General features: G+C 39.7%; 42 protein-coding genes, 2 tRNA genes and 1 pseudogene. 37 read left to right on the top strand and 8 right to left on the bottom strand.

The window, feature by feature from the left end; translation table 11 throughout:
* The first annotated feature begins 115 nt into the window (after positions 1-115).
* The 32 genes from F7734_RS32115 to F7734_RS32265 all read left to right on the top strand — a co-directional run bounded on the left by F7734_RS32115 (position 116) and on the right by F7734_RS32265 (position 36,107).
* Positions 116-991 carry a M48 family metallopeptidase gene (locus F7734_RS32115; protein WP_155748641.1) on the top strand — a complete coding sequence of 292 codons (876 nt, stop codon included), beginning with the start codon at positions 116-118 and terminating at the stop codon, positions 989-991.
* Positions 970-1,053: transfer RNA gene (locus F7734_RS32120), tRNA-Leu, on the top strand. The genes F7734_RS32115 and F7734_RS32120 overlap by 22 nt, the downstream gene beginning before the upstream one ends.
* Before the next feature lie 788 nt (positions 1,054-1,841).
* Complete coding sequence (locus tag F7734_RS32125; protein WP_155748607.1) at positions 1,842-2,108, top strand: hypothetical protein; 267 nt, start codon at positions 1,842-1,844, stop codon at positions 2,106-2,108.
* Positions 2,109-2,580: 472 nt separating this feature from the next.
* Complete coding sequence (locus F7734_RS32130) at positions 2,581-3,396, top strand: WecB/TagA/CpsF family glycosyltransferase (protein WP_155748608.1); 816 nt, start codon at positions 2,581-2,583, stop codon at positions 3,394-3,396.
* A 179-nt stretch (positions 3,397-3,575) separates the two neighbouring features.
* Positions 3,576-3,725: a hypothetical protein gene (locus F7734_RS60955; RefSeq protein WP_166482285.1), complete on the top strand. Its 150-nt coding sequence runs from the start codon at positions 3,576-3,578 to the stop codon at positions 3,723-3,725.
* 440 nt (positions 3,726-4,165) lie between these two features.
* The gene (locus tag F7734_RS32135) at positions 4,166-4,975 is read left to right on the top strand and encodes an ABC transporter permease (protein WP_207714269.1); all 810 of its coding nucleotides are present in this window, start codon (positions 4,166-4,168) and stop codon (positions 4,973-4,975) included.
* Positions 4,976-4,977: 2 nt separating this feature from the next.
* Positions 4,978-6,300, top strand: coding sequence for a polysaccharide ABC transporter ATP-binding protein (locus F7734_RS32140; protein ID WP_155748609.1), 1,323 nt, complete (start codon positions 4,978-4,980; stop codon positions 6,298-6,300).
* A gap of 15 nt (positions 6,301-6,315) precedes the next feature.
* Complete coding sequence (locus F7734_RS32145) at positions 6,316-7,005, top strand: acyltransferase (RefSeq protein WP_155748610.1); 690 nt, start codon at positions 6,316-6,318, stop codon at positions 7,003-7,005.
* Between the two features lie 62 nt (positions 7,006-7,067).
* Positions 7,068-7,922, top strand: a complete 855-nt coding sequence (locus F7734_RS32150; RefSeq protein ID WP_155748611.1) for a glycosyltransferase — start codon at positions 7,068-7,070, stop codon at positions 7,920-7,922.
* Between the two features lie 27 nt (positions 7,923-7,949).
* Positions 7,950-8,942, top strand: coding sequence for a KpsF/GutQ family sugar-phosphate isomerase (locus F7734_RS32155; protein WP_155748612.1), 993 nt, complete (start codon positions 7,950-7,952; stop codon positions 8,940-8,942).
* Positions 8,943-9,116: 174 nt separating this feature from the next.
* Complete coding sequence (locus F7734_RS32160; RefSeq protein WP_155748613.1) at positions 9,117-11,195, top strand: carbohydrate-binding protein; 2,079 nt, start codon at positions 9,117-9,119, stop codon at positions 11,193-11,195.
* A gap of 48 nt (positions 11,196-11,243) precedes the next feature.
* A complete protein-coding gene (locus F7734_RS32165; protein ID WP_243147206.1) occupies positions 11,244-12,704 on the top strand; it encodes an MBOAT family O-acyltransferase in 1,461 nt (486 codons plus the stop codon).
* A 32-nt stretch (positions 12,705-12,736) separates the two neighbouring features.
* Positions 12,737-13,768, top strand: coding sequence for a hypothetical protein (locus tag F7734_RS32170; RefSeq protein ID WP_155748614.1), 1,032 nt, complete (start codon positions 12,737-12,739; stop codon positions 13,766-13,768).
* A 68-nt stretch (positions 13,769-13,836) separates the two neighbouring features.
* On the top strand, positions 13,837-14,568 hold the full coding sequence (gene kdsB / locus F7734_RS32175; protein WP_155748615.1) for a 3-deoxy-manno-octulosonate cytidylyltransferase: 732 nt from the start codon (positions 13,837-13,839) through the stop codon (positions 14,566-14,568).
* Positions 14,569-14,654: 86 nt separating this feature from the next.
* Positions 14,655-16,298 (top strand): glycosyltransferase, encoded by a 1,644-nt coding sequence (locus F7734_RS32180; protein WP_166482286.1) that lies wholly within the window; start codon positions 14,655-14,657, stop codon positions 16,296-16,298.
* A gap of 121 nt (positions 16,299-16,419) precedes the next feature.
* Positions 16,420-17,433 (top strand): glycosyltransferase, encoded by a 1,014-nt coding sequence (locus tag F7734_RS32185; RefSeq protein WP_155748616.1) that lies wholly within the window; start codon positions 16,420-16,422, stop codon positions 17,431-17,433.
* Between the two features lie 46 nt (positions 17,434-17,479).
* On the top strand, positions 17,480-18,400 hold the full coding sequence (locus F7734_RS32190; protein ID WP_166482287.1) for a glycosyltransferase family 2 protein: 921 nt from the start codon (positions 17,480-17,482) through the stop codon (positions 18,398-18,400).
* Positions 18,401-18,643: 243 nt separating this feature from the next.
* Complete coding sequence (locus F7734_RS32195) at positions 18,644-19,522, top strand: hypothetical protein (protein ID WP_155748618.1); 879 nt, start codon at positions 18,644-18,646, stop codon at positions 19,520-19,522.
* A 134-nt stretch (positions 19,523-19,656) separates the two neighbouring features.
* Entirely contained in the window at positions 19,657-20,472 is an 816-nt protein-coding gene (gene kdsA / locus F7734_RS32200) for a 3-deoxy-8-phosphooctulonate synthase (protein ID WP_155748619.1), read from the top strand.
* Positions 20,473-20,495: 23 nt separating this feature from the next.
* Positions 20,496-21,029 carry an HAD-IIIA family hydrolase gene (locus F7734_RS32205; protein WP_155748620.1) on the top strand — a complete coding sequence of 178 codons (534 nt, stop codon included), beginning with the start codon at positions 20,496-20,498 and terminating at the stop codon, positions 21,027-21,029.
* 4 nt (positions 21,030-21,033) lie between these two features.
* Positions 21,034-22,257, top strand: a complete 1,224-nt coding sequence (locus F7734_RS32210; RefSeq protein WP_155748621.1) for a polysialyltransferase family glycosyltransferase — start codon at positions 21,034-21,036, stop codon at positions 22,255-22,257.
* Between the two features lie 151 nt (positions 22,258-22,408).
* The gene (locus tag F7734_RS32215; RefSeq protein ID WP_155748622.1) at positions 22,409-23,632 is read left to right on the top strand and encodes a glycosyltransferase family 4 protein; all 1,224 of its coding nucleotides are present in this window, start codon (positions 22,409-22,411) and stop codon (positions 23,630-23,632) included.
* Between the two features lie 61 nt (positions 23,633-23,693).
* Positions 23,694-24,911 carry a glycosyltransferase family 1 protein gene (locus tag F7734_RS32220; RefSeq protein WP_155748623.1) on the top strand — a complete coding sequence of 406 codons (1,218 nt, stop codon included), beginning with the start codon at positions 23,694-23,696 and terminating at the stop codon, positions 24,909-24,911.
* 41 nt (positions 24,912-24,952) lie between these two features.
* Entirely contained in the window at positions 24,953-25,933 is a 981-nt protein-coding gene (locus F7734_RS32225) for an FkbM family methyltransferase (protein WP_207714268.1), read from the top strand.
* 60 nt (positions 25,934-25,993) lie between these two features.
* Entirely contained in the window at positions 25,994-27,259 is a 1,266-nt protein-coding gene (locus F7734_RS32230) for a glycosyltransferase family 4 protein (RefSeq protein WP_155748624.1), read from the top strand.
* 239 nt (positions 27,260-27,498) lie between these two features.
* A complete protein-coding gene (locus F7734_RS32235) occupies positions 27,499-28,554 on the top strand; it encodes an NAD-dependent epimerase/dehydratase family protein (RefSeq protein ID WP_155748625.1) in 1,056 nt (351 codons plus the stop codon).
* A complete protein-coding gene (locus F7734_RS32240; protein WP_155748626.1) occupies positions 28,541-29,818 on the top strand; it encodes a glycosyltransferase in 1,278 nt (425 codons plus the stop codon). The genes F7734_RS32235 and F7734_RS32240 overlap by 14 nt, the downstream gene beginning before the upstream one ends.
* 68 nt (positions 29,819-29,886) lie before the next feature.
* The gene (locus tag F7734_RS32245; RefSeq protein ID WP_155748627.1) at positions 29,887-31,089 is read left to right on the top strand and encodes a glycosyltransferase family 4 protein; all 1,203 of its coding nucleotides are present in this window, start codon (positions 29,887-29,889) and stop codon (positions 31,087-31,089) included.
* Between the two features lie 41 nt (positions 31,090-31,130).
* Positions 31,131-32,264, top strand: a complete 1,134-nt coding sequence (locus tag F7734_RS32250) for a glycosyltransferase (protein WP_155748628.1) — start codon at positions 31,131-31,133, stop codon at positions 32,262-32,264.
* A gap of 34 nt (positions 32,265-32,298) precedes the next feature.
* Positions 32,299-33,555, top strand: coding sequence for a glycosyltransferase family 4 protein (locus F7734_RS32255; RefSeq protein ID WP_155748629.1), 1,257 nt, complete (start codon positions 32,299-32,301; stop codon positions 33,553-33,555).
* 6 nt (positions 33,556-33,561) lie between these two features.
* Positions 33,562-34,809 carry an O-antigen ligase family protein gene (locus F7734_RS32260; protein ID WP_155748630.1) on the top strand — a complete coding sequence of 416 codons (1,248 nt, stop codon included), beginning with the start codon at positions 33,562-33,564 and terminating at the stop codon, positions 34,807-34,809.
* A gap of 83 nt (positions 34,810-34,892) precedes the next feature.
* Positions 34,893-36,107, top strand: coding sequence for a glycosyltransferase family 4 protein (locus F7734_RS32265; protein WP_155748631.1), 1,215 nt, complete (start codon positions 34,893-34,895; stop codon positions 36,105-36,107).
* 16 nt (positions 36,108-36,123) lie between these two features.
* Here the strand turns inward: F7734_RS32265 and F7734_RS32270 are convergent, their stop codons facing one another.
* Positions 36,124-37,719, bottom strand: coding sequence for a PEP-CTERM sorting domain-containing protein (locus F7734_RS32270; protein WP_155748646.1), 1,596 nt, complete (start codon positions 37,717-37,719; stop codon positions 36,124-36,126).
* An 801-nt stretch (positions 37,720-38,520) separates the two neighbouring features.
* Positions 38,521-38,835 (bottom strand): hypothetical protein, encoded by a 315-nt coding sequence (locus F7734_RS32275; RefSeq protein WP_155748632.1) that lies wholly within the window; start codon positions 38,833-38,835, stop codon positions 38,521-38,523.
* A 358-nt stretch (positions 38,836-39,193) separates the two neighbouring features.
* Here F7734_RS32275 and F7734_RS32280 point away from each other — a divergent pair.
* A tRNA-Gln gene (locus tag F7734_RS32280) sits at positions 39,194-39,265 on the top strand.
* A gap of 479 nt (positions 39,266-39,744) precedes the next feature.
* On the top strand, positions 39,745-41,976 hold the full coding sequence (locus F7734_RS32285) for a tyrosine-protein kinase family protein (RefSeq protein ID WP_155748633.1): 2,232 nt from the start codon (positions 39,745-39,747) through the stop codon (positions 41,974-41,976).
* A 111-nt stretch (positions 41,977-42,087) separates the two neighbouring features.
* Here F7734_RS32285 and F7734_RS32290 read toward each other — a convergent pair whose 3' ends face one another.
* Positions 42,088-42,567: a hypothetical protein gene (locus tag F7734_RS32290; RefSeq protein WP_155748634.1), complete on the bottom strand. Its 480-nt coding sequence runs from the start codon at positions 42,565-42,567 to the stop codon at positions 42,088-42,090.
* A gap of 531 nt (positions 42,568-43,098) precedes the next feature.
* Here F7734_RS32290 and crtA point away from each other — a divergent pair.
* The 3 genes from crtA to F7734_RS32305 all read left to right on the top strand — a co-directional run bounded on the left by crtA (position 43,099) and on the right by F7734_RS32305 (position 45,967).
* Positions 43,099-43,962: a cyanoexosortase A gene (gene crtA / locus F7734_RS32295; RefSeq protein ID WP_155748635.1), complete on the top strand. Its 864-nt coding sequence runs from the start codon at positions 43,099-43,101 to the stop codon at positions 43,960-43,962.
* On the top strand, positions 43,959-44,624 hold the full coding sequence (locus F7734_RS32300) for a cyanoexosortase A system-associated protein (RefSeq protein ID WP_166482288.1): 666 nt from the start codon (positions 43,959-43,961) through the stop codon (positions 44,622-44,624). The genes crtA and F7734_RS32300 overlap by 4 nt, the downstream gene beginning before the upstream one ends.
* Before the next feature lie 104 nt (positions 44,625-44,728).
* Positions 44,729-45,967 carry a hypothetical protein gene (locus tag F7734_RS32305; RefSeq protein WP_155748636.1) on the top strand — a complete coding sequence of 413 codons (1,239 nt, stop codon included), beginning with the start codon at positions 44,729-44,731 and terminating at the stop codon, positions 45,965-45,967.
* Between the two features lie 73 nt (positions 45,968-46,040).
* On the opposite strand, the gene F7734_RS32310 is transcribed toward F7734_RS32305, so the two are convergent.
* The 5 genes and pseudogenes from F7734_RS32310 to F7734_RS32330 form a co-directional block, all read right to left on the bottom strand.
* Positions 46,041-47,183, bottom strand: a complete 1,143-nt coding sequence (locus F7734_RS32310) for a SpoIID/LytB domain-containing protein (RefSeq protein WP_155748637.1) — start codon at positions 47,181-47,183, stop codon at positions 46,041-46,043.
* Between the two features lie 161 nt (positions 47,184-47,344).
* Complete coding sequence (locus F7734_RS32315) at positions 47,345-48,166, bottom strand: DUF928 domain-containing protein (RefSeq protein WP_155748638.1); 822 nt, start codon at positions 48,164-48,166, stop codon at positions 47,345-47,347.
* A 106-nt stretch (positions 48,167-48,272) separates the two neighbouring features.
* On the bottom strand, positions 48,273-50,597 hold the full coding sequence (locus F7734_RS32320; RefSeq protein ID WP_155748639.1) for a CHASE2 domain-containing protein: 2,325 nt from the start codon (positions 50,595-50,597) through the stop codon (positions 48,273-48,275).
* Positions 50,598-50,717: 120 nt separating this feature from the next.
* Complete coding sequence (locus tag F7734_RS32325) at positions 50,718-51,680, bottom strand: DUF1822 family protein (protein ID WP_155748640.1); 963 nt, start codon at positions 51,678-51,680, stop codon at positions 50,718-50,720.
* 110 nt (positions 51,681-51,790) lie between these two features.
* Positions 51,791-53,326: pseudogene (locus F7734_RS32330) on the bottom strand (CHAT domain-containing protein); the annotation flags it as partial.
* Positions 53,327-53,502 lie beyond the last annotated feature (176 nt).

Genomic DNA, 53,502 nt, shown 5'->3' on the forward strand with positions numbered 1-53,502 from the left:
CCGTTCATACATCCTAACTCTCTTCCTTGTCCCCCTTGTCTTCCTTGTCCCCCTTGTCTCCCTTGTCTGTTCAAAAAGCTATACTATCAATGGTATGGTTAAAAATGCTTTCCCCATGTTACTCCCCAAAACTCAACTGATTGGTCTCAAAGCCGATTCATTTCGCCATCCACTGGATCTGGAGGCAACTCAAGCACTTAAGCAGGTGCCCGGAGTTGATATGATAGTACGGAATATCTTGGGACCTCTGGCGGAGCAGGTTTTTTACGTAGAAAATATTGCATCAAGTGTTCTCGTGGGTGAAAAACAACTGCCTCACTTACACCAGTTGTTACTAGACGCTTGCAAAATATTAGATATCGAGCCACCTCAATTGTATGTGAAACAGCATCCAGCACCCAACGCTTATACCTTCGCCATGCGGGGGAAACAGCCCTTTATTGTGGTACATACTTCTCTCATTGATATGCTGGAGCCAGAAGAAATTCAGGCGGTTATTGCTCATGAGTTGGGACATCTCAAGTGCGATCACAGTGTTTACTTGACTCCGGTAAATATATTGATATTGGCTGCAGCAGTGGTACCAAATATTGGATCTTTTCTTGCTCAGGCAATACAGGCACAGCTTTTGGAGTGGATACGTTGTGCTGAGTTTACTTGCGATCGCGCCGCATTGTTGGCAACTCAAAATCCCAGGGTTGTGATGTCGGTGTTGATGAAACTAGCAGGTGGTTCCCCCACTCTGGCACCTCAGCTTAACCTGGATGCTTTTATTGCCCAGGCTCGTGCTTATGATGAGATTAGCAACACAGAATTGGGTGAAATGGTGAAAGTTACCCGGACATCTCAATTGACTCATCCAGTACCCGTACTGAGAGCTAGAGAGATAGATCGCTGGGCAAGCAGCAAAGAATATCAAAAGTTGTTGCAAACTCAAAAAATAGGTTATAATAATGAAGTTCCTACCAAGGGCGAGTGGCGAAACTGGTAGACGCACCACACTCAAAATGTGGCGACCTTGCGGTCATAGGAGTTCGATTCTCCTCTTGCCCACTGAATCAGTGACCAGTAGTAGGGTGGACAATGCCCACCGTTGTTACCAATGTGAAGAGTAGGGTGGGCAATGCCCACCTCTTGTAGTTTATGTGAAATATTTTTACGAACATTATTACCTATGTGAAGAGTTTGCACAGTCAATCTCTGAATTCTGTGTAAGGAGGAGTAATGTTTTCGATCTGCCTTGTTGCAGTGAGATATTGTTTCAACTAGACACCGATAGGCGGTTATCTATAAAGGAACATGAAAACCATTCTTTGGTTATACCATGTCCTTTATCCAATCGCCAATCCTTTGTTCATGGGTTTTAGTGGCTGACTTATGTGTGGTTTTTTCTATTGACACGTCTGTTTCCGGATAACTGCTTAAACAGTGTGAATACAGTTAGTAGTATAAAGTTTTTGTAAAGATAACCGTGTTCTTTGCAATTCAGTTTGTTTCTTTTGGTTGACACTCAACTAGCATATCTCTATAGATAGAGAATGCAAGCCGAGCGATCGCTTCCCTTTTTAAAAGTTTTCTGAAGCTGAATGTTGAAGGGGTAAAGAATTTGTTATCCCTACCTATTTATGGAGGTTAGTGAGATTTTTGTGAAGGTAAATTATAACTTTGTAACAACAGCTACAAGTTATGTGTTGCTACAGTATGTTTGTTGAATTGCCTAGAGGATTTGACAGTGTAATGTCGGTGAATTATAATGTAGTAGTACAGCCAATAATTCTCATACAAAAAACTTTTAGTTTTAGACACAGTATCATTTCTTAAATTAAGAGAGGTTAACCACAATGCGATTGAAAAGATGGGAGTCTCCTCGCCGAGAAGGCAGGAATAATAAGGGTAGGGGTGGTTCTGCAAGACAGCGCCAGTTAAAGAAACAGCAGCAAATGCTTAGAAAGAAACTGAAAGAGGGCGAGCTGCTAGATAATGACAAGCGAAATAAAAAGAGTGGTGAAGCAAAGGGGGGAAGAGAAACAAATCTTCTCCCCTTTTTTCTTTTTACAGGCAATGCTATTGATGTAGCTTTCTGTATGGTGTACGAAAGTGAAAGTTAGATAAAGTTGGTCACGAAGTCGTTCTGGCAGATTGATTCTTATTTATGAAAAATTTATATTGTCCTTTCGGTTACGATTCAAGTTTTTTAAAAAACTGGTTCTAGTGGCTAAATTATTTTAGCTTTAGCTGCAAGATTGATAATGTATTTCTTTGTACGTAGATATTTTTACTCGAGCAAATCACTCTTGTATAAAAATTTGAAAAAGCCAATATGAAGTAAATATAAAGTTTTGCATAAAACAAATAATAATGTCCGATTTTGGAGTAAATTACTATACAGGCTAAGTGAAAATATTGAATACCAGGGAAATCAGTAATTTACTGAAAGAGCTAATGCATCTCCGCGTGTTAACTTCCGACGATGCCCCAAGCTGAGAAGAAAGTCCAAAGCGACATAACTAGCCATCTTCAATCTTGAAAATTGCCAAGTCGGTGTGTTGATAATTTGCTGGACACAAGGAGTAGTAACTTATGGTAGGAAGGTTTTTTCTCCCTACTCAGAGAGTGCTTGATTTTCCTATCACTGCTTTACAGTTTGATGACCAAATACGGACAATACTGAGGTGGGCTTCAGCTCGTGAGAGCAAGACAGTATGTGTAGCCAACGTACATATGTTGATGGAAGCTTATTGGAACCCTGACTTTGGCACTGTATTACACAATGCAGACCTTGTCACTCCTGATGGTATGCCTTTAGTTTGGATGATGAGGCTTTTAGGCGCACATTACCAAGATCGCGTAGCAGGAATGGATATCTTATTAAAGACGTGCAATCTTGCTCAAAAGCAGAATGTCAGTGTATTTTTCCTCGGTTCTCAAGCAGAGATTCTTTCTCGGATAAGAAAAAGGTTAGAAACGGAATTTCCTAACTTGCAAATTGCGGCAATGGAACCCTTGCCTTTTCGTCCTCTAACTCCAACTGAAGACGAAGCACTTATTAAAAGAATTAACTCCAGTGGTGCTGGATTGGTGTTTGTGTCCCTTGGATGTCCAAAACAAGAAAATTGGATAGCCCAACATAAGGATAAAATTCAAGCAGTGATGATTGGCTTGGGCGGTGTTTTTCCTGTTTATGCAGGAATTCAAAAAAGAGCACCCCGCGTAATGCGGGATTTGGGGTTAGAATGGCTATTCCGTTGGTTGCAAGAACCAGGTCGCCTTTGGCATCGCTATACAAAGACTATTCCACCGTTTATATGGTTGGCTTTTAAGCAACTGTTGACATCCAGTGATGTTATTAGTACGCCATTTCATATCCGCGAACGGTATTTGGGATGGAAGAATTAATCCTCTTTCATCGCTCTAGCTAAGTATGTTTGCTGTTGTTTATTCTGCATTTAGTAAATAAAAGCACAAGCTCCTTTTGGAGTTGTTCGAGAGCACTTGCTTTACTGTCGTGGCTTTCCTGAAGCAATCAATGGAGCGCAGAGAAGAGAATTCTCACAATCGTTCGCAAAACATTTGAGATGACTAATTCTCCGGGTATGACTGAATTTATGATGCAGAGTACAACAGCAATCATCATTTCTCAAACTCACGATTGGGATTCATGTTACAAGCAACTTTATCCGGAAGGAACAACAAAGTTCACAAAAAGTCTAAAAATTTATCCTTAGATGTACTAGGAGGTTAGATTGCTTAAAACCATACAAAAGCGGTAATTTCACTGATTTTTCTTCAAGAAAGAGCCTAGATAACAGTCAATTTTCTGGTAAAGATGTCTGAAATACTTGCCAATCTGCCGAGAACGTATGACAAGATGAGTTGGAGCTACCACACAAGAGTAGAAACTGAGTAAGCCCATATACTCAGCTTTTTAGAAGTTCTTTTTCTGGCAGGGGCAGTAGCTGTAGTCATGAATTTTAGGGCTATCCAAGACTTAGTTTGGTCAGATAGTTAGGTAAGTCAAGTGAATTAGACTGATGCACAAAAAGAGGAAATTCATCGCATCATGACACAAAATAGCCAACAGTATACTAAACAAAATCATGGCTCGACTTCTCCTAGGAGAGGTTCTTCAAAAAAATACAGAGTCGTGCATCGACCAGAAAGTAGGATGAGACATCCGCTTGAGTTGTTTAAAGAAATGGGGCGGGACTTGCTGGGGTCGCGAGAACTAGCTTGGCGACTTCTGATTCGAGATCTCAGCGCTAAATATCGCCAATCATTTCTCGGTGTTTTATGGGCTTTTCTCCCTCCAATCGTAATGGCAGCTGGCTTTACAGTCGCCAAAGGAAGTGGGGTTATCAATCTTGGAAACACGGCTTTGCCTTACCCCGCTTACGTTATGTTCAGCATGACTCTATGGCAAACTTTTGTAGAAGCATTGAATGGTCCGGTGCAAGCTGTAACCTCTGCAAAAGCAATGTTATCAAGGATAAATTTTCCCCGAGAAGCGCTCATTCTTGCCAAGTTAGGTGAAGTATTTTTCAATTTTGGAATCAAGCTGATCTTAATTGTGGGCTTGTTTGTGTTCTTTAAAATACCAGTGGGTTGGAGTGCAATTCTGGCACTAGTGGCACTTATTCATCTGATAGCATTTGGAACATTTCTCGGCTTGCTGTTAGCACCAATAGGTGCTCTCTATCAAGATTTTACAATGGGTCTAACACTCTTCACTGGATTTTGGCTGTTTCTCACTCCAGTCGTATATCCAATTCCCGGTGATGGCGTTTTTGGAAGCATTGTCAAGCTCAACCCAGTCACGCCTCTGTTAGTCACAACGCGAGAATTAGCGACTACAGGGGTCATATCCGATCCCCAAGGGTTTTGGATAGTCAGTTTAATTACATTTGTGGGGCTACTGCTAGCTTGGATTATTTATCGTCTCGCAATTCCCTATGTAGTAGAAAGGATGAGTTCTTGATAATGAAGAGTATTACTGAGCGCGATATTTCAGTGAATCCACAAAATTCTGAAAATGAAGTCATTCTCTCTGTTAATGGGGTTTCCAAAAAGTTTTGTCGGGATTTGAAGCGGTCTTTAGTTTATGGTGTTCAAGATATCTTTTCTGAGTTAGTGGGGCTACGTGAGAAAAATGATAATTTACGCCATAAAGAGTTTTGGGCGCTAAAAGATGTTAGCTTTCAGTTGCGTCGGGGAGAATCACTAGGCTTAATTGGAAAAAATGGCAGTGGAAAATCGACTTTACTGCGGATTGTTTCTGGTCTGATTAAACCAGACACCGGCTTTGTAGAAGTGAACGGTCGGCTAGCACCACTGATTGCCTTGGGCGCTGGATTTAATCCAATATTGACAGGGCGAGAAAATATTTACGCTAACATGGCTATTTTGGGTCTGACTAAAACAGAAATTGATGAGAGATTTGATGCAGTTGTTGAGTTTGCAGAAATAGGGGATGCAATTGATTCTCCCGTACAGTCTTACAGTTCTGGAATGGCAGCAAGGTTAGGTTTTGCCAGTGCTATTTATACAGAACCCGATATCCTCTTGATTGATGAAGTTTTGGCAGTGGGAGATATGAAATTTCGGATCAAGTGTTATCGGAGATTGGCAGAACTGCGTCAGAAAGGGACTTCTTTCATTTTGGTTTCTCACAGCCCACAATCGATTCTTTCAATATGTGATTCTGCTGTTTATTTATCTCGGGGAACGCTGATAGCGAGTGGTGAAACACTATCTGTGATGAATCAGTATGAAAGCGATTTATTTTTAAACACTTCAACAACTCACCAAGGAACTATGACATTTCCCGAAAAGAACCCACAAAGTAGTTCTGGAGTTGATATTACATACCTTTGCTTTAAAAACGAGCAAGGAGAAGTTTTGGATTTTCCTGTTACAGGGGAGCCAGTTAATTTTTGTATAGGTTGTAAAGCTCATAGGAAGGTTGATAGTTTAAACGCAACGGTGATTGTATCTAACACTGGAGCTGAAAATGAAAGAGTGCTCTTCTTAGAGAGTGATAAGAAAAGTAGCGATCTAACAGTCTTGCCAGGGGATTTTGAACTCCGGTTACATATGCCTTGCCTTGGGTTAAAACCAGGAGTTTACACTGCAAAATTAAACGTAGCTGAGGGAATATTAAATGTTTTTGATGCAGTAGAAACTTTTGTTTTTTCTGTTAAGAGTGAGGCCAACATGAATCAATGTTTGTACTATCAGCAAAGAGAATGGAAAGTTGTTAAAGATTCAGTTTCTCCAATTTCTTTGAGGAAGAGTTCTCAATAAGGATTAGCGATCGCTATGTTACTAAAGCATTTGATAAGTATTTGCGACAAAATTGAGCAACGATACGGTAGTTTAAAACACCGTGTCCTTGAGAATAATTATCAACAAGACATGGGAAAATATGGTAAAAATTGTAGTCTTGGTAGCAAAAGTTTAATCAAAAGCAATTTGAATCAGTTGTTTTTGAGTGATGATGTCATTATAGAAGATTATGCCACTCTTGAATGCAGTCTTGAAAATTCTGCTATCCATATCGGCGATCGCTCAACCGTTAGGAACTTTGCAATACTTAAATCTATGCAAGGTCAGATAAAAATTGGACGTGATTGTAGCGTCAATCCTTACTCTGCTTTATTTGGTTGTGGGGATTTGATAATAGGTGATTTGGTCAGAATAGCAACTCATGTGGTTATTAATCCTGCCAATCATTTATTTGATGATATCAATATACCAATAGATTACCAACCTTTAACCAATAAAGGCGTCATTATAGAAGATGATGTCTGGATAGGAGCAGGTGCGATCGTTCTTGAGGGCTGCACCATCGGCAAAGGTTCTGTGATTGGTGCTGGAACAGTAGTTACCAAAAGTGTAGAACCTTATTCTGTAGTTGTTGGTGTTCCTGGAAGAATTATTCGTAAAAGAGGTGAGCCTAGAAACAAGAATAACATAAATGGTACAGACAAATCTCTACTTATGCGCTAACTCAATTTATATTATTTAGTGCATAAGAAAATATTTACCAATAAATTTACAGTGTTTTAGCTATGAATACACAAGAACGAGTTAGGGTTTTTATTGGATCTGGAGAAGCCAGTCTTTTAGAAAGAAAAGTGTCAATTTATTCTTTAAGAAAACATAGTAGGAGAAATTTAGATATTTATGTTTTTAATGGAACTCATAATGCCGTTGAACTGAATGATGGAGAACCTTTTCCAGCACCCATGCCCCTCCATATTAAATACCAAAATATCACTGAGTTTAGTCTCTATAGATATTTAATTCCTCAAATTTGTAACTACCAAGGCAAAGCTATTTATATAGATTCAGATACTATTTGCCTGACTGATATTGGCGAACTTTTTGACACCAGCCTAAATGATTTTGACTTTTTAGCAAAGAAAGACGCTTACGCCAATAATGGTGCAGATCTTTGGGGGTTAAGCGTCATGCTGATAGATTGTGAAAAATGTAAGTTCGACCTAGAAAGCATATGTGCTGAAGTTACTAAAGGTTTATACACGTATACAGACTTCTCGTGCATGAGTTCAACATTCCTAGCTTATCATTCTTACAAGATTGGTGAACTCGATCCAAAGTGGAATGTTTTTGATTACTACGACAAAGACACCAAATTAATTCACTATACAAATCTTTATACTCAACCTTGGAAGCATCCAAATCATCCATATGGAGAACTGTGGTTTGATTACTTCCGAGAAGCTATGTCTGCTGGGTACATTACCGAACGCGATATTGAATTAACTCTAGTGCGTTCTTATGTCAGGCAGAATTTATTAGAAGGAAACTCACCTAAAGCAAACTCTAGTAATTGCATTAAGGAAACGATAAATTTTGCTAAGGCATCAGTACGGAAGCTTTGGAAGGTTCAAGTTGCTTAAAAGTCCTCTTATTGAAAAATCTTTTGTATGAACTCACTTATCACCTCTATTCCGGTTCACCAGACTGTTGCACTCCTCAAATTAGAGGCAGATGCCATAAATAAAGCTGCTGAAAGGTTACAGGCTGACCAATTGGAACAAGCATTAACACTGTTGACGCACTGCCAAGGTAAAGTCGTGTTGACAGGAGTTGGTAAATCTGGAATTGTTGCTCAAAAAATTGCTGCCACGTTAAACAGCATTGGTACTGTGTCTGTTTGTTTGCATCCTTGCGATGCTTTACACGGTGATTTAGGTATAGTCACGGCTAGTGATGTAGTGATTTTGCTGAGCAACAGTGGTGAAACGGAAGAATTAATTCAGATGATTCCTCATCTCAAGCATCGACAAGTAGCCATGATTGCTATCTTGGGCAACATTCGCTCTACAATTGCAGAACAAGCAAATGTTGTTTTGGATGCTACTGTCGATCGCGAAGCTTGTCCTTTGAACTTAGCTCCTACAACGAGCACAACGGTTGCTCTTGCTATTGGAGATGCTCTGGCAATGACCTTAATGCAAATGCGAGGTATTACGCCTGAAGACTTCGCTTTCAATCATCCTGCTGGGCGATTGGGCAAGCGATTGACATTAAAGGTTGAGGATCTCATGTGCAAAGGTTGTGACAATCCCATTCTGCAACCTCAAGCTTCTTGGATTGAAGTCGTGAGTGTTATTAGTCAAGGCGGTTCGGGAGCAGTCAACATTGTTGATGAAACAGGTCAGTTGATGGGTCTAATTACTGACGGAGATTTACGTCGATGGGTGCAGAAAACCAATCCAGAAGAGTTGCAGAGCTTGAATGCCGGAAGAATAATGACCATCGATCCAGTGACTGTAACACCAGATACCTTAGCTTATGATGCTCTCAAGTTAATGGAAGATCGTCCTTCCCAAATTTCTGTTTTACCTGTGGTCGATCTTCAAAAGCAATGTCTGGGATTGATTAGGCTTCACGATATTATTCGCATTGGCTTATAAATTCTAAGCACCGTTTTTCATACTACTTCTATAGAGCAAAGCTAAATATTATTTAAACCGTATTGGTGTTAGTCATAAGTGTGAATTTTCCTATTATTCCGTGCTTGGCAGAGTCTTCAGTTTTACCCCTAAATTGTAAACTTTATCAGCATCGCGGAAGCTCGATATCACGATATGTCTTCTATTAGAGTACAGGCAGAAGATTATTTTGGTTACTACGATACTACATCTGGTAATATTGGAGGGCAGTATCGTTTTGATGATGTAGATATCTCCGCTAGCGGAGATATTGGTGGCACTTCAGGTGTAGGTTGGATTGCATCCGGAGAGTGGCTAACTTACAACATTAACATCCCTACTGCCGGAGATTATCAAGTTGTTGGTCGCGTTGCCTCTGCAATCAACACAAATCACAGTTTTAAGGTTAGTGTTGGCGGGCAAAGCGCAACAGTGAATTTTGGCGGGACAGGTGGTTGGCAAAACTGGCAAAATGCTCAATCTTTAGGACAGTTCAAACTCAGTGCAGGGCAACAGTCATTACGGTTTGATGCTCTGACAAGTGATTTCAATGTTAACTACTTCGAGTTAATTCCTGTTTCAAACTCAAGTCCACCGCCCGTACCTTCAATCCCAAACAGTTCACCAATTCGCATTCAAGCTGAAGACTATAGAACGGGTGGTCAGAACATCGCGTACTACGACACTACACCTGGTAATAGTGGAGGTCAGTATCGTTTTGATGATGTAGATATTGCTGCTAGTGGCGATATCGATGGCACTTCAGGTGTAGGTTGGATTGCATCCGGGGAGTGGCTGACTTACAACATTAACGTTCCTACTACCGGAGATTATCAAGTTGTTGGTCGTGTTGCTTCTGCATTTCAGGCAAATCACAGTTTTAAAGTCAGTGTTGGCGGGCAAAGCACAACAGTGAATTTTGGTGGGACTGGTGGCTGGCAAAACTGGCAAAATGCTCAATCTTTAGGACATTTAAAACTCAGTGCAGGGCAACAGCAATTACGGTTTGATGCTTTAACAAGTAATTTTAATGTTAACTACTTCGAGTTAATTCCCGTCTCTAACACACAAAAACCTTCTCTCAATCTTGGTAATATCATCCAAGGTGGTACTGGTGGTAACATCTTTAATGGAAGTAATGAAATTGATACCATCACATATGCTCAAGCCAAAGCTCCTATCGTTGCCAATCTGAATACTGGTGTTGTCTCCCACAAATTCGCCACTTCAAGCAATCACCCTTTCAAAATCATGCCTCTCGGTGATTCTAACACTTTTGGTATGATTGAATGGGACTCCGGTGCCTACCGTGATGATTTGTGGCATTTATTGAAAAATGGGGGTCACAATATCAATTTCGTTGGTCCGCGCTCCACAGGTCCTCAAGGCTTTGACAGAGACAATGCTGGATTTGGTGGGTGGCGAATCAGAGATATTGCAAGTAACAATGATGGCAATGGTAATGTCAATATTTGGTTGGATACATACAAGCCAGATATGGTACTTTTGACCATCGGTACCAATGACATCCTTAAGAATGACGACATCAATAATGCACCTACTCGTTTGAGTAATCTCATCGATCAAATTACCAATAAAGTCCCTAATGCTCAAGTTTTGGTAGCTTCAATTGCACCGATTACTACAAACCCACAACAAAATCAGCAAGGCAAAGATTTTAATTTTGGGATACCTAACGTCCGGAAAGGTGTATCTCAGATAGTCTCTGATAAAGCGGCTTCTGGGAAAAAAGTGTCTTTTGTTGATGCTTATAATGCGTTAACACCTAACGACTTACAAGACAAAGTTCATCCCACTCAAAATGGTTACAACAAAGTTGCTCAAGTTTGGCACAAAGCAATTCTTAATACTGATATCGCGAAAGATAAACTTAATAGTATAGAGAACATAATTGGTTCTTCTCATAACGATACTTTAGTAGGTAATGCAGGTGTTAATGTCCTGAATGGTGGAGGTGGTAATGATTTATTAATAGGAGGAAATGGCGCAGATAGATTCGTCTTATCTACAGGACAAGGAACTGATACCATTACTGATTTTTCAGTTGGTCAAGATTTGCTAGCACTATCAAATGGCTTAAGTTTTGGACAGCTAAATATTATGCAAGCAAATAACAGTATTGATACCTGGATTAACTTTGGTAACGAACGATTAGCTGTACTGAATGGGGTACAAGCTAACAGCATCACATCTAATTCTATTATGAGCGCTTAGCACCACTAGTTTACTCAAGGAACAAGATGGCTTAACATTCTTGTTCCTTTGAATTCTTCTTCATTCAAAAAATCAAAAATATTTTTTATGAATTTTAATTCTTTTGATTTTGTTATTTTCTTTTTGATTGTTTATACTATTTACTGTTGTTTAAGAAGCAACTACAAAGCTCAGAATACGTTACTGCTAATTGCTAGTACTATATTTTATGGGTACTGGAGCTTAAGTGCTCTCTTTCTTTTTTTTATATCTATTTTATTGAATTTTGTCATAGCTGAAAAGATTCAAGACAATCGAGAAAAACCTGCTCGAAAAAACCTTTTATATATTTGTATAATTTTTAACTTAGTATTAATAGGAATCTTTAAATACTTTAACTTCTTTTCACACAGTCTACATAAAATATTCAGCTTAAGTGGAATATATTTAGATTGGGTCACATTAAATATCCTTCTACCTTTAGGCATTTCTTTTTATACCTTTCAATTAATGAGCTATGTTATAGATGTTTACAGAGGAGATATCAAGCACGTCAATAATTTATTTGATTTTGCGCTATTTATTTCCTTTTTCCCACAGTTAGTAGCAGGTCCTATCGAAAGAGCTAATGACTTATTGCATCAATTTAATTCTGAGAGAACAATCAAAGCAGAACAAGTTCATGCGGGTTTATTTCTCATAATTTGGGGATTTTTTAAAAAAGTTGTCATTGCTGACAATTTATCAATTATTGCCAATGAAATTTTCAACAATTACACCCAGTATAAAGGAGCGATCGTTATCGTTGGCATCCTTGCCTTCACATTTCAAATCTACGGGGATTTTTCTGGTTATTCTGATATCGCACGAGGGATAGCTAAGCTGATGGGCTTTGAACTAACATTGAATTTTAAATTACCTTATTTTGCTCTCAATCCCAGTGATTTTTGGTCTCGTTGGCATATATCCCTTTCTGGATGGCTGAGAGATTATCTTTACATCCCTCTTGGAGGCAATCGCCAAGGTAGTTTCAATACATATCGTAACTTATTTTTAACAATGCTTTTAGGTGGTCTTTGGCATGGAGCGGCTTGGAACTTTGTGCTTTGGGGTGCCTATCAGGGATTTATTCTCATCGTTTATCGTTTCTTTGATAAAAAATCAAAACATCAAAAGTTGCAAGGTCGCAAACCACCATGGTTCCTAACCTTAAGCCAAATGTGTTTGATGTTTCTTCTTATAAACATTGGGTGGGTTATGTTTCGTTCAAGCTCTTTAGACCAAACTTGGTCTATTCTTACCAATATTGGATTGACTCCTTCAGAACACAGTTTCACCTTTACTTACGAGTTAATATTTTTCTGCCTTCCCCTTATTCTCGTTCAGCTATGCCAGCATTTCAGCCGAGATTTACTGATTATAACCAAACTTAAACCATTCTTTTACATCCCAATTTACAGTTTATTTATTATCTGGATCTCTATTTTTGGAGTTCGTGAATCAGGTGAATTTATTTACTTCCAATTTTAATTATAGACCCACTTTAAATTACTTATAAACAAATGGCTCAACCTCCCAATCAAAACCTACCAACAGAGATTATCAAGCCAATTAAATTTCGTACTATTATCTTCTCTATTATATGGATTATCATTTTTGTTATCACCGCAAATTTTGCAGCTAAATCGTATTTGGAGAAATATACAACGAATAGAGGCGATTGGTTAATTAGATCTAAATGGGAACTGCTTCTCAATTTGCAGAAGCCTGTTGACTGGTTAATACTGGGAGATTCTAGCTGCAATCAAGGAGTTGTTCCAAGTATCTTTAACAAAGTGTTAAATACAACTTCTATTAATCTTTGCACCATAGGTAACATGACTAGTTTAAATGATGCATGGATGTTAGAAACATATTTGAATAAATTTCCACCTCCCAAGCATATTCTTGTTGTTCATGTACCAGAAGTTTGGAGCCGTGAATTTCAGATATCATTGCTTGCAAAAATACCATTGCCTTGGGGGTATTGGCAGCAATTAGAACCAAAAATTCAATTAAGTTTAAAAAAGCAAATGATGATTTTTATCGAAAAATATATACCTTTCTATTCATCAAATCGTACACTGGCGAAAATTTTAATGTTTCCCATAGATTCTTTTAAACTCAGTAGTAATTTCAAACTTGAAAATGATGGATTCATGATTTGGGAACAAGCTAACCCTAGTTATGTTGAGCAACAGAAAGAAGAACAAATAAACAAGGTTAAAAATTCTGATTTTAATCTTTCTTCTCACAATCGTTTAGCTATAGATAAAATGATTGATTTAGCAGAAAAATTTAATGTTGATATTTACTTAGCTAGCAGCCCAATTTATCAAGAATTGTATGAAAACGAACAGTTCCAAGCTTATTTCAATCAAGTTCAAAAAACATTGAATGTCTATGCCGAGAAAAGCCCTAGAATGCATCAGATTCAAAAACCTATAACTTTTGCCAAAGAACAAATGGAAAATGCCGATCATGTAATATACGATTCTGCCAAAGTATATACCGAACAACTCCTAACAGAAATTGTTTCACTGCAAAAGTCATGATTCAATAAAATGTTTCCAAATTTTGCAGCGAAAATATTACTATCTAACAACGTTTCTACGAGTCTATTATGAATATTCTTGCAGTCATTCCCGCCCGATACAATTCATCTCGTTTTCCAGGTAAACCCTTAGCACTCATTGGCGATCGCCCAATGGTACAGCGAGTTTATGAAGCAGCTAAAAGCTGCTCTGATTTCACTAAGGTTGTCGTCGCGACTGACAGCCAAGCCATCGCTGATTGCGTGCTTCAGTTTGGTGGAGAGGTAGAAATGACTCGTTCTGACCATGCGACCGGTACAGACCGAGTGGCAGAGGTTGCTCAACGTTATCCCAACATGGAAGTTGTAGTCAATGTTCAAGGCGATCAACCCTTTGTTACAGGTCAGATGTTGTCCCAGTTAGTTTCTCCTTATATTGCTGGAGAATTGCCTGCCATGACAACATTAGCGTGTCCTCTCAACCCTGAAGTAGCCTATTCTGACCCCAATACTGTCAAAGTTTTGTGCGATCGCAAAAGCAACGCCCTTTACTTTTCTCGCGCTTCTATTCCCTACTTCCGTAATTCTGGGAATGCACCCGTGTTTCATCATCTCGGACTCTACGCTTTTGAAAGGAATTTTCTAGCGCAATATGCTCAAATGACACCCACTCCATTAGAAGAGTGTGAAGCCTTAGAACAACTGCGAGTCTTAGAACATGGGTTTGACATTCGGGTATGCCTCACAGAAAAGGCAGTTTTGGAAATTAACACTCCTGATGACTTAGTTCAAGCACAAAGCTCAATTCTTGCTAGAGTTTGATGCAAAGAGTTGCATTTAAGCGATCGCAGGACAGGCAAATACATCCCTGAAAAGGGATTTACCACATTCACCCTTCTAAGCTCAAAGTGTATAATCCTACAGAGTTAATTATACGGGCATATCCCGTACCGTTGAACGAATTTAATCTAGAAGATACAGCTAACAAAACAATTGTCGCCTGTCCTCAAGCACCCCAGGAGGCTGTGAAAGCAGGTAAAGCTGTATCTATTCCATCAGGCGAGTTTGATGTAAGTCTAATTTTAGAGCAGCTTCCCGACCATTTCCAAGCAGAGATAGTCAATTTATCAGCTAGGAATATGAGTTTCCTACCGAGAGGACTAGAGAAAATCAAATGTCCAAAGGTGATGAAGATTGGTGATACTTTTCATTGGGGGGACGGTTCATTAAGTGGTATAATTGCGTACTGTAAAGCTTTACAGTGCGACTACCATTGGGTATACCAAGGAGTTCAGCATTTACACTTTTTCGTAGAAGCTGGTCTGAAGAACGTATTCTGGCTGCCTGGAACCCCAGTTATTAAACATTATATTCCTCAAAGAAAAGAAATGAAGCCCTACGATGTTGTGTTTCGGGGGTCTCAATCTGAAGTTCATTTTCAGCGTAGCAGATTGTTGAAGTTTTTGCAGAACGCTGGAGTCAATATAGATATCCAGCAGAAACCATACATTGAATGCTTGGAGGACTACACTCAATCTAAAATAGTCTTCAACTGTAGCTTGAATGGAGATACAAATAGGCGAGTCTATGAGGTATTGATGGCTGGAGGTTTTCTCCTTACAGACCGTTTAAGTCCTCAGTCAGGTTTATTTTCTCTATTTAAAGAAGGTATTCATTTAGAGTGCTACGGAAACGAAAAGGAGCTACTTGAAAAAATCGATTTTTATCTCAAAAATCCCGAACGAGCAGAACAGATTGCTGTAGCGGGTCATCAAAAGCTGACAGAGTTTTACAACCAGCAGACAGTTCAACAGAAGTTTTACAATTTTGTATTGAAAGGTGAACTTGAGCCACCTTTCTTGCTTGAACATGACAAGCGAGTTATGCATATCAGTTCAAACAGAAGTGAGAAGGAATTTAATATTCGACTCAAAATTTACGAAATCATTCAAGAAATTCACAGGCTTAATTCTCAGATAAAAATCTTATATTGGAAAGGAAACAATAAAGAAATATTATCTGATTTAGCTGATTTGCCACGGTTAAAAATTACCTATTCTAATTCGCTAACAGCTTTAGCAGAAATGAAATCATGGTGTTCTAAGGTTGGTATTCAAGACCAAGTTTCTCTAGAAAATTCCCCCTTAGAAAAACAGTTTCAAATTATTTTATTGGATTTACCAGATACACCCGAACAAATAAAACATCTTCTACTAGAGGTTCAAGACAAAGTTACAAAATCCGGACTTTTATTTGCGATCGGAGACACTAAAAACTACAAAATAAGAATCTTAAATCGGCTAGCGAGAGCGAGAGGCTTTCGCTGTGTGAGCCTCTGTGCTTTAGGTTCTCACCAGGTGTTGGGAAGCGGAGCTTGCCTTGTTTATCAAAACCTGTCTAAATCTAGCAAAGTTTCTCAGAGCAAGCCAAAACATGAGTTATTTATTAATAAACTGAGTTTCCAGGCGAAGATGCGCTTGCAGTTGCGTTCTTTACCACTAGTTTTACAACTCAAGAAATTTACGAACAGTTTTTTATTAAAGAAACGCTAAGCCAAAACTACGTTCAAAATAATACTACGCTGTTGTTGAATCAACAGTGTAGCTTCTTGTGGTTGAAAATTGAACTTCAACTTAACAGAAAACCATCGTATTTTTTTAGGAGGAATCCATCATGAAAATTTCTGTTCTCATTAATAATTACAACTATCAGAATTATGTAGTTGATGCTATTGACAGTGTTTTACTACAATCTGTTCCCGTTGATGAAATAATTGTTGTCGATGATAAATCGACAGATGATTCTGTAAAACTTTTAAAGGAGAAGTACGCGGGACATGAAAAAGTAAAACTGGTTTTAAAAAATGAAAACCAGGGACAGCTTTCCAGCTTTCATGAAGGCTTTTTTGCGTCTTCCGGCGACATTATCTGTTTTTTAGATGCTGACGATCTTTACAAGCAGGATTATGTAGAGCAAATTGTCAAGTTTTACATGCAACATCCAGAATGTGATTTCTTGTTTTGTAGCGCGGAAGTATTTGGGAATGAAGAAAAAATTGTTGACGCTTACGAAACCAATCGCGATTTAGGCATTTCTAGGATTGTCACCCTCTATCAGAAAGTCTGGTTGGGACATAGAACTTCAACCTTTTCTATGCGAAGACAGGTTCTTGACAAAATATTCCCAATTCCTTATTTAGAAGATTGGCGCATCCGTGCAGATGATTGTCTGACTTATGGCTCATCAATAGTGGGCGCTAGAAAGTTTTATCTAGCCCAACCTTTAATAAAATATAGAGTTCACGGTCAAAATGGCTACTACGGACGCAGCCATGAAAAGACAACAGAGTACAAACAACGGTATGAGCAAGCAGTTGAACGCCTAATTGCATATTTATCCAAAAAAATGAACTATCCAAATAATCTGTATGAGCAAGCTCATATAGAATTTAGAACCATTCCTCATCCCTTAATCCAGGAATACGTGAATGTTAAATCTCTTCTCAATGAGGTTAAGCTTCCTCTTTGGAAAAAATTCATAATGTTTGTATCAATTTACACTCATTTCCGGACTAAAGGAGATTTTTCGGGTCGCTTCTTTCCTCCAGCAAGACAATTGCCTGCTTCACCGCAAGAGATTGATGTGAAAAAACAAGAACCAGCACATTCTCTCTTAACCAGAGGTTAAATTTATCATTCTGAGTACACCTCGTAGTTTTGAGGAGCGATTACAAGTGAAAGTTTCTGTACTGATTAACAACTATAACTACCAGCAATATGTTGTTGATGCCATCAATAGTGTTATCAATCAATCAGTTCCTGTCTCTGAAATTATTGTGGTGGATGATAAATCAACAGATGATTCGGTTAAAATATTGCAAGACAATTTTGCCAATCATGAAACAGTCAATCTAGTTCTTAAAGAAGTCAATCAAGGGCAATTATCTAGCTTTAATGAAGGCTTTAATAGGGCTAGCGGAGATATTATTTGTTTTCTTGATGCTGACGATCTTTACAAAGAGAATTATATCCAGGAAGTCGTGAGCTTTTACAAAGAACATCCAAAATGCGATTTTTTATTTTGTAGTGCTGAATTATTTGGTAATGAAGAACGTATTGCTCATTGCTATGATAAAACCCGTGACTTGGGTATTTCTAGAATTATCACTCTTTACAGTAAAGCATGGATAGGTCACAGGACATCGACTGTTTCGATGCGGAGACAGGTGTTAGAAAATCTATTACCAATTCCTTATCTAGAGGATTGGCGTATTCGTGCTGATGATTGCTTAGTTTATGGAGCTTCAATAGTAGGAGCACGAAAATTTTATTTAGCTAATCCTCTAGTCAAGTATAGAGTTCATGGTAATAATGGTCACTATGGACGCGGTAAAGAAAGGACGCCTGAGTACTTGCAGAAATACGATCGATGTGTTGAGCGATTATTCTCATTTTTAGTAGAAAAAATGAGCTATTCAAGTCATCTATGCGAACAAGCCCATACTGAGTTTCAAACAATTCCTCATCCTCTTGAAAAGGAGTTTAAGACATATAGATCTCTCGTCAAGTGGGGAAATTTTTCTTTTGTTAGAAAGATAATAATGCTTTTGTCTCTTTACACGCATTATTATAGTAAAAGGGATGCTTTTCATTAACCGATATTTCTTAATTATCAAAATACTATAGCAGTCCTATTTGAGTTGTAAAAATATTAACCGCAAAGACGAGCCAGTGCGTTGGACGGGTTCCCCGGCTTGAAGCTCCGGGCGTCGCAAAGAGCGCTAAAAAAAGATATAACAGAGCATTTATCAAGCCATTTAGGATTGCTATATTTTGGAAGTTGACTATTAAAATTTCGGTTTTTTTAGAGTAGTGTATTGATTAAAGAATAAAAAATTATGTATTTGCCAATCGTGGTTCTTCATCGTGGATATTCAGCTTACGTGCCATATTGTCTGGCACAAGCTAAAGTATTTAACCCAAAAAGTGATATCGTTTTGCTTGGAGATGATAAAAATAGTTTTATAAATTATATTCATCACGAACGCATAGAGAATTATGATGATGAAGCTAAAGAATTTGAAAAAGTTTATTCAGAAAAACACATGAGTTTTAATAATTACCAGTATGAACTCTTTTGTTTTCAAAGATGGTTTGTGATTAAAAACTTTTTAGAAAAGAATCAACTAGATAAATGCTTGCACCTAGATTCTGATGTTATGATTTACGTTGATGCATCAGAAGAATTTTCTAAAAAGTATGAAAAATTTAATTTTACATTATCGAAAAAAGGTTCGGGACATAATTCTTATATCAAGTATGAGGGAATTAAGAAATTGTGCGAACTCCTGACAAAGTTTTATACTGACCCAGAGTTGTTTAAAATTTTGAAGTCTATCAGGGAAAAAGCATTGTTGGCAGGGCAGAAAGCAGGTGGAATTTGCGATATGACTTTGTTGAATCAGTATTACCAAAGATATTCTCAAGAAATCGGTCTAACCTCTGATATGATTGATGGCTCTGTGTATGATGCTAATATAAATTCTTCAGACGGGTTTGAAATGCATGAGGGAATGAAAAAAATTTACTGGAAAAATGGATTTGTGTATTGTAAATATCTTGATTCCGATAAAGAAGTTAAATTTAACTCTCTCCATTTTCAAGGTCATGCGAAAAGGCACATGAAGGACTATTTTACAGGGAATAAACAACAAATATTTTTTTCTTTACTAAAATATAAAGCCATAGCAACTTACAATCAATACGCAAAAAAGTAATAGTAGCATACAATTGTATGATTTTATGTATTTTTTTTCTACTCATGTCAAAAAAAAATTTATCCTCTAGGATTAGAAATTAGAACAAATCGATATTAAATTAAAGAAAGATTTTTGGGAGAAAAGGTAAAATTATGGCTTACACACAAATTGCAGATAATCTCTCTATTGGTGATGGTTGCCCGTTTGCCTTAATAGGGGGTCCCTGTGTTATTGAATCTGAAGACTTTACCCTGAAAATGGCAGAAGAGATTCGCAAGGTATGCGATCGCCTGGAAATTTCCTTTATCTTCAAGTCTTCTTTTGATAAAGCCAATCGGACTTCAATTAGCTCTTTTCGAGGACAAACCTTAGATACAGGGTTAGAAATCCTGCAAAAAGTCAAAGACAAGGTTGGAGTGCCAGTGCTGACTGATATCCATGAAAGTTACCAAGCAGCCCCTGTTGCTGAAGTTGTGGATGTTTTGCAAATTCCAGCCTTTCTTTGCCGTCAGACAGACTTATTAATGGCAGCGGCAGCTACAGGTCGAGCAGTGAACGTGAAAAAAGGTCAGTTTCTTGCTCCTTGGGATATGAAGAATGTAGTTCGCAAGCTAGAAGGTGGGGGAGCTAAGAATATTTTGCTTACGGAACGAGGAACGTCTTTTGGTTACAATACACTAGTAGTGGATTTCCGCTCGCTGCCCCAAATGCGAGAGCTAGGCTATCCTGTAGTTTTTGATGCCACTCATAGCGTCCAAATGCCTGGAGGACAAGGAGATAAATCTGGCGGACAAAGACAGTTCGTACCTTACCTAGCCAAAGCCGCCGCCGCTGTAGGTATTGATGCCCTGTTTATGGAAGTCCACGAAAACCCAGATGTTGCTCTAAGTGACGGTCCAAATATGGTACCGCTATCAAATTTGGAAGAAATCCTGAAATCAATATTGAACATACGTAATACTGTATAAGTACTTTCCCTGGTTAACATAAAATGAGCAACAGTTCCAATTCTGAGTTGCAGGAACGTTTATCTCAAGTTAAACTTCTTGCACTAGATGTAGACGGTGTTCTGACCGATGGGGGGCTGTATTACACAGACAGCGGAGAAGAACTTAAAAAGTTCAACGTTAAGGATGGACAGGGAATTAAATTAGTGATGCAGGCTGGTGTTGAGGTCGCGATCGTTACCACCAGTACCTCTAACGCCACTTTGCATCGAGCCAAAAAGCTGGGTATTAAGTACGCCTTTATTGGGATTGAGGACAAGTTAACAGTCCTTAAAAAACTTTGTGAGGATTTGAGCTTATCCCTGTCTCAAGTTGCTTATGTTGGTGACGACGTTGTTGATTTACCTATAATGCGTGTCGTAGGTTGCCCTATGACAGTAGCAGATGCGATGCCGCAGAACAAAGCTTGTGCAATCTACGTCACTCAATTAAATGGGGGTGCGGGATGTGTCCGAGAGATTTGCAATCTCTTGTTGACGATTAAGTCAGAAGTTGTTGAAGCTGGATTTATTAAATAGAACAATGACCAGTCGCCAAATCATCAAACGGGTCATAACGTGTCAAGGCACCATACAGTTAGTAACTGCTCTATCAGTACTGAGCTATCAAGAAAAAGAGCAGCAGCACTTGAGCTGTGAATATGAAAACTACCTTGTTATCTACGATCTCTATGCTCCGTTAGAACAAACAGATGCGTTTGTTGCCTTAATTCAGAAAATGGCAACTTTCGTATGTACTTGGAAAGCAATAGTGCATATCACTCCACAGCAAATCCAAGAAATTAAGGAAAAACTAGACTGTACGGGTTGTATTGAGATATTCAGGCTAGTGCATAGTTTAGTAGGAGTCGAATCGGCTGATGAAATTTACCTATGCAGGAATTGGCAGTTTGGTAACCAATTGCTCATCAATGCTTATCAAACAGCTCGAAAAATTTGTTATGGGGATAGCATTGGCATATACTTCTCTCAAAATGCAACTGCTATTTTTGGAGCAGCCCAGCCATCAAAAACACCTAAAATCTTGAGGGATATCAAATGGAGTGTTATCAGCATAATTAATAATATACAACATAACCTACGTATTAAAACAATTCTTAAGTATGTAAATTTTGATGTAGGTTATTTTGTGTTACCCAATGTTATGGGAGAATCCCCTCCCATGAAAACTATTGTCGTAGGGAAAGAAGCACTTTTAGAAACTTTTCAAAAGCTGCGAGGTTTGGTTGAAACTGAGTATATTGCTTTTTTGCAAGCAAAAATTGCTGATGCTCCTATTTCGATACTGCTGACTTCTAACTTCTCGGAAGCAGATCGGATGCCTGTAGACATAGAAATTTCTGCTTACCGTCAATTTTTAACCTCAAAAGAGATAGAGCCAAACTCTATTTTAGTCATCAAGCCCCATCCCAGAGATAACGAAGCTAAAATTGGGCAACTGCAATATGAATTAGCCGACTTGTATAAAGAAGTCATAACTCTGTCAAAACCCAGCCTGTTTTTTCTCCCGTTTGAAGTCTTGTTCATGGAAGCTTTCCTTAAACCAGACTTGACACCAATAAATCCAATTCAGGTGTTTGCTGTTAGTTCGGCTTGTCTGTCACTCAGTTTGTTATTTAATGTTCCCAGTATCATTGGCTTTGGCGAGCAAGTAACAAGCAATGCTTTCTATGAAAATTACGTGCATGGAAGATTGCAACACGAGCGAGATTTAGAAGCAGCAATTAGAGCAGTCATTAGTCATTAGTCATTAGTCATTAGTCATTAGTCATTGGTAAGGGTTTCAGGGGTATTTATCTGCTTGTAACGTAGTTCTGTTTATTTCCGCTTAGCTACTTATTGGAAAATCGAGTTTGTGAGATTGATTCTCTAGTTGTGGAGGTAATGAAACTATCTATATGAATGTTCTGCATATCAATCAGTCTGACATTTCTGGTGGAGCTGCTATTGCTGGCTACCGTCTTCATCAAGGCTTGTTAGCACAAAAGATTAACTCTCGCTTGCTAGTCGGTAAAGTCAAAACCAGTAGCGATCGCGTAGCTTCTGTCTCAGACAAATACCGATTTATTGAAAAGCAAATCAATCGCGTAACTTGGCGTCTCGGCTTTAACTACATCAATCATATTAACAGCTTTGAGATTACCAAGCACCTCTTTTATCAAAATGCAAATGTTCTGAACTTCCACAACTTACATAATGGCTATTTCAACTACTTAGCGATTCCATCATTAACTGAAAACAAACCTGCTATTTTTACTCTCCATGATATGTGGAGTTTCACGGGACACTGCAGTTACAGTTTTGATTGCGATCGCTGGAAAACAGGTTGTGGTAAATGTCCGCATCCAGAGACATACCCACACATTCCCAGAGATAGTACCCATTTAGAGTGGAAGCTGAAAAAATGGGTTTACAGCCAAGCTAATTTGACTGTCGTCACACCAAGCAATTGGCTGACAGAGCAGGTGAAGCAGAGTATGCTCAATCGCTTTCCCATCCATCACATCCCTAATGGTATTAATACGGAAGTCTACCAGCCTGTTGATTCAGAAAAGAGCCGATTTTTACTTGGTATTTCAAATCACAAAAAAGTTTTGATGTTTGCCGCAGAGTTTTTAACCACTTCTCGAAAAGGAGGAGACTTGCTGCAAGCAGCTCTGCGTATGTTACCTGAGTCTTTAAAAGCAGAAACTGTACTCCTTACTTTAGGTGAGAGTGGAGAAGCAATTTCTGAAACAGCAGGAATGACAACTATAAACTTAGGTTATGTTAGCAGCGATCGCCTCAAAACAATCGCCTATTCTGCTGCTGACTTGTTTGTTTTTCCCACCCGTGCAGATAATCTCCCCCTTGTATTACAAGAGAGCATGGCTTGTGGTACTCCAATGGTTTCGTTTAAAATTGGTGGTGTTCCCGATCTCGTGCGTCCAAATATCACCGGCTACTTAGCCACACCGGAAGATCCCAATGACTTGTGTAATGGGATTGTGCAGCTCTTAGAAGATAATTCTTTGCGACAGGATATGGCTCAGAATTGCCGGAAAATCGCCTTGAAAGAATACTCTTTAGAACTTCAAGCCAAGCGTTATATCGAGCTATATCAGCAAGCTTTGCAAAAATAATACTCAAGTTACTCAGGCAACTCAGACGGTCATTTAGTTTAAAGTATTGGAGGTTACGCTTTTGAAGACTATTGCTTTGTTTGACGATCTTCAAGGCGGTCATCATCTTACTTACCTAAGGCTATTCAGTAAAACATTGCTGGAATTGGGCTATCAAGTCATGACTTTTTGCTCGCAACCCGACGAGGTCAGCACATGGATCGCTATCAATTGCCCAAAACAAAGCCAGCAATTTCAAGCCTTAAAGGTTCAAGAACATCACGCACCAACACTGCCAATTCTGGGAAAACTGCCTCAACCACTAGTGACACTTTTAAGATGGCAGTACAGTGCAGAGGTCATTCAGAAAGCCTCGTCACAACTGGGTTATTCCCCAGATCTCGTTTTTTTCAATTGGCTGGACAAGTACTTCAGCAACTATTTAACTCATCATATTATTGACCGTGTTTTTCCTTATAATTGGTCTGGTCTCTATTTTCATCCCAGCCATACACAATTTAAACATCATGTTCTACCAATTTTTGGTCAAGAACTGATTCATTATGCAGCTGCTAAATCTTCACGGTGTCGTGGTATTGCCGTTCTTAATGAATTTGATGCTAAGAAGATACAAAGTAATCTTAACAATCCTGTGATTATTTTCCCAGATCTTACTGATGAATCACCACCTGACCCGAATTATACAGTTGTCAAAGAGATTCGAGAAAAAGCAGGTACTAGAAAAATCGTTGGTTTGTTTGGTTTACTTAGCAAACGTAAAGGGTTGCTAACCCTTTTAGAAACTGCTCAGAAGTCAGTTATAGAAAACTGGTTTTTTGTTTTTGCTGGACATTTGTATGAAAGTGATTTATTACCTGAGGAAATTTCCAGAGTGTTGAATTTTGTTAACTCCCAACCTAACAATTGTTTTTTTCATTTAGAGCGTATTCCTACTGAAGCACAATTTAATTCTTTAATCGATGTCTGTGATATATTATTTGCTGCATATCACAATTTTCCTTCTAGCAGTAATATTTTAACCAAAGCGGCAGTTTTTCAGAAACCCGTGATAGTAAGTGATGGTTTTTGTATGAGTGAAAGAGTCAAAAAATTTCGGTTGGGTCTAAGTATTCCCGAAGAAGATGTCAATAGATGTATTGAAGCATTACATTACTTATTTCATCAGATAGAAACAAAATTTGAGGATTTACAACCAGATTTTGAAACTTATAAAGCACTCCATTCTCTTGAATATTTGCAATTGGGGTTTAAAACGTTATGTAAAAACAAAAATTTATAGGATTAATTCTTGATGTATACATAAAAAAGCAGAATCTCTACTTGAGAGAACAGACAATTGAAAACAACAAAGGAAACGTGGATATGGAAAATCCATTGGCTCAAGTTCAATCTATTAATTTTATAGATGTTGGTTGTAGTGGATCGCTAGATGATAAGTGGTCTTCTTTATTTACAGATTTATTCTATGTAGGTTTTGACCCCAATGCAGTTGAGTGTGAGCGGTTGAATAACAAAACTCACAAATACAAATCAGCTCGTTATCTTCCTTATGCTATTGCTGGCGAGCAAGGCATAAAAACTATGTATAAAACTGAAAATATTTACTGTTATTCACTTTTACCTCCTAATCCAAAGTGGGTGAACAGGTTTTCATTTTCTCATTTATTTAAAGAGGCAGGAACAGAATCTGTAAATTGTACAACTCTAGATTTTATAGCTCAAGAGAACAACTTGACTGCCGATATTATCAAAATTGATACTCAAGGTCTTGAATTACCAATTTTAAAATCAGCAGAAACGCTATTAAAAGATGTTTTTTGTCTGGACGTAGAAACAGGATTGGTGGAAGATTATATAGGAGAGACAAAATATTCAGATATTGATATTTTCTTACGAAAAAGAGGATTTCTTATGTTTGATATGAATATTTATCGTATTAGCAGAAAAAATCCTTTGTCACGATACGGAAAGCACCAACCAATCTGGTGTGAATCAATGTGGCTGTTTGATTTTATTGGAAATAACAGAACAGTTACACGAGAACAAGCTCTTAAATATCTCAAAATATGTCAAGCATTAGAGTATTTTGATTATGGTTATGAACTAGCATGTCATTTTAACCGCTTTAACGTTATAGAAACAGAATTAGTTCGCTATCTTGAAAAGCCAGAAAATTGGATAAAAGGAAAGTCTTTAATGTCTAAAATAAGTCATACAATGTTAGGCACTATTCCTAAAGGTATTACTATAAGGTTACTGCATAAAATGCAAAAATTATCTCATTACAATCGCAATCAATAATCCCTCAAGCCACTCAACTGGATAGTGCTTGACGAAATCAACTATTTTTAGCATCTTGAAATGAAAGTTATACACATAAGTACCTTTGACATAGGGGCAGGCGCTGCTCGTGCTTCTTATCGATTGCATCAAGGTTTAAAGCGAATTGGTGTAACCTCACAAATACTCGTGCAAGCAAAGTCCAGCGACGATCGAACTGTAATTTCGATGGAACCAAAGTCGGGTATTAAAAGAGCAATTGCCAAATCAAAACCACTGTTTAATGGTCTACCACTACAGTTGTATCCTAAGAAAGAGCCTGGATTGTTTTTTTCTCCCCAGTGGTTTCCCGATGCCATTGCTCCCCAAATTACTCAACTGCGTCCTGATATCGTCAATCTTCACTGGGTATGCAATGGATTTCTGCAAATTGAAACCCTTGCTAAACTAAAAAAGCCCATAGTTTGGACGCTTCAGGATATGTGGGCTTTTACCGGAGGATGTCACTACAGTCAAAACTGCGATCGCTATACTGATTCTTGTGGCTCCTGTCCTCAACTTTCTAGCAGTAAAAGTAAAGATTTATCACATTGGATATGGCAGCGTAAATCAAAAGCATGGAATCAAATCGATATCGCGCTTGTTGCTCCAAGCCAGTGGATGGCTGAGTGTGCTAGTTCCAGTTCTATTTTTAGAAATGTGAGAGTAGAGGTTATACCCTTCTGTCTCGACACCAAAGCCTACACGCCAATCAACCGTCAACTGGCGCGACAACTTCTCCAGTTACCTCAAGATAAGCAGCTTGTTCTTTTTGGAGCAATTAGTGCTACTAGCGATCCTAGAAAAGGATTTCATTTGCTTAAAGAAGCTTTACAGAAGTTAAGTAGGTCTGATTGGAAAGAAAAAATAGAGGTTGTGATTTTTGGAGCTTCTCAACCAGAGACTCCGCCCGACCTTGGATTTAAATGTCAATATATGGGTCGCTTGCACGATGACATTTCATTAGCGTTAATATATTCGGCTGCTGATGTGATGATTGTGCCTTCAATTGAAGAAGCATTTGGACAAACTGCGTCAGAAGCCCTTGCTTGCGCCACTCCAGTAATTGCCTTCAATGCTACTGGCTTAAAAGATATTGTGGAGCACCAGCACAATGGTTATTTAGTAAAGCCCTTTGATACGGAAGACTTTGCTCGAGGAATTGCTTGGGTATTAGAAAACCAAGAACGACACCAGAAATTATGTGACAGCGCCCGTGAAACCGCTGAAAAGAAATTTGCCTTAGAGTTGCAAGCACATCGGTATCTGTCCCTCTATACTGAGATTATCAAAGACTCAAGAGCTTGAGGGATGGCGCTAGTCATACTTACTACCGGTTGCCATCGGGGGAATTCTACTGAAAAAAGTACGGTAAATGTAAACTTTGCAATATGAATACGGTATTACTTAACGAGTATTCCTGATAGCAAAACTAGAGATAGAAGTATTTACTAAGTAAATGCTACATAGCAGGACAATACTCAAGTCAAGGGGCAGCAACTCGCCGTGTTCAAAGTAGATGTAGTCTTGAAACACAGAGAAAGCAAATGAGAGTACTAGTTACGGGTTCCAATGGTTTAATTGGCTCTGAAGCTGTTGTGTATTATGACAGAGAAGGTCATCATGTTGTTGGTGTGGACAACAATATGCGTGCTACCTTCTTTGGTCCCCAAGGAGATACGACTTGGAATCTTCATCGGTTGAAGGACAATACTCGGTATTTTGAACACAGAAGCATAGACATTCGCGATCGCCAAAGCATTTTTGATTTATTCCAAGAAAATCCTTTTGACCTGATCGTCCACTGTGCTGCTCAACCATCTCACGATAAAGCTTGTCAGATTCCGCTGTTAGACTTTGAAGTGAATGCTTTAGGTACAGTGAATCTACTCGAAGCAACGCGACAGTTCTGCCCGGAAGCTGTCTTTATTCATATGAGTACTAACAAGGTGTATGGTGATGCGCCAAATGAAGTGCCATTGATTGAGAAAGAAAAACGGTACGACTACGCTAAACCAGAAGATTTCAACGGTATATCAGAGGGCTGTCGCATTGACCAATGCTTGCACTCTCTGTTTGGTGCTTCTAAAACAGCAGCTGATGTTGTAGCTCAAGAATATGGTCGCTATTTCGGCATGAAAGTAGGAATATTTCGCGGAGGTTGTTTAACCGGACCGTCTCATTCCGGAGTAGAACTGCATGGCTTCTTGTCATACTTGGTTAAGGTAGCAGTTAGTGGTGGTACGTACAAAGTTTTTGGTTACAAGGGCAAACAGGTACGAGATAACATCCACAGTTACGATGTCATTCAAGCATTTGAAGCATTCCGACGCAATCCCAAACCGGGCGAAGTATACAATTTGGGCGGGGGGCGTGAAAATAGCATATCCATCCTTGAAGCGTTTGACCTAGTTGAGAGCTTAACGAACCGCAAGATGGATTGGGTTTATGTTGAGCAGAACCGCATTGGCGATCACATTTGCTACATTTCTGATTTAAGCAAGATGAAGTCACACTTCCCGGAATGGGGAATTACTTTGAGCATCAAAGACATTCTTCAGGAAATCATAGTCGCTCAAAAGGAACAGTATGTCAAAGCTTAGCGAAGGAAGCATGCTATCCTTGAATCGCGAAAACCCTTGCGATCGCAAGATTATGTTGTTTGACCTTGTAACAGATGGTCATCATGCTGGTTACATTCAGCATCTCATTCAATTCTTTTGCAAGCATAACCTATCAGGTTCTCTTGATGTGGTTGTATCGCCTGAATTCGTGCGAAAACACAAAGATGTTGTTGACTTAGCTGCAAAAAACGGTCAAGGTCAGGTGAATTTTGTGCCAATCTCAGATGCACAAGAAGCTGCTCTTTGGCCACCAACCAATTTTTTCAAGAGAAAAATCCATTATTTTCAACAGTGGAAGCTATGCCGTGCTTACGCTAAGTCGCTCAAGGCAAATCATTGCTTGTTAATGTACTTTGATACATTTCAGATACCTCTAGCTATTGATGGAAATTTACCGTGTTCTCTCTCTGCTATCTACTTTAGACCCACCTTTCACTATGATGATTTTGAACATTACAAATCTACTTGGAGGAACCAATTGCCGCAATGGCAAGAAAAATTTGTACTGTCTTCCGCTTTGCGTCATCCACAATTCACAACCTTGTTTAGTCTTGACCCCTTTGTCTTGAAACACTGCGATCGGTTGAACACCAATGCAAAAATCATTTACTTACCCGATCCAGTTCAAACATATAGTGAATCGGCAACATCCTCAAAGCAACTGACAGAGAGATTAGGTATCGATGCCAATCGCAAAGTGTTCCTTCTATTCGGTAGTTTGGATGGGCGAAAAGGAATAAAAGAGCTATTAGAAGCAGTTCAGTTGCTCTCACCGAGTCTTTGCCAACAGATATGTTTGTTACTAGTAGGTCCTATCGCTTCGGCAATTGAATCACAGGTAAAGGCTAAGATTGCTAGTCTTTCTTCCTCTCTACCAGTTCAGATTGTTACTGACAATCAGTTTGTTGCTGACTCTGAAATTCAATCCTATTACCAACTTGCAGACGTTATATTAGCTCCTTACCAGCGCCATGTTGGTATGAGTGCAATTCTGGTTCGAGCAGCTGTTGCTCAAAAGCCTGTTCTATCTTCTAATTATGGGCTAATGGGTGAAATTACTCGTCGCTATAGGCTGGGGCTAACAGTTGATTCGACTGTACCAGAGGAAATTGCTCAAGGGTTAACTCAATTCGTACTTGAATCTCCCAAGCAATTTTGCGATTTCATGCAGATGAAATCATTTGCTGAGCAAAATACGGCGGATAAGTTCGCCAGTACAATTTTCCAAAATTTATCAAATTAATCCAAAGAATGTGTATGGTTTGAAACGATTGATATTTAGTATACAAGTCTTAGGAAAATGTGAGGTTTATGTCAATTAGTGAAATCAAGCAGGATAAAAAACTGGAAAACCGTATAGAGAATACATATGTTGCGTGGCTGTTCCCTTCTTTGGAAAGGGGAAATTACTGGCATCCAATTTTGAGTGAATTCACCAAAAAATTTCCTCATACAACTGTGTATACGGGAGGTTGGGCTGGATTTTCTCCTGGCTTTCAAGATGCATTTACTGTTGAGGTCGTAGGAACCACCAGATATATCACAACAGTAGACTCCAGTACAGAATATAGCCGCAGTTATATACTTCCATCATTTGATATTATCAGTCATTTGCTTCGATTTAAGCCTCAAGTTATTTTCACGAGTGCTTATTCTTTATGGACTGTTTTCGTCCTGCTTCTAAAGTTATTTTTTCGATGGAAAGTCGTTATAATTTTTGATGGCGTTTCCGTAGGAAAAGATCGTCTAAATTCAGGATTTCGCATATTTCCGCGACGGCTTATGAATCTGTTTGTAGATGCCTTTATCACAAATAGCTCTGCAGCAAAAAACTATCTTACAAAAGTAGTTTGGGCAAAAGAAAGTAAAATTTTCGTCAAGCGATACTTGGTACCCGATATAAAGGCTTTGTTACCAAATCAGAAAGTTTCTCATGTTACAGATTTACAAACGCAGCGCCCAATTTTTCTATTTGTAGGACAAGTTATTCCTAGAAAAGGAATTCATCTTCTATTAGAAGCGTGTAGTATCCTTAACGAAAAGGGATACTGTAACTACACATTACTAATTGTAGGTGATGGAACGCAAAGACAAGAACTTGAAACCTTAACTCGCGATCGCAATCTCCAGAATTGTGTGAATTGGATAGGGCAGGTTGATTATCACAAACTAGGGGATTATTTTGGTTGTGCAGACGTTTTTGTCTTTCCCACTTTAGAAGATATTTGGGGAATGGTCGTCTTGGAAGCGATGGTGTTCGGCAAACCTATATTGTGTTCGCAACGGGCAGGAGCAGCAGAAATGGTAGTTGTTGGGGAAAATGGTTACACATTTGACCCCTATAATCCTGAAAATTTAGCGGATTTAATGATGTTGTTTATCAAACATCCCGAACTCATTGAAAAAATGGGAAAAAAATCTAGCCAACAAATGGTGAATCATACTCCGATAACGGTTTCAGAATCGCTTACAGAAATCGTAGAATTTACCTTAAAGACTACTGTTCATAAGTAAAATTTTCTCATTGAGAACTAATTTTTTCAACTCAACTAATAATGAATATATTTTTGTATTTAAAACATTTTCCCCCGTATGGCGATAATCTGAATGAAGGAACCTGTAAAGCAGTTCATGGTCTGGCTTCTGGTCTTGCTGCCTGCGGCGCTCGAGTTACAATTCTTTGTGAAAGCTTAGAAGATAGTTCATATCAAGCTAAAGATGGCTATGAAATTCTGAGTTTTGCTAATAAAAATAGCCAACCATCTTTTCAAATCTCAACTGAATTAAAAAAATATATTTGCGATTCTGCGAAAGATAGCCTTGTTATTCTTAATGGTATATTTCATCGCAGTGTTTACTCCTTCGCTAATTTTTTAAATAAATATTCTATACCTTATATCCTTGCTCCTCACGATCCATACCATCCAACTATTTTTCAGAAAAATGCACATTTAAAATTACCATATTGGTTTTTATTTGAACGAAGAATACTCAAGCAAGCAAAAGCAATTCAGGTGCTAGATATCCGGCATGTTGAATGGCTGCGTCGCTTAAAAATTAACACTCCAGTTATAGAAGTACCCAATGGATTTTCTCCTACAGATGTCTGTTCTGAAAGCCAACTGGAATGGAAAGAAGAAGGAGTAGCAAAACTCTTTTTTTTAGGGCGGTTAGACGCATATAATAAAGGTTTGGATATCTTACTTGATGCCTTTGCAGAAATTGTCAAAGTCTCTAACTGTCATCTCACCATTCAAGGTCCTGATTGGGGAGATAAAAAAAAATTGCAAGAAAAAACTGCTCGACTTACACTGTCAGAAAAAGTTTCTTTCCTCGAACCCGATTACAATTCATCTCCTTCATCTATCATTGCCAACTACGACATTTTTTGCATTTCTTCTCGCTTTGAAGGGTTTAGTCTATCAGCTTTGGAAGCAATGATTGCGGGTCGAATCTTGCTCATCTCAGATGTTGCTGGAATCGCCCCTCACGTTCAGGCAAGCAGGTGTGGTATTGTTGTTAAACCGCAGGCATCTACTATTAAAGAAGGTTGTCTTAAGCTGCTGAATTGTCGTTCTCAATGGAGAGAAATGGCACTGAGGGGGCGGCATTATGCACTCGAGCATTTACAATGGCATAAAATTGCTGCACGTGCCCTGGAACAATATAGCAATCTCTTAGCGCAGTAGACGATTTAAACTATGAATTCACAAGGATATACTGATGAAAGTTCTTTTATCGGCTTACGCCTGCGAACCAAACAGAGGTTCTGAACCTGGGGTAGGCTGGAACATGGCATTGGAGCTAGCTAAGTACCATCAGGTTTGGGTACTTACATCGAACTGCCATCGTCCGGGAATTGAAGCTGAATTAGCACGTACCTCATTACCCAGCCTAAACTTTGTTTACTTTGACCCAATTGGTTGGATACTCGACTGGAGCCAAGAAGGAAAAAAGGCGCTGTGGGGAGTTCAATTTCATTACTATCTTTGGCAAATTTGGGCATATTTTGTAGCACGAAAGCTCCATCATGAAATTCAGTTTGACCTGGCACACCATGCTACCTACGTACAGTATGCCAGACCTAGCTTTATTTCCTTACTTCCACTTCCTTTTCTTTGGGGTCCTGTGGGAGGTGGAGAATCAGCGCCTCAAGCCTTTTGGAAAGACTTCAGCCGACGCGGTAGAAGATACGAAATTTTACGAAATATATCTCGTTGGATAGGTGAATGCGATCCGTTTGTCCGCCTCACTTCCCAACGAAGCATTTTAGCTTGGGTCACGACTGAAGATACAGCTAACCGATTGCGCCTTATGGGCGCGAAAAACATAAAGGTTTTTCCTGAAGTTGCTTTACCAAAGGATGAGACAGAACGCCTTTCTCAATGCGAAATCCCCAATAATTTGACAATTAGATTTATCAGCATGGGTCGGCTTTTACATTGGAAGGGATTTCATTTGGCATTGCGTGCTTTTGCACAGGCAAACTTATCAGATGCGGAGTATTGGCTTTTAGGAGATGGTCCGGAACGGCAAAGGCTTCACGCCATTACCCAAGAATTAGGAATATGTCAAAAAGTGAAGTTTTGGGGCAAACTACCGCGTGAGGAGACTTTAAATAAGTTAGCAGAGTGCCATGTCTTGATTCATCCCAGCTTACATGACTCTGGAGGATGGGTATGTATAGAGGCAATGGCAGCTGGGCGACCGGTCATTTGCCTGGATCTTGGAGGACCGGGTGTTCAAGTGACAGAAGAAACTGGTTTCAAAATTAAGGCACATACACCAGAGCAAGCAGTACAGGATCTTGCGGCTGCAATGACTCGCTTAGCTCGCGATTCAGATTTGCGATCGCAAATGGGTCAAGCCGGACGCCAGAGGGTAAAAGAAGCTTTTAGTTGGGAAAGTAGAGGACAACTGTTGGCTCAAATCTACAAAGAAATTGCCAGCCTAAATCAAGCCACTGTGAAATTGGGTTAGAGAAGTATGAACTGGTACACGACTTTAATGTCTCTGACGATATTTCTTAGTGGTCTAACAGATTTAGTACGCAGGATCGGCTTGGGTTCAATTACTGCTTTAGGTGTATTGACTATTCTTTTAGCTGTAGCAAGTTGGGCTTTAGTTTTCACGCGCTCCAAAATGCCCAAAACCGTACTGGCGAGTTCTGGTTTGCTTTTGTTCGTTTTGTGCGCTCTCGTAATATGGATATGGTGTTTGTTTACATCGAGCTTGCCCCTCATAGCATCAATTCAGAACATCGCTGTTTTCATAGCATTTGTAGGATTTATCGTACTCAGTGCTACACAAAGTTACCGCAGCTTCGAACCACCAGAGTACGTCAATAGTAGCTTCACAAGAGCAATTCAGATCTCAGTAGGACTGTATGGGTTATCTATTGTTTTAGGCGGTCCTGGATCTAGTGTTCTCATGGGGGCGCGATCGTTCGCTTTGTTTGCTATTATAGGCATTTCCTGGTTTCTAGCTGTTTGGCGCTATCGCTTGCCTGGAGGTTTGTGGTGGTCAATAGGAACAATATCAGCTATTGCCTTCAGTTATTCTCGTACAGCACTGTTGATAGGTATCATCTTAGTTCCCATTTCTCAGATATCCTTGTCTACTTTTAAGGGTTGGTTGAGGATGATATTAACCATATTCTTAATAGTTACTGTTTCATATTTAGCACTTAACTATGTAGAACCAATACGTTCTCGTTTCAACGAGGTAGGAGATAATGCAACCGTAAACGGAATCAGAGTGAACACATCAGGAAGAAACGAAGCTTGGCCAGTTGCGTATACCTCAGCTTTAGAATCACCTTGGATTGGTAAGGGTCCGGGTTCTGTGTCAAATGCTTTGAAACCTCTTGGTCCTGCTTTCACGCACCCACATAATGACTACCTCAGAATTTTTCACGATTACGGTCTGATTGGTTTTGTATTGTGGTTTTTTGGATATTGGGGATTGATAGTAAAAACTTGGCAAAATTGGCAATGGGCTGACCGAAATGATAGAATTAGTGCTCATATTCACCTTAGTGCTTTCCTTGCCTTGATTGCTATTGCTATAGCAATGATTAGCGATAACGTTGTCGTGTACATTTTCTCAATGAGTCCTTTGGGAATACTTGTGGGGGCTTCTCTTGGCAGTGCAAGTCGTCGTAAAAAGGAGTTAAAAACTGCTCGACAAACCTCTTCAGTATTCGGTTTTAGAAACATAACTGCACGCTCTTAAAATCTGCTTTTCCTCTCATCGTCATTGCTTGCCATTTTTCACTTTTTGGATCTTGGGTTTAATTAATAGGTAAAATTCTTGTTATGAAAGTGCTGTTGCTACATAACCGCTACCAACTAGCAGGTGGTGAAGATGGAGTAGTACAAACTGAAAAGTCTTTGCTAGAAGCATATGGTCATCAAATATGCTTGGTAGAAGTAACTAATAAAGACATTACAAATCATTGGAGTAAAGTAACAGCTGGTATCAGCGCAATTTACTCGCATTCTGCCAAACAAAGAGTTAGCAAAGAAATTGAGCATTTTCGCCCTGATGTAGTTCACGTACATAACTTTTTTCCACTCCTGTCTCCTTCTATATATGATGCTTGTCTAGAAAATCAGTTACCTGTTGTACAAACTCTACATAACTATCGGCTTGTTTGCCCAAAAGCAATGCCTTTTCGTCAAGGTAAAATTTGTGAAGATTGCATTGGTGAGTTAATACCTTGGCAAAGCATAATGTATGGCTGTTACCGCAATTCACGTTTGCAAAGCTCTGTAGTAGCAGCTATGACTACTTGGCACCGACTGCGAGGAACTTGGCAGGAAAAAGTAGATGCTTATATTGTCTTTACTCAATTTCAAAAAGAGAAAATGCTTCTGGCTGGATTACCATCAGAAAAGATTCATATAAAACCAAATTTTGTTTTGACTCCCAAGAATTCACCCCAAAATGAACGACGCAATAACTATTTACTTTTTGTAGGTAGATTATCCGAAGAAAAGGGAATTTCATTGTTAATTGATACTTATTTAAAAAATAATTTAAGTGTCCCACTAAAAATTGTGGGTGATGGACCACTGCGCCAGGAATTACAAGACAAGCTTGAAAATACAAGCGCGGAGAAAGCAATTGAATTTTTAGGTTTTCAGGATAAGGCGACAGTACTTTCACTTATGAAGAAGGCACAACTTTTAGTATTTCCTTCTATTTGGTATGAAGGTTTTCCATTAACAATTGCTGAAGCTTTTGCTTGCGGTCTACCTGTACTGGTACCTAAACTAGGTGGTATGGCGGAAATTGTAGAAGATGGAGTAACTGGCATCCATTTTGAAGCAGGAAATTTCACAGATTTAACAGCCAAAATCCAATGGGCAATAACTCATCCTCAAATAACAGATACTATGGGGAAAAATGCTTACTGGGTATATGAAACCAAGTATACTCCTGAAGCTAATTATCAGCAGTTAATAGAAATTTACCAACAGGTGGTTAATAGAAAGCAAAATGGGGGAGTAACCCCCAAGTTTAGCTAACAGTTTCCTAACAGTATCATTTATGTTTTTTTCGGAAGCGCCGCATCATACACACACCGAAGCATAGTGCTGTTGCAGATCCAAAGATCGTGAGGGGTTCAGGAACAGTTTGAGAATTATATTTTTTATTTGCTGATGATTGCGAATTGTATGAGGAATATGGTTGACTCTGATTGGCTTCAAGATTATTGGAGATCTGCTGATTTGATGCGGAATTGTTTGCTGAAGTTGCACCAAAGTTTTTAGCGGTGCCGTTTGTTGGTGCGTAGTACGATGATGGTGAATTACCCGAACGACTAAACTGTGGATCGACAGTTACTGCACTAGAACCTACTGGCGAGAGGTTGTGAAAAAGATTTTGGTCTACACCAACTTTAGCCCCAAACCCATTGTTTCTTTGGTTTGCACTGTAGAAAATATTATTGCGTATCTGCTGATTGCTTGCTTCCCCACCTTCAAGATTGAAAAGTGAACCTGATGCATCAACATAGACTGTATTATTAACAAATCTGAAATTATTTAGTTTACCCAAGTAATTAGCAACTAAGACAGGTTCTCCTGTCTTTTCAATAAAATTATGATGCACATACAAGTTATTTCTTACTTTTCCCTTTCCAAACATTGCAAAGGGATAGGTTCCACCAACAATGTAGTTATTAGCTAACTCAATGTTGTCACTATCTACTTCTACAGCATAATAGGGGTTGCCATTTCCCTCCCATTTATTATTATGTACATAAATGCGAGTTGAACCATCAGTGACTAGGGAAACTGTACTATTAAACGTTGAATTGGAGATTTCGCAGTTGATACATTTTTGATGCCAAAGCTCTAAAGCCATTTGTGGTGTCCAACCATTTGCCCAAGCATTCCATTTATCGACCTTTATGTCTAAGTTCTCAAACTTCACGTTGTTTAAAACAGAATGGGCTCCAGTCCACGGCTTATCCTTTGGCCAAGCATCACTGATTGACGTAATTCCCGCACCGCCACGTACTCTTGTATCAATCTTTAGGTTGCGAAAGTTAAAATTGGAAAGGTTTCCCATGGCAATAGATGGAGATTGTGTACCGCCCCCACCTTCGATCCGATTGTTGAAAGAGCTATCAGTAATGTTAATGTTGGATATCTCACCGTTAGAAACTCTTTCAATATTCATGGCTTCATGACTATATCCATGAAATGCTGAATCGCGAATATTTAACTCATTGGCATCTCTAATAAACATGCCCAGTTTATATTGACGATTTTTGCCATCAAATTTAATGCCGCTAATGGTCACATCTTTAACTTTAACTACCTGAAGCTCTCCCATTATGGTGGTTGAACCCACGCCTGAACCAACAAGGTTCAATCCTGAAGGGACTGGAACCTTTCCACCAAGATCGTACTGACCGGCTCCTACATTAACAGTGTGTCCGCGATCGGCAGGGATAGATGAAAAAGCTTTTTGCAGGGTTCGCCAGGGTGAAGACTTTGTACCGTTTCCTGAATCCGATCCGTTCGCATTTACGTAGTACTCAGCAGCAAAAGCTAGCTCTGTATATCCGCAAAAGAAAAAACTTAAGGGCAATGACCAGAGAATAGAAGACCTTAATCGTATATTATTCATAAGTTTTGCACTAAATCACTCAAAATTTTCAACGTTTCAAGTACAAGTGATGCTTCGGTAGAGACCTCTTGCACTGTATTTCAACTCCGTAAGTTGGCAGCCTTGTGTTGATTCCTGATGACTCCCTTCCTGCCAGAAGATTATTTATGAGCGTAGGGTGAGTGTTGCCCACCGTTCAATGATGTGCGGCAGCCCTACCTACGTGATGGAGTGGAATTTTAGAGCGGAAAGGGATTAATTCTCAATTTCCGATCGCAAAAGCTTGAAAATCTCTATCTCTAACTCTAAGGGTAAATGCTTTGTGCTTAAAAAAATGGCATTAGTAGAGCATACGTAAATAGATACACTTAGGAATTTCTACTAAACTGAAATACTTTATACAGTTTTTGACTCTGTATAAATGGCAGCCTTTGATATTAAGCGGGCAATAGCTCTTCCAGAATAACTACGACTCAAACGGATTGTCAACTTACAGTCTTGTGCTTTGACTTAATATTTACTTCATGAAGATACTATCATAACCTTTTTGAGAATTGGTATTTATTTTGCAAATCCTTATCAAAAATCTACTGATACGGAAAATCAATTTCTTAAAAAAGGCTTTAAGATAGTAATACATGAAATTTTTGAAATATGTTTTTTTGATGCTTGAAGGAAATTCCATTATTTTAATATATTGTTGAAGCAATTCTTGTTTGAGAAGCTATTGATTTGAAGCTCGAGTCATTAGCCTCTTTTGCAATGCCATAAGAAGCACAATGTGGGTTTATTAAAGTCAGTAGTAAACTACAAGCTAGATATCTAAACCATTTTCTTAAGTAAAGCCATCCACATATCCGAAGGCTCCGAATAATAATCAATTTCTTCAACTTGATACTTCTCAATCTGAGAATCAATTTGCAAGAGAATACAATCTCCAGGTTTGACACCTTTCCCTTGTCCTGTCATGTAACCTTGGGTGAGGTTATCCATAGGTTCAAAGACGTAGTCATGTCCGCAAACCAATTGGCTGTAGTCATGAGTTTTATTTTTCTGTTGTTTAAACCAATTTCTTATAAAAGAAATTAATGTTAAAATACATACATTAAGGTTGATGCTTGACCTGGTAGAAGACATAGAAATAAATTATGAAGCTAATAACAGGACTAAATTGAAAAATAAATTTCTTTAATTTTAACGCGAGCATAATCTTAATAAGCTATACAAGTTGTTCTCAGCAGTTAGTGAATCTGCTATCGGATCTCCTGCTGCGGACTGTTTTTACAGAAAGTCGGCTTTTAACCCACTCCTTCAAGGGGTGAGATAACCGCCCTTCGGGTTCACTGCTTTGGGACATATAACCCCTGCAGCATAAGTCTTCTGCCAAAGTCTGTTTGCTCTCCAAAGGAGAAATCTCGATATTTTCTGTTTTTGCTCTGAGAAAGTACTTGACATTACCCCAGAAGTCATTGCTATAATTACTTTTGTAAATCAATGGGGCGTAGCCAAGTGGTAAGGCAGCGGGTTTTGGTCCCGCCATCCCTAGGTTCGAATCCTAGCGCCCCAGTTAACTGAATGAAAAATATTTTATAGAAATATACATGATTTCTTAGCGATGTAGTTCTGTGTATGTTAAATCTTTTCTTATTTTCGTATAAGATGAGAAACTGTTTAGGCGATTCTTCTAAATCTCATTGATAGTCGAGCAAGCAAAGTGAATAGGATATGTTAGAAGCTTATGGTTAGCATTTTAATTGTGAGTGAGTAAATTTGCCATGCGTAATGTTACTGTAGTTATAGTGCATCCCTTAACAGTGGTCATAGCATTAAGTTGAATACAGGGTAATGAGTCTATCAAGTTAAGTTATTAGGTGTGCTCGAGTTTCCTTTAATAGAATAGGAACAATTAGTTAGCCAGGGAAGACAGTGATGAACCAGGGTGGCTCGAAGCGCTTGACATTCTGATGTATCTAACTAAAAGTGCCAAGATTGAGTCGAAGCGTGAATCTACGTAAGAAATACGAGTTGTTAAGATTTACCAAGTTTATGCTGAAGTCAGAAAAATATTCTCATCCTTCGTTAGAAACTTACGCTGCTCCATTAAATCGTGCAGATGATGATGACTTGAATCTAGGCAAAGTTGGACAAGCTTTGCGACGGAGAGCACTTTTAATAATCGGTATCACTGGTGCGGTAGCAGCAGGAGCGGTGCTGAAGGCGAAGATGGAACCTCCAGTATATAAAGGAACATTTGAGATTTTAACCAAACCTGTTTCTGGAGAGGGTCGGGCAGTAGCCAATGTTCCTCAAACTTTAGGTTCTCAAGGTACAGTAACATCTCCTGAGGTAGAAGAATCAGTCGATACTACGATCGCAGTTCTGCAAAGTCGGGGGATGTTAGAACCAGTTATTAAAAAGCTTCATGATAAATATCAGAAGAAATATCCAGAAATGGATCTGAGTTACGAATCAATTCTTGAGAATTTCATTATTACACCTACAAAACAGAATATTGTGGAGATTGAATACAAAGCTCCAGAACAGGAGGTAGTGCGTGATTTCTTGAAATTAATTGCTGATGCGTATTTAGAGTACAGTCTCAAAGAACGTCAAGCAGAAATCAATCAAGCAATTGCTTTTGTTAACAAGCAAGTAAAACCAATTCGGGTACGAGTTAACAACTGGCAAGACAGATTGCGAACTATTCGACAAGTCAATAACATGGTTGAGCCAGCACAGAAATCTCAAGAAGTGTCTGGTCATATTGCTACGTTAACTCAGCAGCAATTGGAAAATCGGTCCATGCTGGAGCAGATGAGAGCTAAGTACCTGGATTTACAAAGGGAATTCGCACAAGAACCAGGGGAAGTCGCTAGTAATTCGTTACTCAGTGACAATCCTCATTACCAAAAGATACTCGATCAGCTTTTGCAAGTAAATGCCGAGATTTCCAAACGAGGTTCTGTATTTACAGATGACGAAGAAGGCATGAAGCGTCTCTACGCACAGAAGGCTGCATCAGTTGCCATTCTACAGCAGGAGCGACAAAGAGTTAATAAAGATTTTCAAAGCCGCATTCGAGAATTAGAAGCACGCGATCTCTCCTTATCTGAAAAAATAAATAACCTTAATAAATATGTAAAAAGCCTAGCAACCGTCAGTCGCGATTACGATAATATTCAGCAGGAGTTAAAAATTGCTAACGAAAATCTCAATCAATTTTTAGCCAAACAACAAGCATTGGAGATAGAGAAAGCTCAAAAGCAACAACCGTGGAAATTACTAGATCCAAAACTGACTAAAGTACAAAAACCTGACCCTGTCTCAGACAATGCCAAGATATACTTAGTTATGGGCACGGTTCTGGGGTCGTTATTAGGTGTTGGAGCAGCTTTAGTTGTGGATAAGCTAAGTAATGTCTTCTACACTGCCCAAGACCTCAAAGATTCCACCAGACTACCACTACTAGGTATAGTTCCCCTAAGAAAAGAACTTGGAGCAATGGCTTGGCAAGAGGCAGCTGGGGAAATGCAACAAGCTGCTAGAGCGTCCTTTTTTGAAGTTTTTCGCTCCCTATATACCAATATTCTTTTACTAGGTTCGGACACATCCATCCGATCGCTAGTCATTAGTTCACCAGCACCCGACGATGGAAAGACAACTGTTGCAGTACACCTGGCTTTAGCTGCAGCAGCAATGGGACATCGAGTTTTGCTAGTAGATGCTAATTTACGAACTCCTACCATACACAATCTTGTAGGATTGATGAATATTCAAGGGCTTACCGATGTGATTTCACAAGACCTAGACTGGAATAATGTGATTGAGCGATCGCCTTTAGAAGACAACCTGTTTGTCTTAACAGCTGGTCCAACTCCACCAGACCCCATCCGCTTACTTGCCTCTCAAAAGATGCAGGATTTAATGAATCAAATGCAATCGACTTTCGATTTAGTGATTTATGACACGCCACCGCTTCTGGGCTTTGCAGATGCTAATCTGCTGGCAGCCAATACCAATGGACTGGTACTGACTGCAGGGCTAGGCAAACTCAAACGAACTCTATTCCAACAATCATTAGAGGATCTCCAAGTCTCTGGTACACCGATATTAGGAGTAGTAGCTAACAAATCTAAGGATGCTAACACAGCCTCTTACAGCTACTATCAGCAATATTATAAGAAGAGTACAAGTGCTGAACGGGTTGGGGACATCACTAACTCAGACTTCAACAGTCTCCAGTCCACCTCGTCTGGAAAAAATACCAAAAAAGAGTAGATACTAGAAATATAAAAACAGGGACAGTTGCATACAATACACAATTGATTCCTGTCAATGTCAAATGGATTTCTAAGATTGTAGTTACGCTACAGCGCAACTACAACTTAACTACTTGTCTGTAGATTTTAAAGCGCGATCGAGAACTTGTCGCGCCTCCTCTGCTTTTGATCGGGCTTCCTGATAACGCAGATTAGCCTGAGCATAATTTTTGAGGACTTTAAAACCTTCCTTCAAACGCGTAATTTCCTCCTCAGTCACGGACTTATCCGAAAATAAAATATCAATTGATTTGCGAATTTCCAGCGCCTCGCCACGTGACTCCTGTACTTTCAGCTTGAGGGTAGCAAGGTTACTCAAAACTTGAACAGCTTGAGAAATTGCATCTTCATCGCTTGTAGTCTCGGTTGGTGTTTCTTTCACTTCAATCAGTTGTTGCGGACCAAACCCATCTTCTAGTTCTGTGGGTAACTTACCTTCATCCATCAGTTTCATCAACTGATCCATTGCTTTCTCACGAGATTTGGCTGAATCTTTTCCAGGAACGGTAAGAATGATTTCTGGACTTTGGGCAAGAGTGTACTGAACCATAGTAATTAGGCAGAAAATTTGCTATCTAACTAGCCAAGGGTATTAATTCTAACGCGAAACAAGCCATAAAAGCAGAAAAAAATCTAAATTTGTACTTTGTGTTGTTTTTGCCAATATTGTTAAATTTGAGTGAAGGCTAACCAAACATCATTGCTTTTTTCTAAAAGGTTAGTAACATAGTATACTAAGACGTCTTGATAATTTTACTTGAAACACCACTAGCACATTAAAACGGAAATCGGTCAGACAGCAAGCCCTACGTAGGTTTTGCAAAAAACACAAATTCAAGGTAGGTTGGGGAGCCACTCGCGTGCTCTGGTTTCCAGAGTTGAGCGATGTGGCGTTTGAGGAACGAAACCCAACATTTATCAGCATTTGTTGGGTTTTGTTCCTCAACCCAACCTACTAGTCTAAGCAATAGACTAGCTTTTCGTAGGAATTTTTGTGTAATTATTTGCAGTGCTAGCGAATTTCACTTCAGGGAAAATCTTCCATCGAAACCTCACTTGTTAATTACTCCCTTCCCAGTGCATGAAAGCTACCTACCCAATCACAATTACACAACTCAAATATCCTCAGTTTTGGTTACTAGCTATAGGAGCAGGCTTAATTGCAATTCACTTGACCGCTACTTGGAAAGCAGACAATGTTAGTCTTTTAGGTAGCAGTATTCTGTTTTGGGCAGCTATATCGTTTCTCATTTGGGAAAAACATCATAAGTTAGTATTAGAAAGTGGAATTTTCTCTAGCTTCTTTGGTCTATCACTTATTGGAATAGTACTTCTCAAAAGTGTATCTCTCACAAGTTTTGGAGTCTTTTTATTTATTTCTCCTTTTATTTGTGCTCTTGGTCTTGCCTTGCTAGCTTCTGGTTTTCTAGGATTAAAACAATATCAACAAGAATTGCTACTCCTATTTTTTCTTGGAGTCCCCAAACTCTTACCTTCATGGCTAATTGATATATCTCCACTCACAGCTAAATTTGCAGCTTTCATTCTTTGGTGTACAGGTGCTGATGTAACGCTCTCTGGGGTCACAATCTATCTTCCAACAGGCAGTGTTGAAGTTTTAGGTGGCTGTTCTGGAATAGAACTTATCTTCCATTTGTTGGGTTTAGCACTACTTTTTATCTCGATGTTACCCACTCTAAAACAACAGAAATTTGTTGTACTAATAGTAGCAGGAATTATAGGATTTTTTGTCAATGGGATGCGAGTTGTACTCATGACTGTTTTAGTAATAAAAAATAAACAACAAGCTTTTGAATACTGGCATCATGGAAATGGTTCTCTAACTTTTTCAATTATTTCAGTTATAATTCTTAGTTTATTCTGCTGGTTTTTCGTTGGGCAAAGCGCGTCAGAAAATGAAACCTCTACTAAGATAAAAAGGTGATTATCTGGAAACAATTCCGAATTCTGCTGCTAGGACTAACCTTTATCTGTATCCTTGTAGTTTTAGGGAATATCATTCTACTTTCTAAAGTAGACCAACACGATGTCGCTTATTTTGTTTTTCCAGAAGAAATTCCATTACCAACGTGGCAGTTTAGTCAAAGCTACTTCTTGCCCAATCTTAACAAAGAATATCCCGAACTTTTAGCCCAAAAGCATTACCAATATATTCAGAACAACTTGTCTTTAGATATTGAAATGTACTATCTAAAAGATCGTAATACTCCCATATCGCTCGAAAATTTGACTTTTACTTCATCACCTCCCACAGTACGCAAAAAAGAAGGAATAGGCTACTATGGTCTTGGAGTTGAGCAACAACGGGCTTATCTGAGTGCCTGTATTCATGCACAAGGTAGCAGTACATTCACAGAGGAGCAATTTGAGCAAAATCAGTACCTCTATCAGATGCAGCCCCAGCGCTTACTACCTTGGTTACTCAATCAAGAACCCCTTCAAGACAGGCGTTGTCTTTGGACACGTTTATCAATTCCCTTGAAAAACGGCTCCTCTAAAGAGGCTTACTATATCTTAGAAAAGGCTTGGTTCTCGTGGTATCAGTGGTGGCAACCTCGGTTTCCCAAACACCGATCCATGAGTTAATCCTGTCTGCAAGTTTCTTGAGTGCAACGTTTTCAAAAAGTCTAATAAAAAAGAAATCTTTATACTAGAGAAAGAAGATTATTTTTCATTGCGAGGGAAGAGCGATGGCTCCAAATCCCACCATAATGCAAACTGTAGAACAATTGGGTTATCGCGTCACCGTTGGGGACGTGGCAACTCAAGCTGGTTTAAATGTTGCAGAAGCAAATCAGGGTTTACTAGCCCTAGCTTCTGATGCTGGTGGACATCTACAAGTTTCAGAGACAGGTGATATTGTTTACCTATTTCCTAAAAACTTTAGAGTTATTTTACGTAATAAATACTTTCAATTAAGATTGCAGGAATGGTGGCAAAAAATTTGGGGAATTATTTTTTACCTGCTCCGGATTTCCTTTGGAATTTTCCTCATTGCGTCCATTGCTCTGATAACCATCTCAATTATCTTCATCATCTCTGCCGTAAACTCAGATCGCGACAGTGATGACAGGGGTAGCAGCTTTAGTTTCTTTTATTTCCCCGATCTCTTTTGGTATCTTAGCCCTGACTACGACACTCACCAACGACAAAGACGGCGAGAAAAAAGCAATCTCAACTTCTTTGAAGCTGTATTTTCGTTTTTATTTGGTGATGGTAACCCCAATGCCAACCTAGAAGAACGCCGTTGGCAAGAAATCGCTAACGTTATTCGCAACAATCAAGGTGCAATTGTTGCCGAACAGATTGCTCCTTATCTTGATGATATCGGGGAAGGTTCTGCAAAAGAGTACGAAGATTATATGATACCCGTTCTTACTCGTTTTAACGGACAACCCGCAGTCAGCCCTGAAGGAGAAATTGTCTATTACTTTCCAGAATTGCAAGTGAGTGCAGCTAAAAAGCACTATGACTCCCTATCAGACTACCTCATGGAATTTTCTTGGCGATTCAGTGCAGCCACATCAGGGCAAATTATGTTGAGTGCTGGGTTGGGAGTTGCCAATTTTGTTGGTGCGCTAGTGCTGGGAAGTTTGTTAAGAGATGGCGTAGCAGCAGCACAGTTAGGAGGATTGGTTGCCTTTGTTCAAGGAATTTACTGGCTGCTATTAGCTTACGGAACAGGTTTTCTTGTTATACCCTTAATCCGATACTTTTGGATTCAGTGGCGCAACAACAAAATCAGCAGCCGTAACCGCACTCGACAAGCTCGCGCCAGATTGTTAGCAGATCCAAACACGCAATTGCAGCAAAAAATTTCTTATGCCCGTCAATTTGCCGCAGAAAAAGTCATCGGTACTGACGATTTAGCCTACTCCACCGAAACCGACTTGTTAGAACAAGAATTTAGGGAGAATGATGAATTATGAATGATGAATTATGAATGATGAATTATGAATTATGAAACTTTCAATTCATAATTTATCATTCATCATTCATAATTTATTTCACTTGAATTGGCGCGAGAGCAACACCTCGGTAATAGTAGTTCAAAATTTGTAAGTGATTGTAACCGCGTAGTGCTAGATTATACGCTCCCCACTGGCTCATACCTATAGCATGACCAAAGCCAAGCCCTCTTAACGTAAAGCTACCGTTACCATTACTGACGGTAAAACGAGTGCTCTTGAGTTTGAGTGCTGTACGCACATCCTCACCTCTGAGTACCTTTTCACCTCGATCGCCCACAATTTTTAGAGCTTTCACACTGCCATAAGGTGAAGTACTCTCAGTGACAATTTTCTTGACATTGCCAACTTCAGGAATTTGAGCGCTAATTTCCGCAGGAGAAAAGGTTCTAACCCAATTACATTCCCTAATATTTTGGTCAAAGTCAGGAACAGCACGCAGGTATGGCTCATAGCTTCCCCACACATTTTCGACATCCTCAGTATGTCCGCCAGAACAAGCGTGAAACACAGAGAGAATTATTCTATTTTTGTGAGTCAGTACCTTCCCTGCTGTTGCATCCACAGCCGCGTAAGTGGTAGGTGATTCACTCACAACGCCTTTGTAAATTTGCCAGCGATCCGGTGTATCACCCAAATCGTAAATGGGATTGTTGCGCTGTCTTTCCCGTTCGTAAAGTGCATAAGTACGGGCTGCGATCGCTTGTGCTTTCAGCGCTTCTATTGGCCATCGGGAGTTCATCTCCCCACCAAGAACGCTGTAAAGATACTCCTCCATAGCAACCCAGTTAACCGCAGTTAACCCTTTTTGTGAAGGAACAACTAGAGTTCTACCTCGATACCAGCGATCTCCGATATAGACATACCCTTTACCTGTAGGCTCAATCCAGAATAAACTAGATCTCCATCGATCCAAAGCAACTCCCCCTGGAACAGCTTGAGCATAGTAAGAACTCAACTCAGGGAGTTGTCCTAAAGTACGACCGCTACCATCTTTTACAACTGCAGTCGTAGAACTACCGACTCTTACTTGATTAACATCCCTCTCAATGGCGATACGTAAAATCACTGATGCTTGAGCCGGAGCAACCATCGCTACCCATATCAGGATACCAAGCCACCAATGACGTACTTTAATCTGGGAAAATAAAAAAGTTGGGAACAGTTGGAATTTCATGCTGACAATACGATTTGCTTTAGTACCTTGGACGCTTGATAAGTGACGATCGTTTTCTCCACGAGGGATTCACTGCATTAAATATAGATGAATCATCCAGTACTAGCAACGTGTAGGCGGAATCTCTCGTTCCCAGGCTCAGCCTGGGAACGAGATGAGGGTCACTGTTCACTGGCTACTGTTAGCGGTTGTGTCACGAACTGAGTTAAACCAACACTCGTTAGCAATTCCTTCCAATTTTCAGCAAGCGTTGCATCGTTAGGATTTTTCTGACGCAATTGTGCCAGTGTCGTCAGTGCTTCATGCCATATTCCATTGTTGGCATAGATTGCAATTTGCTGTATTGGTTCTGCTTTTCGCAGTTGCTCTTGAATGGCTTGACTCAGATTAACTCGTTGCACCACGCCCTCAACAAAAATAGGAGTTTCTTGCCCTTCGCGATCGCAGTAAACATTCAAGAACCAGCGATATTGTTTGCCTACTGCCAGTGGAGGTAGAGGAACGCCAATAACTCCCGCTACATTTGGAAGAGAAATGGCTGTTTTGTAGATTGGAGTTGACTGGTCATCAAGCAACTCAAAATCTGCCGGATACTTAGAGCTCTTATTGTAAGGCGTGTAGAACCATAGGATGGGACGTTCTACTGACGTTAAACCCCATACATTTGTAATAGTAGGTTGTGACTCAGTAGCAGGGACGAGGGCAGTCAGTTGCAATTCTACATCTTTTGGACACCCAGTTCGTCTAGCTCCACCATAACGACGACCTCCTGGAGAGGATATACCTTTAGGAAGTTGAGGTAAAATCAGCCGAATGGGTTGTCTGCGAGGTCTTGATTTAGACTCAGGCGGGGTGAGATTAGGACGTTCTGTTGCACTTGGTCGAGCAGGTTGCGCGATCGCCCAAGTTGAGCTTACTGGTAAACTGACGCAGCCGAAGGCAACTGCCAAAATTAGTTTTCTCAAACCCGATTTTGCTATCATAACTAGTTACTTAACTGAGTTTATTTAATTAAATTTAATAAATCACTCCCCTACCCCTACCCCCTACCCCTACCCCTACCCCTACCCCTACACCCTACCCCTACCCCTATTTTTGAACTGAGGTAGCAACAACAGTCACAACTAAAGCCAAAGCAGAAGGAACAAATGGCACCCAGTATCCTTGTATTAACATACCAAAGCAAAGTATGTAGACAGAGCCAGAAACAACACCAACAAAAAGCGCCAATTTAGGCAACGAACGGACTCGCCAAGCAAAAACTCCTCCTATGGCAGACCACCCCAAGATCCACACGACTTCAACGAATGGTGATAAAACTTGCAATTGCTTGCGCCCATCCAAAACCGTGCTGATAATTTGACTTACCATATGCGCTTGTACAAACACTCCCGCCATTTGCTCATCTAACTTACTCCCATAAGGAGTTGCCCAATAATCCGGGTAATCACCTCTAGCAGCCACCCCAATTAAAACAATTTTGTCCTTAACTGCACTCGGATTAATAGGAGTAGACAGAATTTGTGTCAGCGTTACCTGCTTGGCAATAATTTTTGATGAACGATAATTCAGCAAAATTTGACCGCCATTAGTATCAATACTTTGATAACCGCCAGTGCGAGGTTGCAAACCTGGAAAAACCGTTTTGCCAAGTTGTAAATCTCCACTTGGTGTAAACTTTGGTTGAATACCTTCTGCCAATAAATAGCGGAATGCCAATTGTATACTAAAGGCAAAAGAAGCCGGACACAAAGAGATTGCCTCCGGGTCCATAAAAAGGAGATGTCGGCGCACAACTCCATCAGGATCGTGAACAAAGTCACTAAATCCCAAACGTTCTTCTGGAACTTCAGGTGGTGGTTCAATACCGTTTACAGATGTAACTCCATCACTCCCCTTACAAACCCCAACTAAATTTTCGGTTTGCTGAAGACGGGTAATTAAATTTGGGTCTTGAGCTTTAAAATCTCTGTAGAGATCCAAACCAATAGCACGGGGTTGATGTTGCTCGAGTTTTTCCAAAAGTTGGTTAAGGGAGCGATCCGAAAGAGATTTTCCATCTAAACGTTCGCCGTTACGCCGTTGTTGTGCAATATCAGCATCCTCAATAGTCACCACCAGCAAGCGATCGTCCGGTTTCTCATTAGAAATAGCAGGACGCACTGCCATCATATGGTCAAAAGCTTGAAGTTCCGGTCCTTGTAGCCATCCTAGAAACCTCAACCCGCAGACTAAGGCAGTCACCACCACAGAAGAGAACAACGCTACAGTAATCTTAGGTGAAGGTGGGGGTGGCAAAGGAAGTGGTTCTGGTTCTAAGGGTAACAATTCAACTTTGCCTGTAATCTGCTGCCAAGAAGGAGGAGCTTCTGCCAAATTTTGACAGATTGCGGGTAACCAGGTAGCACAAGGAAACTTATCTTCAAGACCTTGTAATCGTTCTCTTGCCTCTCGCACTGCTAAGTAGAACAACTCACCACTGGCAAACCCTTTTAAAAAATACTTTAAAAATTCCTGCGCTACCAAATCTGGAACGGGTTCGCGCATCACAATCATCTGGGGAATTTGCAAATCGGCTAAATCTCGCGCCAATCCCAATCCATCACAGGAGTTAAACATTGCCAGTTGTAAACCACGTTCCACAGCTTTTCGCAGAGCGTACCTGAGTTCGCTGATAGTTAGGCTATCGGTGCTATTTATATATATCCGTCCGGTGCAATCTTTCCCATGACTGGAACTATGACCTGCAAAGAAAAGAATATCCCAACTATTGCCCCAAAGCAGGTCGGTTAAGTCTTTGCGCTGCGGTTCCACCAACAAAGTGACATTTGCATCGTTAAGTTGTTGTAGTAAATTCAGGTCAGCCTCAGTATCAATCCCATGACTGTTCCCAACAATTGCTAGAATGTTAACTTTATCGTTACGTGTTTTCTTGGAGGCTACCCGCTCGTATCTGAGTGACGCTATAGCCACCTCAGCCTTTGGATAGCGCTCCAGTACGTCCCAGAGATGCCAGGGCAAACGCTTTAATTGATAATCTTCTGTTTGCAAAATAACACGCAACTCATCCGTAGGCAGCAATTTTTCCAGCCATTTCTCCCGGACGGGGCGAAACTCCTCAGATTTTAGCCACGTATTAAAACGCGATCGCAAAATATGTGCTGCATTTTGACAATCCTGAGTCACAGACACATTTGTCACTTGTACTTTGTCAGCAGACAGACGATAGCGACTGCCTATCTGTCGGTAGCTAGCTTGCCAGTGATTGTAATACAGTGGCATTTCTGCTGCCGCAGGCAATCGCCCAGTAATTTCGGTTGAGGGACGCTCACCTTCTTCACCAATCTGAAGGGTAACGGAAAATCCTTGCTCAAAGCTACCGTCAGCGAATTTTAATACGACTAATTTACACATAACACGAAAGTATTCAGCTTTGTCGTATGAAGTTATGAAGTATCAAAACAAGAATTCAGTGAAAAAGATTTTTATTCTTTATACTTCATTCTTTATCCTTTATCCTTCGTCCTTCACTCACTAAATCACAAAGTGTTCTGTGACACTAGCATCATTTAAGCCTAACTTAACGCTAAATTGTTCTCCCGGTTCACCCTTAAACTGTAATTGAATGTAATTATCTGCATTTCTAGCTTGCGATTCCAGAAAAACCGAGCCAGACTCATCTAGCACCGTTAATTGCAAACCAGGTATTAAGTAACTATTGTTACCAGTAGGATGCACCTGAAGACGAACACTCATTTGTGAGTTTGTATCTGGTCGTATTTCCACTATTAACATGACGGGTTGATTGGCAATTTGGATTCCCAAATCGATCAATTTTCCACGTTTAGTGAGTGAATCCTTTTCTTGCGTGCGGTCAACAATATCACTGTTCCGAAAAGCATAAACCGGTCTTAATTCTGGCTGATTCCATAACGATTCAAGAGTTTGCCAACCTGCATCAAAGACACCATTGAGCCATTGACTCAGATTTACCAGAGTTTTCCTTGGGCTTTGCCGCAGTTGAGCCAAATGTTCGATCAAATTTTCCAAAGGTTGAAGTTGGTTTAAAGGTAATCGTTCCGTAGCAACGCTAGGGACAAAGCCAAGTAAATTGGCATCCTCAGAAGATTCATTGATTTGAACAACAACATATCCTACCCGTTCTTCCCAAGTTTCTGGAGGAATGTAACAAATTTGCTCGAAGCGATGTACCGGACGGCACTCCAAACGACCTATTCCAGGTATTTCCAAATCAGCAATATCAGCGCATATACGTATTACACGGTTCCAAGTATCACTTTTATTTAACTGAGTGGAAATCCCCATAAACTCCAAATACTCATGCACCACCCATACACAAAGAGTATTGAGCCGAACCTGTGCAGCTTTTTCGGGAGTTGGTTGCTCGTTGGCAAACTTCTCAGCAGTTCTGCGAGCCGCCAGTGTAATAGGCACAGTCAATGGAATATCCTCTAGCTCATAGATGGTGCGCGTCATAGTTGAATCCCCAGTTAATGAGTGCTGCTAAATACTTGTCGGTCTAAATTACGGATTTTATGCAACAAAGTTGCTAAGGGCTAATAGCTAATAGCTATTAGCTATTAGCATTACAGCCAATTCCCAATTAAAACATAAGCAGACCAAAAGCTGGGTGTGTTAAAGTTCGGATGCTTCAACATTTGCACCTGAGCGCGGCGAAGAGCTTCGGCTTTTGAGATGTTGGGATTTTTGAGTTCTCGGTAAAAAGCACCAACGAACTGGGCTGTTGATTCATCATCAATTTGCCATAGAGAAGCTACTGTACTGCGTGCGCCTGCTTTGATAGCGGCTCCTGCAAGACCAAGTGCTGCTCGGTTGTCTCCGGCTGCTGTTTTACAAGCACTTAAAACGAGCAGTTGTATTGCTTCTGGTCTAACATCATCTCGTTGGCGTAATATACTACCAAATTGAGAAATGTCAATTGGTCCGTCGGAAGCCAAAATAAAAGTTTTATCAGCACGGGAACTAAACTCACCATGGGTGGCTAGATGCACGATACTGAATGGAACATTACTGACTTTGTTTTCTAAAGCTTTGCTAGTAAATTCCCCATCCACCAAGCTTGTCGTTGATACACCTGCTTGGGAAATTAAGTTTAATTCTGTTTTAATGGCAGGCAAACGTGAAAAACGATCCGAAAACTCTGGAGGTGGTTCGGTTAGCCCCGCAGTCAGAGCGTTTAGTTGTTGTCGCACGAGTGGTTTGGGTTCAAAAAGTTGTAAACCCACGCTCAGGGCAACGGCGTACTTCTCAACTAAGTACTGCTTACCATCATAAAGAACTGTTGGTGGTATGTTTCGCAAAGCTCCATCTAGTACAAAGACTAGGGTATTGACTCCACTAGTTTCTAATTCTGACTCTATGGGTTGGATTAACCAATTATAAACTTGTTGTGACTGTGCTTTGAATGCTTGAATTGCAGATGGTCTGACCAGATTTCGCCGCAACTCACTTAATGTTTTTTCCACTTCTGGTTGGGTAATTTCGCGACCGTAGACCCGAAGGGGTTTTTTGGGAATTTTAACAATGACTTGGAGTTTGTTTTCTAGAACGATTGGGTAGAGAATAGCTGCAGTTGGGTTATCTCGATCCACAACTTTATCAATCAGCACTCTCTGCCCTTGCAAACAAGCTTCCCGAAAGAAGTTATCGAGTTCTGCCAACTGTAGTGCTTCTATGCGCTGACGTGCTTTCTCTAGAATTTTTACATCGGGTTGCTCTTGTTGAGACTGTAGCAGTAATTCTACCGATTGTCTGTAGACAGGTTCTACACTGTCTCGAAAGGTAAATTGCACGTTTTGGTTAACTGCTACAAGATCGCTGCGGAGTGACTGAAGCGTATCGACAGCAGCATCATACGCGGCGATCGCTCCTTTAATATCTCCTTGTGCTTTGAGTAATCTTCCCAACTGCCATTGCCATCGGTAAGTAATCTCTGGTGCATTGCTTGTTTGTGCTAGAAACAATGCTTGCTGGGTTAGCTTTTGCGATTCCGACAACTGCTTGGTTTGTTCGTATAAACTTCCCAAACTTCCCAAAGCATAGGCTTCTGCTCGTTTGTCCCCTAAATTGCGGGCTTGTTGAACGGCGGTGGCGAGAATCTCACCAATTTTGGATTTTGGATTTGGGATTTTGGATTGATGGATTTGGGATTGATGGATTTTGGATTTGGGATTTGGGATTTGGGATTTGGGGATTTTGGATTTTTGATTTGTGATTTTTTGATTTTAGATTATAAATTGTCAAATTAAATAATCGAAAATATAAAATATAAAATCTA

It is taken from the genome of Scytonema sp. UIC 10036 (assembly GCF_009725235.1).

What these genes read in the sequence shown, in the direction of transcription:
- F7734_RS32115 (WP_155748641.1), top strand. Translation starts at nt 116, where the DNA reads ATGTTACTCCCCAAAACTCAACTGATTGGTCTCAAAGCCGATTCATTT.
- F7734_RS32125 (WP_155748607.1), top strand. Translation starts at nt 1,842, where the DNA reads ATGCGATTGAAAAGATGGGAGTCTCCTCGCCGAGAAGGCAGGAATAAT.
- F7734_RS32130 (WP_155748608.1), top strand. Translation starts at nt 2,581, where the DNA reads ATGGTAGGAAGGTTTTTTCTCCCTACTCAGAGAGTGCTTGATTTTCCT.
- F7734_RS60955 (WP_166482285.1), top strand. Translation starts at nt 3,576, where the DNA reads ATGACTAATTCTCCGGGTATGACTGAATTTATGATGCAGAGTACAACA.
- F7734_RS32135 (WP_207714269.1), top strand. Translation starts at nt 4,166, where the DNA reads ATGAGACATCCGCTTGAGTTGTTTAAAGAAATGGGGCGGGACTTGCTG.
- F7734_RS32140 (WP_155748609.1), top strand. Translation starts at nt 4,978, where the DNA reads ATGAAGAGTATTACTGAGCGCGATATTTCAGTGAATCCACAAAATTCT.
- F7734_RS32145 (WP_155748610.1), top strand. Translation starts at nt 6,316, where the DNA reads ATGTTACTAAAGCATTTGATAAGTATTTGCGACAAAATTGAGCAACGA.
- F7734_RS32150 (WP_155748611.1), top strand. Translation starts at nt 7,068, where the DNA reads ATGAATACACAAGAACGAGTTAGGGTTTTTATTGGATCTGGAGAAGCC.
- F7734_RS32155 (WP_155748612.1), top strand. Translation starts at nt 7,950, where the DNA reads ATGAACTCACTTATCACCTCTATTCCGGTTCACCAGACTGTTGCACTC.
- F7734_RS32160 (WP_155748613.1), top strand. Translation starts at nt 9,117, where the DNA reads ATGTCTTCTATTAGAGTACAGGCAGAAGATTATTTTGGTTACTACGAT.
- F7734_RS32170 (WP_155748614.1), top strand. Translation starts at nt 12,737, where the DNA reads ATGGCTCAACCTCCCAATCAAAACCTACCAACAGAGATTATCAAGCCA.
- kdsB (WP_155748615.1), top strand. Translation starts at nt 13,837, where the DNA reads ATGAATATTCTTGCAGTCATTCCCGCCCGATACAATTCATCTCGTTTT.
- F7734_RS32185 (WP_155748616.1), top strand. Translation starts at nt 16,420, where the DNA reads ATGAAAATTTCTGTTCTCATTAATAATTACAACTATCAGAATTATGTA.
- F7734_RS32195 (WP_155748618.1), top strand. Translation starts at nt 18,644, where the DNA reads ATGTATTTGCCAATCGTGGTTCTTCATCGTGGATATTCAGCTTACGTG.
- kdsA (WP_155748619.1), top strand. Translation starts at nt 19,657, where the DNA reads ATGGCTTACACACAAATTGCAGATAATCTCTCTATTGGTGATGGTTGC.
- F7734_RS32205 (WP_155748620.1), top strand. Translation starts at nt 20,496, where the DNA reads ATGAGCAACAGTTCCAATTCTGAGTTGCAGGAACGTTTATCTCAAGTT.
- F7734_RS32210 (WP_155748621.1), top strand. Translation starts at nt 21,034, where the DNA reads ATGACCAGTCGCCAAATCATCAAACGGGTCATAACGTGTCAAGGCACC.
- F7734_RS32215 (WP_155748622.1), top strand. Translation starts at nt 22,409, where the DNA reads ATGAATGTTCTGCATATCAATCAGTCTGACATTTCTGGTGGAGCTGCT.
- F7734_RS32230 (WP_155748624.1), top strand. Translation starts at nt 25,994, where the DNA reads ATGAAAGTTATACACATAAGTACCTTTGACATAGGGGCAGGCGCTGCT.
- F7734_RS32235 (WP_155748625.1), top strand. Translation starts at nt 27,499, where the DNA reads ATGAGAGTACTAGTTACGGGTTCCAATGGTTTAATTGGCTCTGAAGCT.
- F7734_RS32240 (WP_155748626.1), top strand. Translation starts at nt 28,541, where the DNA reads ATGTCAAAGCTTAGCGAAGGAAGCATGCTATCCTTGAATCGCGAAAAC.
- F7734_RS32245 (WP_155748627.1), top strand. Translation starts at nt 29,887, where the DNA reads ATGTCAATTAGTGAAATCAAGCAGGATAAAAAACTGGAAAACCGTATA.
- F7734_RS32250 (WP_155748628.1), top strand. Translation starts at nt 31,131, where the DNA reads ATGAATATATTTTTGTATTTAAAACATTTTCCCCCGTATGGCGATAAT.
- F7734_RS32255 (WP_155748629.1), top strand. Translation starts at nt 32,299, where the DNA reads ATGAAAGTTCTTTTATCGGCTTACGCCTGCGAACCAAACAGAGGTTCT.
- F7734_RS32260 (WP_155748630.1), top strand. Translation starts at nt 33,562, where the DNA reads ATGAACTGGTACACGACTTTAATGTCTCTGACGATATTTCTTAGTGGT.
- F7734_RS32265 (WP_155748631.1), top strand. Translation starts at nt 34,893, where the DNA reads ATGAAAGTGCTGTTGCTACATAACCGCTACCAACTAGCAGGTGGTGAA.
- F7734_RS32270 (WP_155748646.1), bottom strand. Translation starts at nt 37,719, where the DNA reads ATGAATAATATACGATTAAGGTCTTCTATTCTCTGGTCATTGCCCTTA.
- F7734_RS32275 (WP_155748632.1), bottom strand. Translation starts at nt 38,835, where the DNA reads ATGTCTTCTACCAGGTCAAGCATCAACCTTAATGTATGTATTTTAACA.
- F7734_RS32285 (WP_155748633.1), top strand. Translation starts at nt 39,745, where the DNA reads ATGCTGAAGTCAGAAAAATATTCTCATCCTTCGTTAGAAACTTACGCT.
- F7734_RS32290 (WP_155748634.1), bottom strand. Translation starts at nt 42,567, where the DNA reads ATGGTTCAGTACACTCTTGCCCAAAGTCCAGAAATCATTCTTACCGTT.
- crtA (WP_155748635.1), top strand. Translation starts at nt 43,099, where the DNA reads ATGAAAGCTACCTACCCAATCACAATTACACAACTCAAATATCCTCAG.
- F7734_RS32305 (WP_155748636.1), top strand. Translation starts at nt 44,729, where the DNA reads ATGGCTCCAAATCCCACCATAATGCAAACTGTAGAACAATTGGGTTAT.
- F7734_RS32310 (WP_155748637.1), bottom strand. Translation starts at nt 47,183, where the DNA reads ATGAAATTCCAACTGTTCCCAACTTTTTTATTTTCCCAGATTAAAGTA.
- F7734_RS32315 (WP_155748638.1), bottom strand. Translation starts at nt 48,166, where the DNA reads ATGATAGCAAAATCGGGTTTGAGAAAACTAATTTTGGCAGTTGCCTTC.
- F7734_RS32320 (WP_155748639.1), bottom strand. Translation starts at nt 50,597, where the DNA reads ATGTGTAAATTAGTCGTATTAAAATTCGCTGACGGTAGCTTTGAGCAA.
- F7734_RS32325 (WP_155748640.1), bottom strand. Translation starts at nt 51,680, where the DNA reads ATGACGCGCACCATCTATGAGCTAGAGGATATTCCATTGACTGTGCCT.